Origin of the sequence: Rhodococcus sp. I2R, assembly GCF_020889545.1 — a bacterium.
Classification (GTDB): Bacteria; Actinomycetota; Actinomycetes; order Mycobacteriales; family Mycobacteriaceae; genus Rhodococcoides.
In genome coordinates, this window is sequence record NZ_JAHUTG010000019.1 from 1 (window position 1) to 56,412 (window position 56,412).

Annotated in this window: 57 protein-coding genes and 1 tRNA gene (1 of these 58 only partly in view); 42 read left to right on the forward strand and 16 right to left on the reverse strand. The window is 64.0% G+C overall.

Translation table 11 applies throughout. The features are described from left to right. Positions 1-198: 198 nt before the first annotated feature. From KVY23_RS18235 to acs, 3 genes are all read right to left on the reverse strand, one after another. Positions 199-1,146, reverse strand: a complete 948-nt coding sequence (locus KVY23_RS18235) for an alpha/beta fold hydrolase (protein ID WP_230557699.1) — start codon at positions 1,144-1,146, stop codon at positions 199-201. Between the two features lie 21 nt (positions 1,147-1,167). Continuing rightward, entirely contained in the window at positions 1,168-1,704 is a 537-nt protein-coding gene (locus tag KVY23_RS18240) for a phage holin family protein (protein WP_139318027.1), read from the reverse strand. Positions 1,705-1,838: 134 nt separating this feature from the next. Beyond that, the gene (gene acs, locus KVY23_RS18245) at positions 1,839-3,782 is read right to left on the reverse strand and encodes an acetate--CoA ligase (RefSeq protein ID WP_230557700.1); all 1,944 of its coding nucleotides are present in this window, start codon (positions 3,780-3,782) and stop codon (positions 1,839-1,841) included. 490 nt (positions 3,783-4,272) lie between these two features. Here acs and KVY23_RS18250 point away from each other — a divergent pair, with 490 nt between their 5' ends. From KVY23_RS18250 to KVY23_RS18270, 5 genes are all read left to right on the forward strand, one after another. After that, positions 4,273-5,892, forward strand: a complete 1,620-nt coding sequence (locus tag KVY23_RS18250) for an ABC transporter substrate-binding protein (protein WP_230557701.1) — start codon at positions 4,273-4,275, stop codon at positions 5,890-5,892. A gap of 144 nt (positions 5,893-6,036) precedes the next feature. Further along, positions 6,037-6,960, forward strand: coding sequence for an ABC transporter permease (locus KVY23_RS18255; RefSeq protein WP_206509041.1), 924 nt, complete (start codon positions 6,037-6,039; stop codon positions 6,958-6,960). Further along, the gene (locus tag KVY23_RS18260) at positions 6,953-7,891 is read left to right on the forward strand and encodes an ABC transporter permease (protein WP_230557702.1); all 939 of its coding nucleotides are present in this window, start codon (positions 6,953-6,955) and stop codon (positions 7,889-7,891) included. The genes KVY23_RS18255 and KVY23_RS18260 overlap by 8 nt, the downstream gene beginning before the upstream one ends. Before the next feature lies 1 nt (position 7,892). Further along, positions 7,893-9,566 (forward strand): ABC transporter ATP-binding protein, encoded by a 1,674-nt coding sequence (locus KVY23_RS18265; RefSeq protein WP_230557703.1) that lies wholly within the window; start codon positions 7,893-7,895, stop codon positions 9,564-9,566. Between the two features lie 33 nt (positions 9,567-9,599). Further along, complete coding sequence (locus KVY23_RS18270) at positions 9,600-10,361, forward strand: oxidoreductase (protein WP_230557704.1); 762 nt, start codon at positions 9,600-9,602, stop codon at positions 10,359-10,361. Positions 10,362-10,841: 480 nt separating this feature from the next. Here the strand turns inward: KVY23_RS18270 and KVY23_RS18275 are convergent, their stop codons facing one another. Next, complete coding sequence (locus KVY23_RS18275) at positions 10,842-11,675, reverse strand: HAD-IB family hydrolase (RefSeq protein ID WP_230557705.1); 834 nt, start codon at positions 11,673-11,675, stop codon at positions 10,842-10,844. 325 nt (positions 11,676-12,000) lie between these two features. On the opposite strand from KVY23_RS18275, the gene ssd reads away from it, so the two are divergent. The 7 genes from ssd (at position 12,001) to KVY23_RS18310 (ending at position 16,624) form a co-directional block, all read left to right on the forward strand. Continuing rightward, positions 12,001-13,149, forward strand: a complete 1,149-nt coding sequence (gene ssd / locus KVY23_RS18280; protein WP_230557706.1) for a septum site-determining protein Ssd — start codon at positions 12,001-12,003, stop codon at positions 13,147-13,149. Then, the gene (locus KVY23_RS18285; protein ID WP_230557707.1) at positions 13,146-14,324 is read left to right on the forward strand and encodes a TadA family conjugal transfer-associated ATPase; all 1,179 of its coding nucleotides are present in this window, start codon (positions 13,146-13,148) and stop codon (positions 14,322-14,324) included. The genes ssd and KVY23_RS18285 overlap by 4 nt, the downstream gene beginning before the upstream one ends. After that, positions 14,321-15,115 (forward strand): type II secretion system F family protein, encoded by a 795-nt coding sequence (locus KVY23_RS18290; protein ID WP_230557708.1) that lies wholly within the window; start codon positions 14,321-14,323, stop codon positions 15,113-15,115. The genes KVY23_RS18285 and KVY23_RS18290 overlap by 4 nt, the downstream gene beginning before the upstream one ends. Further along, entirely contained in the window at positions 15,112-15,684 is a 573-nt protein-coding gene (locus KVY23_RS18295; protein WP_230557709.1) for a type II secretion system F family protein, read from the forward strand. Before KVY23_RS18290 ends, KVY23_RS18295 begins: the two co-directional genes overlap by 4 nt. 72 nt (positions 15,685-15,756) lie before the next feature. Continuing rightward, positions 15,757-15,960 carry a DUF4244 domain-containing protein gene (locus KVY23_RS18300; protein ID WP_075838454.1) on the forward strand — a complete coding sequence of 68 codons (204 nt, stop codon included), beginning with the start codon at positions 15,757-15,759 and terminating at the stop codon, positions 15,958-15,960. 26 nt (positions 15,961-15,986) lie between these two features. After that, on the forward strand, positions 15,987-16,277 hold the full coding sequence (locus tag KVY23_RS18305; protein WP_230557710.1) for a TadE family type IV pilus minor pilin: 291 nt from the start codon (positions 15,987-15,989) through the stop codon (positions 16,275-16,277). After that, positions 16,274-16,624: an Rv3654c family TadE-like protein gene (locus KVY23_RS18310; protein ID WP_206509050.1), complete on the forward strand. Its 351-nt coding sequence runs from the start codon at positions 16,274-16,276 to the stop codon at positions 16,622-16,624. Before KVY23_RS18305 ends, KVY23_RS18310 begins: the two co-directional genes overlap by 4 nt. Here the strand turns inward: KVY23_RS18310 and KVY23_RS18315 are convergent. Next, complete coding sequence (locus tag KVY23_RS18315) at positions 16,621-18,993, reverse strand: DEAD/DEAH box helicase (RefSeq protein ID WP_230557711.1); 2,373 nt, start codon at positions 18,991-18,993, stop codon at positions 16,621-16,623. The two genes, KVY23_RS18310 and KVY23_RS18315, sit on opposite strands and share 4 nt — an antisense overlap. 445 nt (positions 18,994-19,438) lie before the next feature. On the opposite strand from KVY23_RS18315, the gene KVY23_RS18320 reads away from it, so the two are divergent. The 7 genes from KVY23_RS18320 (at position 19,439) to KVY23_RS18350 (ending at position 26,311) form a co-directional block, all read left to right on the forward strand. Then, entirely contained in the window at positions 19,439-19,642 is a 204-nt protein-coding gene (locus KVY23_RS18320) for a cold-shock protein (RefSeq protein WP_003946117.1), read from the forward strand. Between the two features lie 191 nt (positions 19,643-19,833). Continuing rightward, entirely contained in the window at positions 19,834-20,421 is a 588-nt protein-coding gene (locus tag KVY23_RS18325; protein ID WP_230557712.1) for a hypothetical protein, read from the forward strand. A gap of 182 nt (positions 20,422-20,603) precedes the next feature. Further along, positions 20,604-23,600 carry a type I DNA topoisomerase gene (gene topA, locus KVY23_RS18330; protein WP_230557713.1) on the forward strand — a complete coding sequence of 999 codons (2,997 nt, stop codon included), beginning with the start codon at positions 20,604-20,606 and terminating at the stop codon, positions 23,598-23,600. A 135-nt stretch (positions 23,601-23,735) separates the two neighbouring features. Continuing rightward, entirely contained in the window at positions 23,736-24,287 is a 552-nt protein-coding gene (locus KVY23_RS18335; RefSeq protein ID WP_230557714.1) for a DUF3558 family protein, read from the forward strand. A gap of 33 nt (positions 24,288-24,320) precedes the next feature. Continuing rightward, positions 24,321-24,821 (forward strand): DUF3558 domain-containing protein, encoded by a 501-nt coding sequence (locus tag KVY23_RS18340; protein WP_230557715.1) that lies wholly within the window; start codon positions 24,321-24,323, stop codon positions 24,819-24,821. Positions 24,822-24,857: 36 nt separating this feature from the next. Continuing rightward, the gene (locus KVY23_RS18345) at positions 24,858-26,045 is read left to right on the forward strand and encodes a DNA polymerase III subunit delta' (RefSeq protein ID WP_230557716.1); all 1,188 of its coding nucleotides are present in this window, start codon (positions 24,858-24,860) and stop codon (positions 26,043-26,045) included. Positions 26,046-26,238: 193 nt separating this feature from the next. After that, a tRNA-Thr gene (locus tag KVY23_RS18350) sits at positions 26,239-26,311 on the forward strand. A gap of 81 nt (positions 26,312-26,392) precedes the next feature. On the opposite strand, the gene KVY23_RS18355 is transcribed toward KVY23_RS18350, so the two are convergent. After that, the gene (locus KVY23_RS18355) at positions 26,393-27,589 is read right to left on the reverse strand and encodes a tyrosine-type recombinase/integrase (protein ID WP_230557717.1); all 1,197 of its coding nucleotides are present in this window, start codon (positions 27,587-27,589) and stop codon (positions 26,393-26,395) included. Then, positions 27,582-28,172, reverse strand: coding sequence for a helix-turn-helix domain-containing protein (locus tag KVY23_RS18360; protein WP_230557718.1), 591 nt, complete (start codon positions 28,170-28,172; stop codon positions 27,582-27,584). The genes KVY23_RS18355 and KVY23_RS18360 overlap by 8 nt, the downstream gene beginning before the upstream one ends. Before the next feature lie 110 nt (positions 28,173-28,282). Here KVY23_RS18360 and KVY23_RS18365 point away from each other — a divergent pair, with 110 nt between their 5' ends. The 13 genes from KVY23_RS18365 (at position 28,283) to KVY23_RS18425 (ending at position 34,816) form a co-directional block, all read left to right on the forward strand. Beyond that, positions 28,283-28,498 (forward strand): DNA-binding protein, encoded by a 216-nt coding sequence (locus KVY23_RS18365; protein WP_230557719.1) that lies wholly within the window; start codon positions 28,283-28,285, stop codon positions 28,496-28,498. 95 nt (positions 28,499-28,593) lie between these two features. After that, positions 28,594-29,178, forward strand: coding sequence for a hypothetical protein (locus tag KVY23_RS18370; protein WP_230557720.1), 585 nt, complete (start codon positions 28,594-28,596; stop codon positions 29,176-29,178). Position 29,179: 1 nt separating this feature from the next. Continuing rightward, positions 29,180-29,350 carry a hypothetical protein gene (locus KVY23_RS18375; RefSeq protein ID WP_230557721.1) on the forward strand — a complete coding sequence of 57 codons (171 nt, stop codon included), beginning with the start codon at positions 29,180-29,182 and terminating at the stop codon, positions 29,348-29,350. Between the two features lie 105 nt (positions 29,351-29,455). Next, positions 29,456-29,830: a hypothetical protein gene (locus tag KVY23_RS18380; protein WP_230557722.1), complete on the forward strand. Its 375-nt coding sequence runs from the start codon at positions 29,456-29,458 to the stop codon at positions 29,828-29,830. Next, positions 29,827-31,122, forward strand: a complete 1,296-nt coding sequence (locus tag KVY23_RS18385; protein WP_230557723.1) for a DUF3631 domain-containing protein — start codon at positions 29,827-29,829, stop codon at positions 31,120-31,122. Before KVY23_RS18380 ends, KVY23_RS18385 begins: the two co-directional genes overlap by 4 nt. A gap of 351 nt (positions 31,123-31,473) precedes the next feature. Beyond that, the gene (locus KVY23_RS18390; RefSeq protein ID WP_230557724.1) at positions 31,474-31,797 is read left to right on the forward strand and encodes a WhiB family transcriptional regulator; all 324 of its coding nucleotides are present in this window, start codon (positions 31,474-31,476) and stop codon (positions 31,795-31,797) included. After that, positions 31,794-32,018 carry a hypothetical protein gene (locus KVY23_RS18395; RefSeq protein ID WP_230557725.1) on the forward strand — a complete coding sequence of 75 codons (225 nt, stop codon included), beginning with the start codon at positions 31,794-31,796 and terminating at the stop codon, positions 32,016-32,018. Before KVY23_RS18390 ends, KVY23_RS18395 begins: the two co-directional genes overlap by 4 nt. After that, positions 32,015-32,296, forward strand: a complete 282-nt coding sequence (locus KVY23_RS18400) for a hypothetical protein (protein WP_230557726.1) — start codon at positions 32,015-32,017, stop codon at positions 32,294-32,296. The genes KVY23_RS18395 and KVY23_RS18400 overlap by 4 nt, the downstream gene beginning before the upstream one ends. Then, positions 32,293-32,685 (forward strand): helix-turn-helix domain-containing protein, encoded by a 393-nt coding sequence (locus KVY23_RS18405; RefSeq protein ID WP_230557727.1) that lies wholly within the window; start codon positions 32,293-32,295, stop codon positions 32,683-32,685. Before KVY23_RS18400 ends, KVY23_RS18405 begins: the two co-directional genes overlap by 4 nt. Continuing rightward, positions 32,682-33,056, forward strand: a complete 375-nt coding sequence (locus KVY23_RS18410) for a capsid cement protein (protein ID WP_230557728.1) — start codon at positions 32,682-32,684, stop codon at positions 33,054-33,056. Before KVY23_RS18405 ends, KVY23_RS18410 begins: the two co-directional genes overlap by 4 nt. Before the next feature lie 15 nt (positions 33,057-33,071). After that, on the forward strand, positions 33,072-33,971 hold the full coding sequence (locus KVY23_RS18415; protein ID WP_230557729.1) for a major capsid protein: 900 nt from the start codon (positions 33,072-33,074) through the stop codon (positions 33,969-33,971). 38 nt (positions 33,972-34,009) lie between these two features. Next, the gene (locus tag KVY23_RS18420; protein ID WP_230557730.1) at positions 34,010-34,201 is read left to right on the forward strand and encodes a hypothetical protein; all 192 of its coding nucleotides are present in this window, start codon (positions 34,010-34,012) and stop codon (positions 34,199-34,201) included. A 213-nt stretch (positions 34,202-34,414) separates the two neighbouring features. Next, positions 34,415-34,816 carry a hypothetical protein gene (locus tag KVY23_RS18425; protein WP_230557731.1) on the forward strand — a complete coding sequence of 134 codons (402 nt, stop codon included), beginning with the start codon at positions 34,415-34,417 and terminating at the stop codon, positions 34,814-34,816. A gap of 353 nt (positions 34,817-35,169) precedes the next feature. On the opposite strand, the gene KVY23_RS18430 is transcribed toward KVY23_RS18425, so the two are convergent. Further along, positions 35,170-35,448, reverse strand: coding sequence for a hypothetical protein (locus tag KVY23_RS18430; RefSeq protein WP_230557732.1), 279 nt, complete (start codon positions 35,446-35,448; stop codon positions 35,170-35,172). 239 nt (positions 35,449-35,687) lie between these two features. On the opposite strand from KVY23_RS18430, the gene KVY23_RS18435 reads away from it, so the two are divergent. Further along, a complete protein-coding gene (locus KVY23_RS18435; RefSeq protein WP_230557733.1) occupies positions 35,688-36,512 on the forward strand; it encodes a hypothetical protein in 825 nt (274 codons plus the stop codon). Between the two features lie 24 nt (positions 36,513-36,536). Continuing rightward, complete coding sequence (locus KVY23_RS18440; protein ID WP_230557734.1) at positions 36,537-36,821, forward strand: hypothetical protein; 285 nt, start codon at positions 36,537-36,539, stop codon at positions 36,819-36,821. 157 nt (positions 36,822-36,978) lie between these two features. Here the strand turns inward: KVY23_RS18440 and KVY23_RS18445 are convergent, their stop codons facing one another. Then, positions 36,979-37,194 carry a hypothetical protein gene (locus KVY23_RS18445; RefSeq protein ID WP_230557735.1) on the reverse strand — a complete coding sequence of 72 codons (216 nt, stop codon included), beginning with the start codon at positions 37,192-37,194 and terminating at the stop codon, positions 36,979-36,981. Between the two features lie 520 nt (positions 37,195-37,714). Here KVY23_RS18445 and KVY23_RS25155 point away from each other — a divergent pair. Next, the gene (locus KVY23_RS25155) at positions 37,715-40,906 is read left to right on the forward strand and encodes an HAD-IA family hydrolase (protein ID WP_230557736.1); all 3,192 of its coding nucleotides are present in this window, start codon (positions 37,715-37,717) and stop codon (positions 40,904-40,906) included. Positions 40,907-40,918: 12 nt separating this feature from the next. On the opposite strand, the gene KVY23_RS18455 is transcribed toward KVY23_RS25155, so the two are convergent. The 4 genes from KVY23_RS18455 to KVY23_RS18470 form a co-directional block, all read right to left on the reverse strand. Next, positions 40,919-41,905, reverse strand: coding sequence for a 1-phosphofructokinase family hexose kinase (locus KVY23_RS18455; protein ID WP_230557737.1), 987 nt, complete (start codon positions 41,903-41,905; stop codon positions 40,919-40,921). Between the two features lie 116 nt (positions 41,906-42,021). Then, positions 42,022-42,849, reverse strand: a complete 828-nt coding sequence (locus KVY23_RS18460) for a fumarylacetoacetate hydrolase family protein (protein WP_230557738.1) — start codon at positions 42,847-42,849, stop codon at positions 42,022-42,024. Position 42,850: 1 nt separating this feature from the next. Continuing rightward, complete coding sequence (locus KVY23_RS18465) at positions 42,851-43,783, reverse strand: VOC family protein (RefSeq protein WP_075839621.1); 933 nt, start codon at positions 43,781-43,783, stop codon at positions 42,851-42,853. 49 nt (positions 43,784-43,832) lie between these two features. After that, on the reverse strand, positions 43,833-45,452 hold the full coding sequence (locus KVY23_RS18470) for an MFS transporter (RefSeq protein ID WP_230557739.1): 1,620 nt from the start codon (positions 45,450-45,452) through the stop codon (positions 43,833-43,835). Between the two features lie 166 nt (positions 45,453-45,618). Between KVY23_RS18470 and KVY23_RS18475 the strand changes: the two genes are divergently transcribed. From KVY23_RS18475 to KVY23_RS18495, 6 genes are all read left to right on the forward strand, one after another. Continuing rightward, entirely contained in the window at positions 45,619-46,404 is a 786-nt protein-coding gene (locus tag KVY23_RS18475; RefSeq protein WP_075838019.1) for an IclR family transcriptional regulator, read from the forward strand. A gap of 71 nt (positions 46,405-46,475) precedes the next feature. Continuing rightward, on the forward strand, positions 46,476-47,021 hold the full coding sequence (locus KVY23_RS24995; protein WP_268995257.1) for an FAD-dependent monooxygenase: 546 nt from the start codon (positions 46,476-46,478) through the stop codon (positions 47,019-47,021). Continuing rightward, positions 46,948-48,039 (forward strand): FAD-dependent monooxygenase, encoded by a 1,092-nt coding sequence (locus tag KVY23_RS18480; protein WP_268995263.1) that lies wholly within the window; start codon positions 46,948-46,950, stop codon positions 48,037-48,039. The genes KVY23_RS24995 and KVY23_RS18480 overlap by 74 nt, the downstream gene beginning before the upstream one ends. A gap of 28 nt (positions 48,040-48,067) precedes the next feature. Next, positions 48,068-49,594 carry a carotenoid oxygenase family protein gene (locus KVY23_RS18485; protein WP_230557740.1) on the forward strand — a complete coding sequence of 509 codons (1,527 nt, stop codon included), beginning with the start codon at positions 48,068-48,070 and terminating at the stop codon, positions 49,592-49,594. A 39-nt stretch (positions 49,595-49,633) separates the two neighbouring features. Next, positions 49,634-51,085: an aldehyde dehydrogenase family protein gene (locus KVY23_RS18490; protein ID WP_230557741.1), complete on the forward strand. Its 1,452-nt coding sequence runs from the start codon at positions 49,634-49,636 to the stop codon at positions 51,083-51,085. Continuing rightward, a complete protein-coding gene (locus KVY23_RS18495; protein WP_230557742.1) occupies positions 51,043-52,356 on the forward strand; it encodes a CdaR family transcriptional regulator in 1,314 nt (437 codons plus the stop codon). The genes KVY23_RS18490 and KVY23_RS18495 overlap by 43 nt, the downstream gene beginning before the upstream one ends. A 38-nt stretch (positions 52,357-52,394) precedes the next feature. Here the strand turns inward: KVY23_RS18495 and KVY23_RS18500 are convergent, their stop codons facing one another. The 3 genes from KVY23_RS18500 to KVY23_RS18510 form a co-directional block, all read right to left on the reverse strand. Beyond that, positions 52,395-53,879: a carotenoid oxygenase family protein gene (locus tag KVY23_RS18500; RefSeq protein ID WP_230557743.1), complete on the reverse strand. Its 1,485-nt coding sequence runs from the start codon at positions 53,877-53,879 to the stop codon at positions 52,395-52,397. Between the two features lie 189 nt (positions 53,880-54,068). Further along, on the reverse strand, positions 54,069-55,364 hold the full coding sequence (locus KVY23_RS18505) for a cell wall metabolism sensor histidine kinase WalK (RefSeq protein ID WP_230557744.1): 1,296 nt from the start codon (positions 55,362-55,364) through the stop codon (positions 54,069-54,071). Then, positions 55,355-56,026 (reverse strand): response regulator transcription factor, encoded by a 672-nt coding sequence (locus tag KVY23_RS18510; protein ID WP_230557745.1) that lies wholly within the window; start codon positions 56,024-56,026, stop codon positions 55,355-55,357. Before KVY23_RS18510 ends, KVY23_RS18505 begins: the two co-directional genes overlap by 10 nt. Before the next feature lie 130 nt (positions 56,027-56,156). Here KVY23_RS18510 and KVY23_RS18515 point away from each other — a divergent pair, with 130 nt between their 5' ends. Further along, positions 56,157-56,412, forward strand: partial view of a hypothetical protein gene (locus tag KVY23_RS18515; protein WP_230557746.1) — the 5' portion only. It continues 74 nt past the right edge of the window; only the first 256 of its 330 coding nucleotides appear in the window; it begins with the start codon at positions 56,157-56,159; its stop codon lies off the right edge, out of view.

The window sequence follows — 56,412 nt, forward strand, 5'->3', positions numbered from 1 at the left end:
AGTGACGGGACTCTTTGGTCAGGCTCCTATCAAGTCACTCCGCCCTACCGGTCGCGTGTGAACGTTGTCCGTCGAAGCGAGAGCCGACACATCACATGAAGGACAGCCAACGGCGTCAGAGCGGAAACGAGCCAAACTCCCGCCTCAACGAACAACTCCAGTATCACTGAGTGAAAATGCATAGTGGGCTATGTACTTTCACTCACATGCGCGAAGCGCCTTCAGTATCTGGTCACTGACCTCGTCCGGGGCTTCCTGATGCGCGTAGTGGCCGGCTCCGAGGACGGTGTGCAGCCGCCGCCTCGGTGCCCAGTGCGCGTCCGCCTCGACTGTGCGAGGGAGTATGTACCGATCTTGTTCGCCGCGAATCTGCACCACCGGGATGCTCAGCTCGGTGTCCATCGCCTGCATGAAGCGTCGCCCGTCGGAACGAAACTGGCTGCGGAAGGCCCAGCGTTGATATTCGAGTGCGCTGTGCGCGGCGCCGGGGATACGAATGGCCGACCGCATCTGCGTCGCGACATCGTCGAACTCCGCGGTGCCGTGCCAGGACGCGCCGGTCCGCAACCGCAGCAGCCGCTCCACCTCGTCACCGTTGTTCTTGGTGAGACCGTGCTCGGGCACGAGGGGAACCTGATAGCTCAGCAAGTGCGGCAGCAGTGCGCGCCGCTGCGCTTTGTTCCGCCGGACGGCGCGCCGTAGCGCGATCGGGTGCGGAGAACTGACGAGCGCGATCGAATCCACCATGCGGGGGTGCAGCGCGGCCGTCGCCCAGCACACCAAGCCGCCGTCTGCATGCCCGACGAGGGTGGCCTGGCTGTAACCGAGCGCTCGAATCAGCCCGACGACGTCGCCGGCGAGCGTCCAACCGTCGTAGCCGCGTGGTGGCTTGTCGGAGTCCCCGTAGCCACGCAAATCCACCGCCACCGCGCGGCAGCCCGCCGCCGCCAAAGTCGTCAGTTGATGACGCCACGACCACCAGAAATCAGCGAAGCCATGCAGCAGCACGACGAGCGGCGCGTCGGCGGGGAGGTCGGCACCGTCGGCGGCTGCCTCGACGACGTGAAATCTGATTCCGTTCGCATGGATGTCGCGGTGCTGCCACGGCCCGGCGAAGCGGACCGTGGATGGATCCGGCGCAGTCATGAGGTCCCGAAGCGGAGGGGTCTACTGCTTGTAACCGGGAATTCCCGGAACGGATTGGTGCTGATTCGGCAGCACACTCGACGTCTGCTTGAGCGAATCGATCGTCTTCTCCGGCTTGCGCAGCTTCTTCACTCGCAGATAGCCGAGGAATCCGAGAAGGGCCGCCACCAGCACCATGAACACGAAGACGATCAGGAAAGCCGCCCAGCGCGGCAACCAGATGTCCAGCGTTTCGGCGAGGAAGAAGAAGAAGAAAAACGCACTGAAGGCGAGGACAGCGAGTGCGAGCGCGAAGAAGAGGCTGCCCTGCAGACCCTTCTTGATCTCCCCGGTGACCTCGGCCTTGGCGAGCTCGACCTCGGCGCGCACCAGCGTCGAAACCTGGGTTGTCGCGTCCTTGACGAGGCTTCCGATGCTGCCGGTGCCTGGAGCTCGGTAGTCCGCGTCCGACAACGGGATGGAGGAGATCGTGTGAGGAACTCCGTCCGGGTAGTCAGCTTTACCGTTGCCACGTTTGGTCTGGCTCAACTTCTCGACCCTCCAGTTGCTGATGCTCATCGATTCTCGTCCGGGCTTCGCAATAAGACTAGTGCCGACCCGAGTCGCAGTGCTTCAGGGAGGCGGATTCGACGCCTGTGCGCGGAAATACGACAGTGACCTCGGGTCACTGTCGTATTTCCACGCACGTGCCGCTAGCGGCCCTTCTTGATCGACTCGAACACCTTGGGATCGACAAGGGTGGAGACGTCGCCGAGCTCGCGGCCCTCGGCAACATCACGCAGCAACCGTCGCATGATCTTGCCCGAGCGGGTCTTCGGCAGCTCGGGCACGATCGAGATCTCGCGCGGCTTCGCGATCGGTGAGATCTCGGTCGACACCTGAGCCTTGAGTTCGGCAATCAACGCGTCACCGGTGTTCTCGACACCGGCGCGCAGGATCACGAATGCCACGATGCCCTGCCCGGTGGTGTCGTCCGCGGCGCCGACGACAGCCGCTTCGGCGACACCGTGGTGGGTGACCAGAGCGGACTCGACCTCGGAGGTGGAGATGCGGTGGCCGGAAACGTTCATGACGTCGTCGACGCGGCCGAGCACCCACAGTGCGCCGTCCTCGTCGTACTTGGCGCCGTCGCCGGCGAAGTACCAGCCCTCTTCGGCGTAGCGGGACCAGTAGGTGTCGCGGTAGCGGTCCATGTCGCCCCAGATGCCGCGCAGCATCGACGGCCACGGCTCGTCCAGGACGAGGTACCCGTTGCCGCCATTGCCCAGCGGCCTCGCCTCGTCGTCGACGATCTTGGCCGAGATACCCGGCAGCGGGGTCATGGCCGATCCCGGCTTGGTGGCGGTGACGCCGGGGAGCGGGGAGATCATGATCGAACCGGTCTCGGTCTGCCACCATGTGTCGACGATGGGGGCGGTTCCGCCGCCGACGACATCGCGGAACCAACGCCAGGCCTCGGGGTTGATCGGCTCGCCGACGCTGCCTAGCAGACGGACCGAGGACAGGTCGTGTGCGTCGGGAATCTCCCTGCCCCACTTCATGAACGTGCGCACCAGGGTGGGGGAGGTGTAGTAGATCGAGACCTTGTACTTCTCGACGATGTTCCAATGACGGTGCTCGTCAGGGGAATTGGGGGTCCCCTCGTAGACGACCTGGGTGGCGCGGTTGGAGAGCGGGCCGTACACGATGTACGAATGCCCGGTGACCCAACCGATGTCGGCGGTGCACCAGTAGACATCCTTGCCGGGCTTGTGGTCGAAGACGTTGTGGTGGGTGTAGGAGGTCTGTGTCAAGTATCCGCCGGAGGTGTGAATGATGCCCTTGGGCTTACCGGTGGTGCCTGAGGTGTAAAGGATGAACAGGGGGTGCTCGGCGTCGAACGCCTGCGCCTCGTGCTCCTTCGATGCCTGTGCGACGGTGTCGTGCCACCACAGGTCGCGGCCGTCGGTCCAGGAGACCTCGGAGTCGGTGCGCTTGACCACCAGCACGTGTTCGATCGAACCGGCCCCGTCCACGGCCTGGTCGACGGTGTCCTTGATGGGCGCGGCCTTGCCGCGGCGCCACTGGCCGTCGGTGGTGATGACGAGTTTGGCTTCGGCGTCGTCGACGCGTGAGCGCAGCGCCGTGGCCGAGAAACCGGCGAAGACCACCGAATGCGTCAGCCCGAGGCGTGCGCACGCGAGGATGGAGACGATGGCCTCGGGGATCATCGGCATGTAGATCGCGACGCGGTCACCGGGCACGAGTCCGAGGTCGGTGAGGGTGTTGGCGGCCTGGCTCACCTCGGCGAGCAGGTCGGAGTAGGTGACGTCGCGGCTGTCGCCGGGCTCGCCCTCCCATGCGATGGCGACCTGGTCGCCGTAGCCGTCCAGGACGTGGCGGTCCACGCAGTTGTAGGCGACGTTGAGCTTGCCGTCCGCGAACCACTTGGCGACGGGTGCGTCGGACCAGTCGAGTACCTCGGTGAACGGAGTGTGCCAGTGGAGTCGGCGCGCCTGCTTGGCCCAGAATGCCAGTCGATCCTGCTCCGCCTCAGCGTAGAGATCTGAGGTTGCGTTGGCCTGGGCGGCGAACTCCGCCGTGGGCGGGTAGGAATCTGCCGCAGTCTCCGGTGCTCCGGATGTACTGGTCGTCATCTCGAATAGCTCTCTCTCGTCCGTCGATCTCGCTCGTTGGCCCCGTCACGTCACCCGCAGAACACACCGGCGAATCCGGGCTGAACCGGTCGGCCAAGGTCCCCTGCGGGAGCTCTTGTGAGGGTAGTCACATGTGAGCGTCATCGCACCGTTGCAGCGCCCTGCAACCCTGTGATCTGCGGCGATCGGTAGGTTCTGCGCGGTGGACGGTAGGAGGGCTCTAGTCCCCGACCCGCTGTCGTGCCGTGAACTCCGAAGCCACGAAAAACAAGTTGCCGAAAAGTTTCGGCCGTGTTTCGGCTCGTTCGTCGTGCGTGCGAATGTCGGGGGAGTTCGCATGTTCGGTCCGCGATGTGTCTAAAGTCCCTTCCATTGGATCGTTCCGTGGCTTCACCGAGCCACGGTTTGCGATCGCCCACCGATCCTGAGGGCGTCGCGCCCGAGGGACTGAGCACGGTGACCCTGTGCTCACATCTAGATGGAGGATTTTGTGCGAATCAAACGTGCCGCGGTTATCGCCACGGCTGTCCTGACGAGTGCTGGCCTGCTCGCTGCCTGTGGCGGCGACGGTGGCTCGGCGTCGGGAGGAGACGGCATCTACAGCATCTACATCGGCGATCCCGAGAACCCGCTCGTTCCCGGCAACACCACCGAGAGCGAAGGCAGTCAGGTTCTCAAGGCGCTGTTCACGCCGTTGGTCACGTTCAACGACGATGACAACAGCGTCGAATTCGACGGCGTGGCCGAGTCCGTCGAGTCCGAGGACAATGTCACCTGGACGGTCAAGCTCAAGGACGGTTGGACCTTCCACGACGGCACTCCGGTGACGTCCGAGTCGTACACCAAGGCGTGGAGCTATAACGCGCTCAGCACCAACGCATTCGGAGGCTCGTACTTCTTCGACAACATCGAGGGCTACGACGATCTTCAGGGAGTCGACGGGGCCGAGCCGGCCGCGACCGAACTGACCGGCTTGAACGTCGTCGACGACACGACCTTTACCGTCACCCTCGATGGCCCGTTTGCCATCTTCCCGCTCACGCTGGGCTACCAGGCGTTCGATCCGCTGCCCGAGGCGTTCTACGAGGACCCCGACGCGTTCGGCGCTCGCCCGATCGGCAACGGCCCGTTCAAGGCTGACGAGGAATTCGTTCCCGGCCGCGGTTTCACCGTCACCAAGTACGAGGACTACGCCGGCGATAACGCTGCACAGTCCGAGGGCGTGGAGTTCAAGGTTTACACCGAATACTCCACCGGCTACAACGATGTGCAGGCCGGCGGGCTCGACGTGATGCTCCAGCTGCCCGAGGACGCCTGGGCAACGGCCCGCGACACGTTCGGCGAGAACTACGGTGAACGTCCCCGCCCGGACGTCACCTCGCTCGGCTTCCCGACCTACGATCCGCGGTTCCAGGACCCGAACGTCCGCAAGGCCTTCTCCATGGCCATCGATCGTCAGGCCATCGCGACGGCGATCTTCACCGATACCCGCACTCCTGCAGGTTCGTTCGCCTCCCCCGTGGTCGAGGGATACCGCGAGGACGCATGTGGCGCGAACTGTGAGCTCAACCCCGAGGAGGCAAACCAGCTGCTCGACGAAGCAGGCTTCGACCGCAGTCAGCCGGTGGACCTGTGGTTCAACGCCGGTGCGGGACACGATTCGTGGATGACGGCGGTGGGCAACCAGATTCGAGAGAACCTCGGAGTGGACTACGCCCTGCGCGGCGACCTCCAGTTCGCGCAGTACCTGCCGCTGCAGGATGCACAGGGTATGACCGGGCCGTTCCGCGCGGGCTGGATCATGGACTACCCGTCGATCTACAACTTCCTGTCCCCGCTGTACTCCACCGCGGCACTCCCGCCGGCCGGTAGCAACACCACCTTCTTCAGCGACCCGGCCTTCGACGCCGCGTTGGCGGAGGGCAACAACGCCGAGGACATCGACGCTGCAACCGTGGACTACCAGCGCGCCGAGGACATCCTGATCGAGCAGATGCCCGCGACCCCGCTGTTCTACGGGCTGAACCAGGCGGTGTGGTCCGATCGCGTCTCCGACGTGAAGATCGACAACACCGGCAACATCATCGTCGAGGACGTCGTCGTCAACTGATAGCAGACCCCCGGTGGGTGGAAACCGGATCGACCCGGCTTCCACCCACCGGATCTCGTTTTCGAGGGCAGAGATCGATCTCTGCCCCCACCTGCGCCTTTCCCAGGCCCGATCGCAGGTGAAAAGCCCCTAGGAGAGACCACAGTGGGTCGCTACATCACTCGCCGATTACTGCTGACGATTCCCGTCCTGATCGGCACCTCGTTCCTCATCTTTGCCATGGTCTATGCGCTACCCGGTGATCCGATCCGCGCGCTCGCCGGTGACCGCCCGCTCGCACCCGCAGTTGCCGCCCAGTTGCGCGCCGACTACAACCTCGACGACCCGCTGATCGTGCAGTACTTCAAGTACATCGGCGGCTTCTTCCAAGGAGATTTCGGTACCGACTTCTCCGGTCGTCCCGTGCTCGACACCATCGAGCGCGCCCTTCCTGTCACCATCAAGCTGACCATCGTCGCCGTGGTCATCGAAACCGTCATCGGAATCGCAGCGGGTGTCCTCTCGGCACTGAAGAGAGGGTCGTTCTTCGACAACCTCGTGCTGCTGTCCACCACACTGCTCGTGTCGATTCCGGTGTTCGTTCTCGGCTTCCTCGCTCAGTTCACGCTCGGTCTGCAGTTGGGCCTCTTTCCCGTCGCCGGCATCAACGACGGTTGGGCGAGCTACCTGCTTCCCGGCCTCGTCCTCGCGTCGCTGTCGATGGCCTACGTGGCGCGTCTGACGCGGACGTCGGTAGCCGAATCGATGGCCGCGGACTACATACGCACGGCAAAGGCGAAGGGAATCAGTAACCGGCGCATCATCTTTCGCCACGCACTGCGCAACTCGCTGATCCCGGTCGTCACCTTCATCGGCGCCGACGTCGGCGGACTGCTCGGCGGCGCCATCGTGACCGAAACGGTGTTCAACCTGCCCGGCCTCGGCCGCGCGATCTACGACGGTCTCGCACGTCAGGAGGGCGCAGTGGTCGTCGGCATCGTGACGCTGTTCGTCTTCTTCTACATCTTCTTCAACCTCGTAGTGGACGTCCTCTACGCGGTACTCGATCCAAGGATTCGCTATGAATAAGGACGACACAGACGCTTCTCGACATCTGCACGACGAGGGGCAGCCGGGCAACGTCGTCACGGGTGAAGCCGGCGAGCTGGCCGGGCAGGCAAGCCTGTGGGGCAATGCGTGGAAGTTCCTGCGCAAGAGCCCGTTCTTCATCGTCGGGTCGTTTCTGCTGCTGGTTTTACTGCTGATGGCCGTTGTGCCGCAACTGTTCGCGCGCGGTATCGACCCCAGGGCGTGCTCGCTCTCCGACAGCAGGCAGCCACCGAGTGCCGCGCACTGGTTCGGAACCGACATCCAGGGCTGCGACTACTACGCCAATGTCATCTACGGTGCCCGCATCTCGCTGTCGATCGGGGTCTTGTCGGTGGTCGGAATCCTCGTCGTCGGCGTTCTGATCGGCGCTCTCGCAGGGTATTTCGGCGGCGTCACCGACAGCATCCTCGCGCGATTCACCGACGTGTTCTTCGGCATCCCGCTGCTGCTCGGCGCGTTGATCCTGCTCACGGTGACTGCTCAGCGCACCATTTTCACCGTCTCGCTCGCCCTCGTGGCATTCGGGTGGATGACGGCGATGCGGTTGGTGCGGTCGAGCGTGATCGCCATCAAGCACAGCGAATATGTCCAAGCCGCACAGGCTCTGGGCGCCTCGACCTACCGTATTCTGGTGCGTCACATCCTGCCGAATGCTCTCGCCCCCGTCATCATCTACGCGACCATCTCGATCGGTGTGTTCATCGCCGCCGAGGCAACGCTGACATTCCTCGGCATCGGACTGCAAGCCCCAGAGATATCGTGGGGACTGCAGATCAACCTGGGGCAGAACGTGTTCCTGACGTCGCCGTACCTGGTGCTGTTCCCGGCCGGCTTCCTCTCCGTCACGGTGCTGGCGTTCATCATGCTCGGTGACGCACTCCGTGACGCACTCGATCCGAAACGGAACTGACATGAGTATCCAGAAAGACACAGTTCTCACCGTCACCGATCTGACGATCGAGTTCGAAGTCGACAAGGTCTGGCGCAAGGCTGTCGACGCAGTCTCGTTCACGGTGGCAGCCGGTGAGGTGTTGGCCATCGTCGGAGAATCGGGCTCGGGCAAGTCCACCACCGCGATGGCGATACCCGGTCTGCTGGCCGACAACGCGCGGGTGGCGGGCAGCATCGATCTCGGAGGCCGCGAGTTGGTGGGCCTGACGGAGAAGCAGCTCGCTCCGATCCGCGGCAAGGACGTCGCCGTCATCTTCCAGGAACCGATGACAGCGTTGAACCCGGTGTACTCCATCGGCTGGCAGATCACCGAGGCGATCCGCGCACACACGTCGCTGTCGAAGAAGGAGGCGAAGGCGCGGGCGGTGGAGCTGCTCGAGCTCGTCGAGATGCCCGAGCCCGAGACACGGGTGAACTACTACCCGCACCAGCTCTCCGGTGGCCAGCGTCAGCGCGCGATGATCGCGCAGGCGCTCTCGTCGGACCCGTCCCTGCTGATCGCCGACGAGCCGACCACGGCCCTCGATGTGACCGTGCAGGCGGAAATCCTCGACCTGATGCGTGACCTGCGGAACCGCATCGACGCCTCCATCGTGCTGATCACGCACGATATGGGCGTGGTGGCCGATATGGCGGACCGTATCGCGGTGATGAAGGACGGCGCCATCGTCGAGGCCGACCGAGCCGAGAAGATCTTCAAGAGCGCATCGCACCCGTACACGCGGCAGTTGCTGGCCTCGGTGCCACACCTCGGGAGCAGTATCGAGGCTGTGGCAGCGGGCAAGATCGCAGCCCCAGGTAAAGCGGCCGATACGCGGGCGCTGAGCATCGTCGACGGTGTCATCGAGTACCCCGGACGGCCGGTGTTCCGGGCCGTGGACGGGGTGAGCTTGGACATCGAAATGGGCGAGGTGGTCGGACTCGTCGGTGAGTCGGGCTCGGGCAAATCCACCATCGGCAAAGCCGTCGTCGGCTTGAACAAGCTCACCAGCGGCACGCTGTCCATCGGGGGCATCGACATCACCGGGGCAAGCAACCGCGAGCTGAGGTCGGTGCGCAGCAAGGTCGGTATCGTGTTTCAGGATCCGGGTTCATCGCTGAACCCGCGGTGGCCCATCGGTCAATCGATCGCCGAGCCGATGCTGCTGCACACCGACCTCGACGCCTCCCAGCGCAACCGCAAAGTCGAGGAACTGCTGGATCAGGTGCAACTTTCGCGCACGATGCGCAACAGGTACCCCCACCAGCTGTCCGGTGGTCAACGCCAACGCGTCGGGATCGCGCGGGCCCTGGCCCTGGAACCGACCCTGTTGGTCGCCGACGAACCCACTTCCGCTCTGGACGTCTCGGTGCAGGCCAAGGTGCTGGACCTGTTCAAGGAACTGCAGCGTGAGTACGGTTTCGCCTGCCTGTTCATCAGCCACGACCTGGCAGTGGTCGAGGTACTCGCGAAGCGCATCGCGGTGCTGAACAAGGGCAAGATGGCGGAGTTCGGAACTACCGATCAGATTCTGCGAAGACCCACCAACGAGTACACGAGACGGCTGCTCGCAGCTGTTCCGGTGCCCGATCCGGCCGAGCAGGCGAAGCGGCGCCACGCCCGCGCCGAACTGCTTGCAGCCGGGGCCGACTAGCGCGTCGGCGCGCGGGGGGTACCGTCGTCTGTCGTGACGGACCCCCTCGCGCCCCTGCTCGAACTTCCCGGCATCGTCGACGCAGCCGAACGCGCACGCGACGCCCTCGGTGCCGTGCACCGACACAAGGCCAATCGTCGAGGCTGGCCGGCCACCGCCGCCGAGGCTGCCGTCCGCGCGGCCCGATCCTCCTCCGCACTCGAGGGCGGCTCGATGGACTTCCCACGCGAGGGCGAGGACGGCGATCCCGTGCTCGCCGGATCGCTGCGGGTGGCGTCGGCGCTCGACGGTGACGCTTTGGCGAACATGCTGCAGGTATGGAAGCGGGCGCCTCTCCAAGCTCTGGCTCGCCTGCATCTGCTCGCTGCCGCGGACCTCGTCGACGACGACGCGCTGCTCGGACGGCCGCGATCGGACGACCATGTCGGAGAGCGCCTCGACCTGCTGGCTCAACTGGTCACCGGTGGGACCTCGGCGCCCGCCCCTGTCATCGCTGCCATCGTGCACGGGGAACTGCTCACGATGAAGCCCTTCGGGTCGGCCGACGGTATCGTCGCCCGCGCCGCCTCGCGATTGGTTGCCACCTCCTCGGGACTCGATCCGCACAACCTCGGTGTGCCGGAGGTCAGTTGGATGCGTCGTTCACAGGCATATCGGGATGGCGCCGCGAGTTTCGCCTCGGGTACAGCCAACGGTGTCGGCAGTTGGGTGATGCTGTGTTGCGGCGCGCTGGAAGCCGGGGCGATGGAGGCGACGTCCATCGCCGAGGCTGCCGCAGAATCTGGGAGCAAGTAGACATTCGCGGCAATCGCCACTCGATGCAACCACACTCGATGCAACCACACTCGATGCAACCACACTCGATGCAACCACACTCGATGCAACCAAAGGGCGGATGCACACCAAAAGGGCGGCGCCGCCGAGGTGAGTCGACTTCGCCGCCCGTTAGCACGGACGATCGGGATACCAAGCGTGCAAATTGGGCTGTGGCGATACATTGATCGCGAGGCCTCGGCGTGGGTTCGGTGGAGTAGGAGGTCATCCCTGCAACCGGTGCAGGGTTCTTGCTGCTACTTCCCGAATCTCGCAGGCCCACAGCGCTTCTGCCCTGTCAGCGGCGCGCTCCGCGTGGGATGCCTGATGTCCGTGCTGGGAATTGCGGTCGGGAGTGCGAACCTTCTCTTCCGGTTCGAACTTGGCCTTCCGTTCTTCCGTAACTCATTTCTACCCCGCAATGCCGCTCACATCAAGTGTTTCGCGAGATTGGCGTCGGCGTCAGCGTTTTCTTCGGAGCAGGCCGTAGGTGACGGCTCCGGCGACCAGTGCGCTGAAACCGACTGCGGCGCTTGCCGCTACCGTCGTGCCCGAGGGGCTGTGGATCCGCGACCGCAGTGACACCGGGTTGGAGAAGGTCAGGATCGGCCAGCCCGAGGATGCAGCTTCCTTGCGTAGCGCTCGGTCGGGATTGACCGCGGTGGGATGCCCGACGGCACGCAACATAGGGAGGTCGGTGATCGAGTCGGAGTACGCAAAGCAGTGCTGGAGATCGTATCGACGCTCCTGCGCCAACTCTCTCATGGCCTCGACCTTTCCCTCGCCGTAGCAGTAGAACTCGATGGTGCCGTTGTAGCGGCCATCCTCGACCTCCATCCGCGTCGCCATGGACATGTCGGCGCCGAGGGCCTCGGCGATCGGATGCACGATCTCGTCGCCGGAGGCCGACACCACGACGATGTCGTGCCCCCGGAGTTTGTGGTCGGCGATGAGTTCGGTGGCCTCCGCGAAGACCAGTGGATCGACGATGTCGTGCAGTGTTTCGGCGACGATCGAGCGCACCTGCTCGACGTCCCATCCTGCGCACATGTTCGCGATGTGGGCCCGCATACGTTCCATCTGATCGTGATCGGCCCCGGAGAGCAGGAAGAGGAACTGTGCGTAGCTGCTCTTGAGCACCGCGCGCCTGTTGATCAGCCCCTGATCGAAGAACGGTCGGCTGAACGCGAGCGTGCTCGACTTTGCGATGATCGTCTTGTCCAGGTCGAAGAATGCGGCAATTCTTCTGGTGGGAAGTACGGATTCGGCTGTGTCTGTACTGGCGCTCGTGGTCACGGTCCTCACAATAGTTGTCTTCGGTGACACGCCGGTGTCCGTGCCGCTATCGATGCTCGAAAATCGACAAGGTTGAACTTGCAAACAGCGCGCGTCGCAGGTGTAGTATCGATCCAGTCCGACTAGCTCGGACATGTTCAGCCCGACCCCCCGGGGCTGAACTAGACGACCCTCGCCTCCTCCCCCCCTGGCGAGGGTCGTCCTCTTTTTCGGGCAAACCTGTTTGTGGTACCGCCGTCCAGTAATTCATCCACAGGGCGGCAAACTATCCACATCTCGTCGAACGTTGTTTCCTGTGAGCGGATTCGGCGACATTCTTCCAGTCATGGATTTCGACACACCCGATGTCATCGCAAGCCGCCCGTGCCTGCTGCTCGTTGCAGATCCGGTGCTGCGTCAGGATGCGCTCCGGGTGGCCGCCGCGACCGATTGCGTTGTGCAGGAACGGAACTTACCAGTCGGTAATGATTCGGCTGTTCAGGCCGCAGGGGGTGCCATCGCCATGACCCGTCTCGACTGGGACAACGCCGCCGTCGTGCTCCTCGACTCCCAGACCGCACAGCACATTCCGGCGCTGCGCCTACCCCGCCGCGAAAACGTGGCCGTGCTCGCTCGCGGTGAGGCAGGCGTCGAACACTGGCGCACGGCCACCGCCGTCGGTGCTGCACATGTGCTCGAGCTCCCACGCGACGAAGGTGAACTGGTTCGTCTCCTCGGGACGAGCTACCACGACGCGCACCGCCACGGCGGTTGCATCGCGGTCGTCGGCGCCAGGGGAGGCGCGGGGGCATCGATTCTGTCGGCGGCCCTCGCGCTTGTGTCCGCCGCGTCCGATGCCCGCACCCTGCTCGTCGACGGCGACGAATTCGGCGGGGGGATGGATCTCGTACTCGGTTGGGAGGACGATCCCGGACTGCGCTGGCCGGGCCTCGTCATCGAAGCCGGTCGCATTTCCGCCGACTCGTTGCACAACGCTCTGCCGTCGAGGGGCTCGCTCGCCGTCCTCTCCGCCGGCCGGGTCCGGCCCGGCGCGTCGGGAGGGGCCGATCCTGTGGCAAGCGCTGCGGTCATCGAGGCAGGACGACGCGCAGGCGACTTGGTCGTGTGCGACGTTCCCCGGCTCGTCGGTCCTCGGACCGAGGTCTTTCACGACGCTGCCGACCTCGTCGTACTCGTCGTACGAGCCGAGCTCGGAGCAGTCGCGGCCGCGGAGAACCTCGCCGGCTACATCACCACCCGCAACTCCAACGTCGGGCTGGTGGTCAGGGGGCCCGCTCCCGGTGGCCTCACCGGTGCCGAGATCGCCGACGCCCTGCAGTTGCCGCTGCTGGCAAGCATGCGTCCTGAGCCCGGGCTCGCCGTCCGAATCGAGCGCGGTGGTCTTGCGCTGCCCAGGCGTTCACCGCTCGCGGCAGCCGCCCGAGCCGTCCTCGACACGTTCGCCCGCAAACCGCAGACCGGGCGTGCCGCATGAGCGTCGTCACCGCGGATCTGCTGGACCGTGTTCGCGACCGGCTGGCTCAATCCGCGGACGACCCGACACCGACGATGGTTGCCGCGGCGATCCGCATCGAAGCCGGTGGCGTCCTGAGCGATACCGACCTGCTCGCTGCCTTGCGAGTGCTTCAGACCGAGTTGACCGGCGCTGGACCGCTGGAACCGCTGTTGAGCGATCCCTCTGTCGCCGATGTTCTCGTCACCGCGCCCGACGAGGTGTGGGTGGACCGGGGCAGTGGCCTCGAGCGGGCCTCGATCCGATTCGCCGACGAGGCAGCTGTGCGTCGGCTGTGTCAACGTCTGGCACTCTCGGCGGGCAGACGGCTCGACGACGCGCAGCCATGGGTCGACGGCCAGCTTCCCGGTGTCGGCGACGGCACGTTCGGTGTGCGGCTACACGCTGTGCTCGCCCCTGTCGCCCGGGGTGGCACCTGCCTGTCTTTGCGGGTCCTGCGACCCACCACCCAGGGGCTCGGCGCACTGGCCGAGCGCGGCGCCATCGAACCAGAGGCGTTGCTACTGCTCCGCGCAATCGTGGCTGCACGCCTTGCCTTCCTGGTCGTCGGCGGCACGGGCGCGGGAAAGACAACACTGTTGGCGGCATTGCTAGGGGAGGTGAGCCGCACCGAACGCATCGTCTGCGTCGAGGATGCGGCCGAGTTGGCGCCGTCGCACCCGCACGTGGTGCGTATGGTCGCCCGCGCGCCCAACATCGAAGGCGTCGGAGAGGTGACGGTTCGGCAGCTGGTCCGGCAGGCCCTGCGGATGCGGCCGGATCGACTGGTGGTCGGGGAAGTACGCGGCGCCGAGGTGGTCGACTTGCTCACCGCACTCAACACCGGGCACGACGGCGGGGCCGGGACCATTCACGCGAACTCGCCCGCCGAGGTGCCTGCGCGGTTGGAAGCGCTTGCAGCTCTGGGGGGAATGGATCGCGCGGCCTTGCACAGTCAGCTGAGTGCGGCCTTGCAGGTGGTGCTCCACGTGCACCGCGGGGCCGACGGACGCAGGAGACTGCGGGAGATCGCGGTGGTGACGGCCGACGAAGCGGGCCGGGTCTCGATCATGCAGGCGTGGAGCATCATCGGGACGGCGTGGCCCGGCCGGGCTCGACTGGATCGACTTCTGGCCGAGCGAGGTGAGCTGTCGTGACTGCGGTGGGCGTGTTGCTGTGCGCGATGGCGTTGCTCGTCAGCCCGCGGCCCAGGGCACGGGTGGCCGTGTTGCGGCCCGAGGTGTCGAGATCGGTCGACCGTCGGTCTCGGGTGGTGATGATCGCGGCTGGCGTGGTCGTCGCACTGGTGCTCGCCCTGCAGACCGGAGGTGTGCATTTCGTCGCCGCAGCCTCGATCGTGGCCGCGACCGTATGGAAACGGCGTCGAGGTAGAGGTTTTCGGCGCGAGCGACGCAGGGAGTCCGAGTCACTGATCGCCGGACTCGAAACCGTCATCGGTGAACTACGCGTGGGCGCTCACCCCGCGATCGCCTGCGGAACAGCGGCCGCCGAATGCACCGGGTCCGTTGCGTTGTCGTTTCGGCGCGCTTCGGGTCGTGCTCGGCTCGGGGGTACAGCTCACGAAGGTCTGCCGGCAGCAGACTCGGCCGTGTCGCGGGAACTGACGATCCTCTCCGGCGCCTGGCGCGTCGCCGACGAAAATGGTCTCGCGCTGGTGGGTCTGCTCGGCGCTGCACGCGGTGATCTGCTGGCTCGCAATCGCTTCCGCGACCGCACCGAGGCGTCGCTGGCGGGTGCACGCGCAACCGGGACCGTGCTGGCTGGGCTGCCCGTCCTCGGTGTGCTTCTGGGGCAAGCCATGGGGGCGTCACCGATCGATGTTCTGCTGGGCGGCGGTGTCGGCGGGATTCTTCTCGTGCTGGGTTCGGGCCTGGGCTGCGCAGGATTGTTGTGGACCGATGCCATCACCGAGCGGGTGTGCCGATGATCTCCTCTGCTGCAGCGCTACTCGCGGTGGCCCTGATACTTCTGCCTGCTCGACCGGGGGCACTGCACCGGCTGGACCGGGAGCGACCGACCACGATGCCGCCGACAATCGTGCCGGTGCACGACCCGCATGCCGTGGCGACACTGTTCGACACCATGGCTGCTGCACTGCGCGGTGGACTACCGACCGGAACGGCAGCGCACGCAGTGTCGACAATAGCGCCGGATGCCGCGGCAACGGCGCTGCGCACCACCGCCGACCTGCTGAGTCTCGGCGCCGACCCGGAAGTGTCCTGGGCGCCGGTGGCCGCCCTACCCGAGATCGAGCCGCTGGCACGTATGGCGCGACGATCGGCCAGATCCGGAGCCTCACTGGCCGATGCGGTAGCCGAACTCGCCGAGGCCGAGCGTGCGAGCGCCGAGGATGCTGCTGCGGCGGCCGCCGAACGGGCTGGCGTGCTCATCAGTGGGCCACTGGGCCTGTGCTTTCTGCCGGCCTTCGTCTGCCTCGGGATCGTGCCCGTGGTGATCGGACTGGCGGGCAACGTACTCGGCGGGGGACTGCTGTGATCACAGCCGATGCCCCGCCCCAGGAATTCCGGGACGGGGCCGCCGTCCCGGACATCGAAAAGGGGGACAGCCATGAGCAACAACATCATCGAGCAGACCAAAGCCCGATTGATTCTGGCCGCGACGGAGGACGACGGAATGTCGACCGCCGAGTATGCGATCGGGACGATCGCTGCTGCGGCGTTCGGGGCGGTGTTGTACACGGTGGTGACGGGGGGTTCGATTGTGGATGCGTTGACGGGGATCATCGACCGTGCGCTCAATACAGCCGTCTAGCCCACGCCGACGACGGGGTGGCGACGGTGGAGGCGGCGATCGCGATCGCGTCCATCGTCGCGGTGGTCGTGATGTGTATCGGCGCGATCATTGCGGTCTCGACTCATGTTCGCTGTGTCGATGCGGCTCGGGAAGCGGCGAGATCGACTGCGCGCGGTGACGAGGTGTCGGCGTTGCTCGTCCCTGATGGTGCGGTGTTGACCGTGACGGAGCAGGGCGGGTTCGTTGTCGCTCGCGTCGAGGCACGGACGCTGTTGCCGGGGTTGCGGGTGGGTGGTGAGGCGGTGGCAGCGCTCGAACCTGGTGCCCTCGAATGAGGGCGCGTGGTGATGACGGTGGGGTGACGGTGTTGGCGGCGTGTGCGCTGGCCGCGTTGTTGGTTGTGGTGATCGCGGTGGTGCACGTCGGATCGGCGGTGAGCGCTCGGCATCGGGCGCAGTCTGCGGCGGATTTGTCGGCGTTGGCTGCGGCCGGTGCGTTGGATCGAGGTGTTGCCGATGCGTGTGCGGCAGGTGGGGTCATCGTCGAGCGGATGCGCGGGGTGATGACCTCGTGTGTCGTCGAGGACTGGGATGTGGTGGTGGAGGTGACGATCACGTTGCCGCTGGGCCGGTTCGGGTTGCGCGACGCCGTGGCCGCTGCCCGGGCCGGTCCTGTTGGCTAGCCGCGACGCCGCTTCCCGTATGCGTCCAGCACGATCTGCAGGACGGCGACGGCTCCGGCTTTGTCGAGCGGGTCGTTGCCGTTGCCGCACTTGGGTGATTGCACGCAGGACGGGCAACCGGTGGGGCATTCGCACGAGGAGATCGCGTCCTTGGTCGCTTCCAGCCATTCTGCGATCGCGCGGTGGCCTCGATCGGCGAAACCTGCACCGCCGTCGTATCCGTCGTAGACGAACACCGTCGGGAGCCCGGTGTCGGGGTGCAGCGCCGTAGACACCCCACCGATGTCCCAGCGGTCGCACGTCGCGACGAGCGGGAGGAGCCCGATCGCGGCGTGTTCGGCGGCGTGCAGCGAGCCGGGGAAACGTTCGGGTTCGATTCCGTTGTCGATGAGCAGTTCCGGTGTGATGGTGTACATCACGGCCCGCGTGTCGAGTGTTTGTTCGGGCATATCGAGTTCGACCGAGTCGAGGATTTCCCCGGAATGCAGCCGGCGGAGGTAGCCGATGACTTGATGCGTCACGTTCACCTGAACGAGCGCGATGCGCACCTCTCCGAGCGTGCGCTCGGAATGCACTGCCGTGATGGCGATGTCGGTGGTTTCGCGGGCGGAGGTGTTCCAGTCGGGGTGTTCGGGGTGTACGAGCGCAAGCCCGTCCTCCAGGTCGAGTTCGTCGACCACGAACGATTCACCCTGATGGATGTGGACGGCACCGGGATGAACTGTGGCGGGGGCTTTCCCGGAGTCGACGGTCCCGAGCATTCGCCCGGATTCACCGTCGACGATAGCCACCTGGGTGCCGGTTCCGCCGCGGATGTTCACCGACGCGTGCGGGGCGTACTTCTGGCCTTCCGGTGTGATGAACCATCCGTGTGGCCTGCGGCGCAGCAGACCGTCTGCAGCGAGAGTCGACAGCACTGCCTCGGCCTCCAGCTCGTCTGCCTCGGCGAAGGTGATCGGCAATTCTGCTGCAGCACAGAGCAGCTGCGGAGCCAACAGGTACGGATTGGTCGGGTCGGTGACGGTTGCTTCGATGGGCTTGTCGAGGAGGGCGGCCGGATGATGGACGAGGTAGGTGTCGAGTGGGTCGTCCCGGGCGACGAGGGTGACGAGCGATCCCTCGCCGCGCCTGCCCGACCGCCCGGCTTGCTGCCAGAACGAGGAGACCGTGCCGGGGAAGCCCGCGACCACCACGGCGTCGAGACCAGCGATATCGACGCCCAGCTCGAGGGCATTGGTCGTCGCGACGCCGAGGAGGGTGCCGTCGGACAGATTCGCCTCCAGCGCCCGACGATCCTCGGCGAGATACCCGGCGCGGTAGGCGGCGACACGTCCCGGCAAGCCGCGATCGACCTCGGCGAGCAGCCGCTGCGTGCCGAGGGCGGTCACCTCGGCGCCGCGTCGCGAGCGCACGAAAGTCAATGTGCGCGCCCCCTCGACCATGAGATCGGCCATGATCCTCGAGGCCTCCGCTCCGGCCGATCGACGCACGGGCGCGCCGTTCTCGCCGGTGATCTCCTTCAGCAGCGGCGGTTCCCACAGTGCGACGGTGCGCGGTCCGTGTGGCGAGCCGTCCTCGGTCACCTCGGTGCACGGTGCGCCGACGAGTCTCGAGGCGGCAGCTCCCGGGGCCGATGTCGTCGCGCTCGCGAGCACGAAGGTCGGGGACGCTCCGTAGCGTGCGCAGATGCGTCGCAGTCGCCGGAGTATCAGTGCGACGTTCGAGCCGAACACGCCGCGGTAGTAATGGCATTCGTCGACGACCACGAAGCGAAGGTTTCGGAGAAAACGTGCCCAACGCTCGTGTGCGCCCAGGATGCCGATGTGGATCATGTCGGGATTGGTGAAGATCCAGCGGGCGTTCGCACGCGCCCACTGACGGACCTCGATCGGGGTATCTCCGTCGTAGGCGCTCGGAAACACCTCGGCGAGTTGCGGTGCCTCCTCACGCAACTCGTCGGTGATGGAAATGATGCTGCGGAGTTGATCCGCACCGAGCGCCTTGGTCGGGGCCAGGTAGAGGGCGCTCGCCCGAGGATCGCTCAGTAGGGTCGACAGAATCGGCATCTGGTATCCCAGTGACTTTCCCGAGGCCGTGCCGGTTGACAGGACAACGTGATGACCGTCGTTGGCAAGTGTCGCTGCGCGGGCTTGGTGGCTCCAGGGTCTGGCGATGCCCCGCGCGGTCAGAACCGTGGTCAGTTCCGGTATCACCCAGCTCGGCCAGTCGTCGAATTGTGCCTCGCGTGCCGGTAGTTCGGCGACGTGTGTCAGCGGTTGCTCTCCGGAAGGGGTGCCGGCGAGGACGCGGTCGAGCAGTGCACGTCCGTAGCTCCGTTGACCCGTGTTCGGTGGATCAGGTTGGGTCACTACTGCACTCCACGTTCTGCTTGATGTTGCACGCACCGGGCCCAGGCCCGCGACCTGCGGTTTTCATGCTATCGGGCGGCTATGCGCGCCGCGGCACCGGCCGGGTATAGGCCCTGGTGGAACCCGGTATCGGGGCAGTTGGTCGGTGGCGCGAGGGCCAAGATCAACTAAATGTGCGAAAACTACCCATTTCGACTGTTGGAAACGCCCGAGTCATGGTTGACTTGAGCTGGTCGCAGCTTCTGTGTTCGTGTATACGCTCGCAGGATCTTATGTTGCGAGCGGTGTGCTTTTGGAGCGTTTCCTGAAGGGGTCTCGGCTCGGCGTCGTTGCCGTGTCAGGGGTTCCGCCTGAGGGGGAATTCAGGAAGTACAACGGTCGGAACCGGCCCGGTGGACTGTAAGTGCTGTCCACCGCATCCGGTGTTAGAAAGAGAAGGAAAAGCATGGCACAGGGAACTGTGAAGTGGTTCAACGCCGAAAAGGGCTTTGGATTCATCGCACCAGAAGACGGCTCCGCTGACGTTTTCGTTCACTACTCCGAGATTCAGGGCAACGGTTTCCGCACCCTCGAGGAGAACCAGCGCGTCGAGTTCGAGGTCGGCCAGGGCACCAAGGGTCCCCAGGCAACCGGAGTTCGCGCGGTCTGATCGGCATCCCCCACCACCCGGTGGGGCCAATCGATACACCTCATCCCCCTCTCACGGTCGAGTTCCGCTCGGGCGTGGAGGGGGATGAGTCGTATCCGGGGCACCGGCAGTGGGGGCGGCCGCAATGCAGGTGCTTCGACACGGACGTCGTACTCGTCCAGATTCGGTGTCGATGTCCTACTGTCCACAATGTGAACCAGCTGTCCTTTTTCTCGGCCGAGTCGTTGCCGCCCTCGGTGACCGACTTGAGTGGACTGCTGGCGTCCACCGGGCAGGTGGCTTCCTCGGCTGCCGGCGCTCGGATCTCGGTTGTCGTCGATCGCGAGTGGCGCGCCGAAGCCATCGCGGATCTGATCGTTCAATGCGGGCTCGACGCGGAGATCGGCCGGTCCGAGGAGGACCACCCGCTCGTGCGGACGGCCTCGGTGCCCGAGCTGTCCGCGCTGGCGTCCCAGTGGACCAAGGGTGCGGTCAAGGCCATGCCGCCGGGGTGGGTGCCAGGTGCGCGTGAACTGCGCGCGTGGGTTCTCGCAGCAGGCCGCTCCGAGGCAGAGGGCGAACGGTACGTTCTCGGGCTGGACCCGCAAGCACCCGACACTCACGCACCACTCGCGCAGGCGCTGATGCGGGCCGGGATCGCGCCCACGCTCATCGGCACGAGGGGGGCGATGCCGGGACTGCGCATCACCGGCCGGCGCAGGATGTTGCGGCTGGTGGAGAACGTCGGGCAGCCCCCCGAAAACGAGGACGCGCGTACCAATTGGCCGAGCGCCAGGTAGGACAGCGAACAACTGATCTGTAACTATTTTGACGACGTATGCCACTCTGTTACCAGGCGGACCGGTAAAAATGTCGGTTCCGGCCGGTAAGAAGCAGCCACGGCCCGTGGCGTCGAAGCACACGTGGCGTCGAGAAAACAGTGGCAACCGGGAAACGTAACGACGGAAGGTTCGGCAGCAAGGTGGCAACACGGAAGAACGGCACGGGGGACACCACCGGCGGAGCCGAACCACGCCGTCTTGTCATCGTCGAGTCTCCGACGAAGGCGAAGAAGATCGCGCCTTACCTGGGCAGCAACTACGTGGTGGAGGCCTCGGTCGGTCACATTCGTGACCTGCCGCGCGGCGCGGCCGACGTGCCGGCCAAGTACAAGGGTGAGCCATGGGCGCGGCTCGGTGTCGACGTCGACCACGATTTCGAGGCGCTCTACGTCGTCTCCCCGGAAAAGAAGGGCAAGGTCGCCGAGCTCAAGAGTCTGCTCAAGGACGCCGACGAGCTCTATCTCGCCACTGACCCTGACCGTGAGGGCGAGGCAATTGCCTGGCACCTCCTCGAAACCCTGAACCCAAAGATCCCCGTTCGCCGGATGGTCTTTCACGAGATCACCAAGCCTGCGATCCTCGCGGCCGCGGCCGACACCCGTGAACTGGACCAGGACCTCGTCGACGCACAGGAAACCCGTCGTATCCTCGACCGCCTGTACGGGTACGAGGTCAGCCCGGTGCTGTGGAAGAAGGTCATGCCGAAGCTGTCGGCGGGCCGCGTCCAGTCCGTCGCCACCAGGATCGTGGTCCAGCGTGAGCGCGACCGCATGGCATTCCGGAGCGCGGAGTACTGGGATATCTCGGCCACTCTCGATGCCGGTGCGGAGGCGACGCCGCGGAGCTTCGGTGCGCGTCTGGTCAACGTCGAGGGCGCCCGGGTGGCCAGTGGTCGTGATTTCGGTGCCGACGGCAAACTGAAATCCGACGGTGTGACCGTCATCGACGAGCCGCGTGCGCGTCGGCTCGCGGAGGCGCTGGAGGGCGTCGATCTGACGGTCGCCTCGGCGGAGGACAAGCCGTACACCCGCAAGCCGTACCCGCCGTTCATGACCTCGACGCTGCAGCAGGAAGCCGGCCGCAAGCTGCGGTTCAGCTCGGAGCGCACGATGCGCGTGGCGCAGCGCCTGTACGAAAACGGCTACATCACCTACATGCGTACCGACTCCACGACGCTGTCGGAGTCGGCCATCGCCGCAGCGCGGTCGCAGGCAACCGAGCTCTACGGTGCCGAGTACGTGCACGCCACCCCGAGGCAGTACACGCGCAAGGTCAAGAACGCGCAGGAAGCACACGAGGCGATCAGGCCCGCGGGTGACGTCTTCCAAACTCCTGGTCAGCTGCATTCCGCTCTGCAGACCGACGAGTACCGCCTCTACGAGCTCATCTGGCAGCGAACCGTCGCCTCCCAGATGGCGGACGTGCGTGGTACGACGCTGACGCTGCGCATCACCGGCACAGCCGGAACGGGCGAGGACTGCACGTTCTCTGCATCCGGCCGAACGATCACCTTCGCCGGCTTCCTCAAGGCTTACGTCGAGAGTGTCGACGACGAAGCCGGTGGCCAGTCCGACGACGCCGAGTCGCGCCTGCCTGCGCTGAAGGCCGGTGCTGCCGTCACCGCGACGAAGCTCGATCCAGACGGCCACAACACCAATCCGCCGGCGCGTTACACCGAAGCCTCGCTGATCAAGACCCTCGAAGAGTTGGGTATCGGCCGACCGTCGACGTATTCGTCGATCATCAAGACCATCCTCGACCGCGGTTACGTCTACAAGCGCGGCAGCGCCCTCGTGCCATCCTGGGTCGCGTTCTCGGTCATCGCGCTTCTCGAAGGGCACTTCGGTCGGCTCGTGGACTTCGACTTCACCGCTGGCATGGAGGACGATCTCGACGCCATCGCCGGTGGCCGCGAGCGACGCGGCAACTGGCTGCAGAACTTCTACTTCGGCGGCGACACCGGAGCCGAGGGCTCGGTGGCACGCTCGGGTGGTCTGAAGAAGATGGTGGGCACCAACCTCGAGGACATCGACGCGCGGACCATCAACTCGATCCGCTTGTTCGACGACTCCGAGGGACGCGAGATCCATGTTCGGGTCGGCCGTTACGGCCCGTACCTCGAACGCATGATCCGCAACGACGACGATCCCGACGGTGATCTGGTTTCCCAGCGGGCAAATCTGCCCGACGATCTGCCGCCCGACGAGCTGACCATCGACTTCGCCGAGAAGCTTTTCGCGACCCCGCAGGAGGGACGCAAGCTCGGCGCCGATCCACTCACCGGTCACGAGATCGTTGCCAAGGAAGGCCGCTTCGGTCCGTACGTCACCGAGATCCTGCCGGAGCCCGAGCCGGAACCGACACCTCCGGAGCCGGACATCGTCCCGGTTGCCCAGGACGGTGGCGGTGACGAGGGCGGCAGCACCAAGACGGCCGTGAAGAAGGTCGCTGCGAAGAAAGCCCCGGCCAAGAAGGCGGCGAAGAAGGCCACCGGCCCCAAACCTCGCACCGGTTCGTTGCTCAAGTCGATGGACCTGGCCACCATCACCCTCGAGGATGCGCTGAAGCTGCTCTCGCTGCCGCGCGTCGTCGGCGTCGACCCCGAGTCGAAAGAGGAGATCACCGCTCAGAACGGCCGCTACGGCCCGTATCTGAAGAAGGGCACCGACTCTCGCTCGTTGACGGACGAGGAGCAGCTGTTCACGGTCACGCTCGAAGAGGCGCTGAAGATCTATTCGGAACCGAAACGTCGTGGGCGTCAGGGTGAGGCGAAGCCGCCGCTGCGCGAGCTGGGCAACGACCCGGTCAGCGAGAAGCCGATGGTGATCAAGGACGGCCGTTTCGGTCCGTACGTCACCGACGGTGAAACCAATGCCAGCCTGCGCAAGGACGACGAGGTCGAGACCATCACCGATGATCGGGCGTCGGAACTGTTGGCGGACCGGCGTGCTCGCGGCCCGGTGAAGAAGAAGGCGACGAAGAAGGCGGCTACGAAGAAGGCCACCGTCACCAAGACCGCCACCAAGAAGGCGCCGGTCAAGAAGGCGGCCGCGAAGAAGACCGCAGCAAAGAAGACACCCGCAAAGAAGGCTCCGGCGAAGAAGGCTGCAGCGAAGAAGACCCCGCCGGCTGAGTAGCGTTCCCCCCTCCTTCCTTCGGCATGAATGGACCATTGCAACTGTCTAACCGTTGCAATGGTCCATTCATGTTGTCTGGCAACCAATAGCCGAAGGCGGTGGAACCGACGAGGGTCCGCGTGCGTCCAAGTTCGTGTGGGAAAGAAACTGGCAATCGCCCTGTGTGTGCTGGCGCTGACGGGATGCGCCCAAACGGTAGCGGGCACGGCCGTCGGCGAGGACAAGTGGCAGGGCCAAGGGGTGACCAGGAGTCAGACGCCCTCGACCGCACCCTCGTTTTCGACGTCTCGACCTCTTCCGTCGACGCCGGCGACACGGCCATCCGGGTTCGATCCCTGTGCTATCGAAGACTTCAAGCTGGAGATCTTCTTCGGCGTGGATCCGGAGACCCGAACGAGTGTCGCGGACGGCGAAGGATGTCTCTGGTCCGGTGAGGACCAGTGGTTCTCCGCCTTCGGCATCGATGTGAATCGAGAAGCGCTCGCGACTGTCCCTGGTGTTACCGGTCTGGGCGAGTTCGAGTCGCATGGACAGACGGTCTATCGGTATGTGATCGACGGAGCCTCGTGCGTCACGGTGGCCGAGATCGACGGTCAATCTGTGCAATTCGTAATGGTCGAGAGTGAATTCGACTCGCGTTGTTTCGAGTTGGAGGTCGGCACCAGGTCGATGCTGGGGGTTGCGTAGATGTGCGCCTCGAAGGCAGTTTTCGGTGTCGCAATGGCAGCTCTGGTTGCAGCGACCGGTTGCTCCGCGGACATGCGCGGGACCGCCACCGCGGTATCCGAGGAATCCGACGTGTCTACGCCGGCCTCGTCGGAATCGATGCCCACGGACTTCGACCCATGTGACTTGACTGCAGACTTGTTGGAAGAGCTCGACCTGACCGGTGTACAGCCCAACGAAGTGCCCGATTCGTCTGGCTGTGTATGGGCGAGTGGCATCTTTGCGCTCGGAATTCTTCTCGTCGAGGACGTCACGTTCATCGAGGATCCGGCCTCGAGAACTGAAGTCTCCGACATCGAAATGTTGCCGTTCGAGGACTACACGACGTATCTTTTCGTCCTCGACGGCGACATGTACATGACTCAGACCATGACGGAGAGGGGTGCATTCATGGTCTACATCACCCGAGCCGGTGATGCATCGCTGGCCGACGAGCGCGAATCCTTGTTGACTGTTTTCGAGGCGATAGCACCCTACTTTCCGCCACCTCGCTAAGGCTTCGAGTCGGACCCGCCGACTAGGCTGCCACCCATGGCTGGAGTATTCGACCGACTGATCGACCAAGAGGACGTCGAGTCAGAGCTGACCGGTGCTGCCGTCGGCGCCCGCACCGGTGATCCGGGGTCGGCGATGACACATGCCTGGCTGTTCACCGGCCCGCCCGGATCGGGACGATCGATCGCTGCGCTGTGTTTCGCAGCTGCTTTGCAGTGCACGTCGGCGGGATCTCCGGGCTGCGGTGAGTGTCATGCGTGCACCACGACGATGGCAGGCACGCACGGCGATGTTCGACGCATCATCCCGCAGGGACTGAGTATCAGTGTCAAGGAGATGCGCGAGATCGTGCAGATCGCGGCGCGCCGACCGAGTACGGGACGTTGGCAGATCGTGGTCATCGAGGATGCGGACCGGCTCAGCGAGGCCGCGGCGAACGCGCTGTTGAAAGTTGTCGAGGAGCCGCCGGAGCGGACCGTGATGTTGCTGTGCGCGCCATCCACCGATCCCGAGGACATGTCGGTGACGCTTCGCTCGCGCTGTCGCCACGTCCATCTCATCACGCCCACGGCGTCCGCTATCGCACAGGTACTGCAGACGCGGGATCAGCTGGACGCCGAGACTGCGCAGTGGGCCGCGTCGATCAGTGGTGGCCACGTGGGACGTGCGCGCAGGTTGGCGACCGATGCAGACGCTCGGGCTCGGCGCACCCGCGCGCTCGGGTTGGCGTCGGCGGCGGCACGCCCCAACCGGGCGTATCTGGCAGCCGAGGAGATGGTCAAGGCAGCGGAGACCGAAGCCGCCGAGATCAGCGCCGCACTCGACGGTGTCGAAATGGAAGAACTGCGCACCGCGCTCGGAGCGGGCGGGACCGGCAAAGGGGCGGCCGGTGCGCTGCGCGGATCGGCTGGAGTGATCAAGGAGCTCGAGGCCCGGCAGAAGTCGCGGCGGACGAGAAACGTTCGAGATTCGTTCGACCGAGCGTTGATCGACCTGGCCGGACTGTATCGCGACGCCCTGACGCGGTCTTACGGCTCCACCGCAGTGCTGAACCACCCGGATATGTCGGAGCAGATCGAGCGGATGGCCAAGGGCGCCTCACCCGAGGCGTTGCTCAAGAGCATCGAGGCCATCCTCGAATGCCGCGAGGCGCTGGCACTGAACTCGAAACCGAAGTTCGCGGTCTACGCGATGGTGGCCCAGCTGGGCGCGGCGTTGCGCTGACTGGGGTCGGCCTCCTGGCATGAATGTGCCCTTGTAGCTGTCTAGCCGTTGCGATGGCCCATTGATGCCGATGGGGTTGGCCGATGGGGTTGGCCACTGGGGTTGGCCACTGGCCACTGCCCCGTGAGCCCGAGGGTGGGCGATTTTCGTTTCGGTGGGGTGCTCCGTTAGACTCACCAACGCCGTAAGGCACGCCGCCTTAGCTCAGTCGGTAGAGCATTTCACTCGTAATGAAAAGGTCAAGAGTTCGATTCTCTTAGGCGGCTCAAGTAATGGCAGGTCAGAGGCACATTCCAGTGTCGCTGAGCCTGCCGTTTCTGGTTCCAGGGCACGTTTACGGCACGGATTCACCGGGGAGCGAGCTTGTCGAGCACGCTACTGACGTCTGGAGCCATGTTCGCACGCTGAATGTAGTGCTTCTCTGTCACCGCGCTACCCGAGTGACCCAACTGTGCGGACGCAGCCGACAGGCCCAGCTCGCGCTCGACCATCGTGCCGACCGTCTTGCGAAACGAGTGCGGTTTGACCCACGAATAGTCCTCGCCTCGCACCTGACGCCACGACGTCCGCACGTTTCCCGGCCACCGAGGGGTACCGAGCCGCGACGGGAACACCAGACCCTCGGACGACGGGATACCGCGGTCACGCTGCCTTCTCAGGGCATCGGCTGAAAAGCCGGGAATGGTCACAGTCCGGCGACCGCTTGCCGTCTTCGGATGATCCTGGCGGAACACTCCGGTGCCGGCTAGTTCGACAAGTGTGCCCGTGACAGTGACGACGACCGGGCCGCTGCCGTTCAGGCCGTCGATGTCCTGCCATCTCAGCGCGAGGCATTCGCCGATCCGCGTCCCGGTGCCGATCATCACGTCGATGATCTCGGCCAGATCGTGGGCACGCTCCGGGCCGAATCGCTTCGTGCCGTCCCCCAAGTCACGGTCCTGCCATGCGAGCACTCTGCGGCGCAGCTCGTGCACGTCCGCAATAGTCAGCGCTCGCGCAGGGTTGCTCGAAGTCGGCGCACGGCTGGTATCAGCTACCGGGTTGTAGTCGACTGCATCAAGTCGTGCGGCGAGTGCGAATGCCTGACTGAGAATTCCGCGCGCATCTCGCTTCCCCGAGTCCGTTCGTACGGCTCGCAGGAACGTTTCGATCCGGCCGGTGGTGGCTTCATGCAGGCGCACTTTGCTCAGACCCGGCGCGATGATTTTGTCGATACAGCGCTGGTACCCCGAGAGAGTCTGCGGCGACCGCACACCCCGCGGGGGTGGCGTGGTGATCCACAGCGCCAGCAATTCGCCCACGGTCGATTTGCCAGTGAGGCCGTTGCCGCCCTGGGATCGTTGTCGGTCTCGAAGTGAAACCTTCAATGCTGCTTCGGCTTTCGCGCCACTGCGGCCGTTCGCTTTCACCTGTCGGGTAACACCGTCGTAGTCCCGGTACCGTGTGCGCGCGACCCAGACGCCCGTCGACTTGCCGCCGCCGTCCTTCAGCTCGGTTCGGGTGATCTTGCCCCAAGTACCGAGTTCGAGAGGTGGCCTAGGCATCAGGGCCACTCTTCCCTGCTGTGGGTTCGGGAATGAGCCGTGAGATGGCGACCCACACTTCGGTGCGTTCCTCGTCGGCACGCCGAATCCGGTTGGCCAATGATTGCCCAGGAAGCAAGTTCTCCATCTCGTCGTCAGACAGCAGGTCTGGGCTTGCTTTGACGCGCTCGGACTGAGCTTTCAGGCCGACGACTTCCCGGTGCAGCTCGTGCCAGCGACGCGCGAGCTGCATCACAAGTCCAGCTCGGCCAGTCTTGTCCACCGTCGACAGTTCTCCCGAGAATGTAAGCGCTGCAACAATACTCAGTTCTTCCATGCCTGGCAGGTACGCCACTTCAGTGCTCGGCGGCATCGGGTAGAGGAGTTGCAGAGGGGGAACCTCCAGGGCCGCTCCGATGACGATCAGGTCGGTCACTGGGATGGCCTTGCGCTTCCCCGTCTCGTACTCGGATATCGCGGTGCGTGAGATCGGATGTCCAAGCTCGGCCGTGCGTTCCGCAAGCCACATCGCCGACCGCCCTCGACGGTGGCTCCGTATCTGGTCGCCGATGCGTGCCGTGGTCTCGCTAGCCCATGTCGTCATTTCAGTCACATTATCCGGTGTCTTGCCTTAAATCCAGTTGGTGTGTAGCGTTGCATCTATTCCAGCCAGGAGTGCAGTGAATATGACATCAATTCAGTCAGGAGAGTCCAATGTCACCCGACGAACTGCTCGCGCTCGGTGCGAGCACAGACATTCCAACCTCGTGCAGGGCGCTCGGAATCAGCCCTAGCAGCGGCTACGCGCAGGCAAAGAAGGGAGAGTTTCCAGTCCGCGTAATCCGCGTCGGGTCGCGTTACGTCGTGCCGACAGCAGGGCTCCTCGACCTTCTAGGAATCGAGCGTCCAGTCACTTCGGGCGCTGCCTGATGACGAAGCCCCGCACAGCAAAAATCCCGGCCGGTGTTGGAGCACCGACCGGGACCGAAACCAACACCCGAACCCTCACGAACGGAGCAGTTGATATGTCCATCGTACCCAACACGCCCAGCAGCGCCGAAGCGCTCGCCCAGCTCGAACCGAATGACGGGAAGGACACCGTGCTCGCCGAGGTCGCCAGAGGCGCATTCGTCGCTCAGGTGCTCCGCTACGACGGCCACGACGGTGAAGATACGTTCACCGAGGAACCGAACATCATCATCGACTGTGCGGACCAAGAGGGCGGACAGTCCTTCCATGATCTGACGCTCTTGCCCAGGAACATCGACGACGCGGTCCAGACCGTCATCGAGATCTATTCGGACTACACAGTGTTGACCGATGGGTTCGGAGAGATCGAACGCCAGGACGACGCATTCATCGGCGAGTGGCATCGATCAGCAGGCACCGTCGGCACACCGAGTATGCATGTCGGTCCCGACAAGAAAGAGGTCTACGCCTCAACGTTCTGGCAGGAGAACAACTCCGGCCAAATCACGCAGCCCTATCTTGCGATCAACTGCGGTGCCGACGTCGCGTTCCTGCCCCGCGAGGCTCTAGCGTTCGCCGCTCAGCTCCTGCAGGAGGCCAGTCGCGCGGTGGCCATCGAGAGCAAGTCGGAGGTGGCCTGACATGCCGATGTTCACGGTCCACGCCGACTACCCCACACCCGTCATCAGCCACCTGGGTGAGTACACGACCATCCGGTGGGACACCGGCCTGTCGATCCAGCTCGACGCGAACGAATGGGCGGCTCTCACCGAGGCCGTCTCCGCCGCAACTCGCAGCACGGAACCGTGGTGATCGAGATGACCATCCCGACCGATCTCAGTCTCGGCGTCGTGGTGGCCGCCGTATGCGCAACCTACATCGCCGTCGACTGCATCGTCTTGATCCTCGGAGGACGCCGTGTCCGAACTGAACGACCCGCCCGACCTGTCCTCGATCTTGGAGTTCGTCGCTCCGATGATCATCGAGACCCGCGACCGTGGCGACGGACACCTGACCGCACTGCCGATCGCAGGCACCGAGGACTGGCACAACGCCCCCGATCGAACCAAGTGGGCCGCCATCGCAGTGCTGGCACTCGAAGCGGCTTGGGCCGCCGAACGCGGTCCGAACGAGCGCATCGCCTACAGCGAAGCAGTGGAGCGAGTGGCAGCCGAAATGAACTGGGGTGCATACGGATACGAGACAGGCTACGAAAAGGGTAGGCGTGATCAACAGGAAATCGAACGTCGTACGCGGCGCAACGCAGAGAAAAGGAGGCGGGCAGCAGTATGACCACGACACCGACGCCGCTTGATCTGGCCGCACGACGAGCAGAGAAGGACAAGGCCCGCACCAGGCAACGCACGCGGGGCGGTCGGCCCATCAAGAAGGAGTGGGCCACCACCGAGCCCATGCGCAACGAGGAGACCGGCGAGTCCTTTACAGGCAGTGGTGCTCTCGACGACATCACCGCGTTCTACGCGCATTACATGGCGCTGCCGTCGACACACTGTGCTCCGACGATGGCGCTGTGGGCTGCGCACACCTACATGACCGAGCACGTCGACGTCACACCGCGCCTGGTGTTCCAGTCACCCGAGCCGGGATCGGGCAAGACTCGCGGTCTCGAGCTTCTGGAGATCACTGCGTTCGAGCCTCGCATGACCATGAATACCTCCACCGCTGCGCTGTACCGGCGGATCGAGGGTTCTGGCGATCACCCGATCACGATCCTGCAGGACGAGTTCGACGCTGTCTGGTCTCGCAACGCCAGTCCAGGGTCCGAGGATCTCCGGGCCCTCTACAACTCCGGATATCGGCGTGGTGCGACGGTGGACCGGTGCGAGGGCGACGGCGCGAAGATGATGGTTCGTGAGTTCCGTGTCTATGCCCCGGTTGCGATGGCGGGCCTCTCGGGGCGACTTCCCGGCACCTTGCAGACCCGCTCGATCCTGATCGACATGCAACGCCGGGCACCCGGTGAAGTTGTCGGCGACTTCCGCTCACGCGCGGCCCGCGCCGAGATCGCACCGGTGGTGTCCAATCTCGGCGCCTGGGTCTCGCGCATCGGCCCGATGTTCGACGATCACCGGGTCGCACTCCCGGCCGGTGTGACCGACCGTGCGGCCGAGCTGTGGGAGGCGCTGATCTACATCGCTGACCGAGCGGGAGGGCATTGGCCGGACACCGCGCGTGCAGCGTGCCGTCACTTCGTACTCGACCGTCGAGGCGACGACCCGTCGATCGCGATGCGTCTGCTGGATGACATTCGTGGGGTGTTCGAGACTCAAGGTGTCGACCACATGTCGACCCCCACGCTCTTGAAAGATCTGATTCAGTTGCCCGAATCGGAGTGGGCGGAATTCTTCGGCAAACCACTGACCGTCCGTCAGCTCGCGGTGAAGCTCAAGCCATACGGAGTGCGCCCGCATCAGATCTGGACACCCGGGGTCGGCAAGGTTCGCGGGTACAGCCTTGCCGGTGAGAAATCGGCCGCGGGAGACGCTTCGTCCGGGGGTCTGAAACCTGCATTCGAGCGATACCTGACGGCCCCGAAATCACCCCGAAACCAGGAGTCGGCGTGACCCACCCTCTACATCAAGCGGTAGGTCCGGTATGTCCGGTAGGCCGCAGGTCAGGGCACTTTTCAAGCGGTAGGCGAAACGGTAGGTCCTACCGGATCTCAAAATCGCCTACCGCACGTCCTACCGGATCGATACCCCCTCTGACCTGCGGCCTACCGCTTCTACCGGACCTACCGGATGAATTAGGCGGGGAGGGCAGATGAAGGACCGGACCGGGGACGAAGTCGAGGCCGAATCGACCCCTCCACATCACGACCCGAGGTGCCGTCGAGGGTGGCTCGGCGAAGACCTCGACGGCCGCCCCATCCCGTGCATCCAGTGTCGTCCGCATCTCTTCCGATCGGAGTCTCGATGAGCAAACGCAAGCCCGCCCCGCCCCCGGTGTTCTCGCCTCTGGAGGAGGTACTGACGATCGTCCTGGCGCGCACTCCACGGCTCGACGACGCCGCGTGCATCGGTTCGTCCGACCTCTTCGACCCGCCCAGTGACGGGGAAGCGCGAGAGACGACCGAGCAGCGCCACCGCGACGCCGTACGCCTCTGCTGGGAGTGCCCGGCAATCGGAGCGTGCCGAGATTGGGCGCTCGACGAGCCGAGATCGGGCGCGGTGCTCGCCGGCCGAATGCCGGATGCCCGACGCCCACCCGGACGGCCGAGATCGGACTCGGCCGCATGACCGCACGCAACCTCCGATCCTGTGCCCACCCCGACTGCACCGAGATCACGCGCGCGACCTCTCGCCTCTGCCGTCTGCACCGTCCACCCGTCGCAGTGACCGCCGACCACACCTTCGTCCACATCACACCCTCGACACGAACACTGACTCACACCGCGGCGCTCAAGCTCGCCGACGACATCATCGACGCCATCGAATCATCAAGGGAGACAGAGCAATGACCGACAATATCGAATCCACCATGGGTGACAGTCACCGTGCTGCGGCATTGCTCAAGGCAGCGTTCCTCGGCGACGAGGACACCTACCGACGCATCTCCGACGAAGCCCAACACCTCGGGCGGATCGAGTACCTGCCCGCACCACTGGTCGCGATCGCCACCCGGTTCGTGACCACGATGATCGACAAGGGCGCCACCGACGTCGCCTCGGTGACGGAATGGTTCGAGCGGATCGAGTCGATGACCATCGCCGCCGAACTCGACGAGGACGGACGATGAGCCTGCCGCCCACCCCGTTTGCGGGAGTGCTGCTCGACCTCGACGACGCAGCATTCCTCGGCGCGGCTCTACGTCAGCTCATCGCCTCACTCGATCGCCAGCGTCAGCGTCCGGTGCCGAGGGTGTTCGAGCTGGAACAGCAATTGTCATGTTCCGCAGTCGCTTCCGGTCGCACTCGCGCGGAATCCGCCGATGATCCCGAGATGGAACTGTCGACGACGAACCTGCTCGACAGCGAGACAGCGGCGAGGTTGCTGCACTGCTCACCCGAGAACGTACGCGGACTGTGCAGACGTGGCAGCCTTCCCGGCCAACGTGTCGCCGGACGGTGGTTGATCCCTGCCGAGGCGGTTCACGACAGAGCCGAAAAACGAAGGGAAACAACATGAGTGCGACATCGATCGATGTCTACAGCCCCGGCCGCGACATCACCGGCCGGGCAGCAACCCCCGTCGCAGCGTCCCGATTCGTCGCCATCTCGGGTGACGCCGTCAGCGGAGTGATCACAGTAGGACACGCCGTCGCCGGTGGCCGAGTCGCCGGGGTCGCGAAGCACACCGCCGACCCCGGCGAACTGGTGGGCCTGGCCCGCGGGAACAGCCGCGTCGTCCGCGTCGAAGCAGGCGCAGCCCTCGCAGCATTCGCAGACGTCCAGGTCGGAGCGGACGGCAAAGCCATCCCCGCCACCACCGGCAAGGTCGTCGGTTACGCCATCACCAGCGCCGCCACAGGCGCACTCGCCGCGATCTCGATCGCCTGACGGACGGAAATCACCATGGGAATTCTTCTCCCCAAGATCGACCAGCAGAGCCGACAGATCACCGTCAGCTTCCTGATGCAGAACCCGAAGTGGCTCAGGCAAGCTCTCGACGAACTGATCGACGGCAACGAAATCCTGTCCACCTTCTTCACCCCTTCCCCCGAGCCCGTCGTCGGAGGCGGCATCCTCTACAACGTCACCCGACCCGAGGATCGCTACTCCGCCGACGATGTGGTCGAACGCGCCCCCGGTGACGAGTACGCCTACGTCCGCGGTGTCGACCCCGAAGCCCGGCTCGCTCTCGTTCGCGACTGGGGTGGGAAATTCGACGTCGAAGACGAGGTCTACAGGCGCAACAACGTCGGATATGTCAACTCCGAGCTCCGCCAGCTTGCGAACACCCTGACCCGCAAGCTCAACCTCGGGGCACTCACCGCGATCAACGCAGCACTCGACGAGACACCGGGCGGATCGAACCTGGTCGGCACCTCGGACTGGTCGAACTTTCTGACCGTCGGGCCCGCGGACCAGATCACTCCGAACACCCTGCGGCCATCGGCGGATTGGGTGCATGCACAGCTCGCCGCCGACCAGGAACGCCTCGGCATCGTCTACGACACCCTCGCAGTCTCGCCGCAGCAGGCGGCCGATCTGCGTATCGGCTACGGCGACCAACTCGACGCAGTGCTCTCCTCCGCCGGGCTGAAGATGACGACCATCACCCATCTCGACGGCGGCACCGCCTACCTGCTCAAGAAGGGCGCAGCCGGACGAGTCGGATTCGAGTTCCCGCTCACCACCGACGTGATCGACAAGCGTGAGAACCGCAAGCGCATCGTGCAGGCCTACGCGGTGCCAGCGTTCGCTATCGACCGTCCGAGGGCAGTCAAGCGCATCACGGCGCTCGCGCAATGATGCGCACGATGCTAGGCGTCGCGCACGGAAGGTCCGTAATGCAGGCCCGAGCCGAACTGGCCGAACGGATGGGCCACGATCCCGAGGCCGAGATGGCCGCGATCGACCGACAGTTCGCCATCTACCGCGACTCGGTGACTGAACAAGATGCGGGCCGGGGTCCACGGGCTCAGGGGCCACCGACTGGCACCCACAACGTCACCATGGCCGAGTGGATCGCCGGTCTCTGATACTTCGGCGTCAAGCTCACCGCGCCGGCCCCGGGTGGGCCGGGCAGCGGACGTATGGATGGCTAGAGGGTTCCTGAGTAGCCGCCTTCGGGCTGGCCCTCCTTTCTGCCCCCAGTGATCCATCCAGCGCCGAGCACAACGAAGCCTCTGACCACCACGATCACCGGTCAGAGGCTTCGTTGCGTCATCCACACTCAACCGAAAGGCCATCACATGGCTGCACAACAGCGATCGAGACACGAACGAGGACTCGGATACGACCACGTCAGACAACGCAAGAACCTGCTTCATCAACATGTCGACGGCTCACCCTGTTACTGGTGTGGTGAGCCGCTTTTCAAAGATCCCGCCGCGAACTGGGATGAACAATCGTTGGCAGCCGATCACTCCCACGCGCGCGCACTCGGCGGCACCGTCGCAGACAGGCTTCTGCACAACCAGTGCAACAGTCAGCGGCAAGACGGTGCGCACGACCACGAACGACCCGCCGTCACCGGTGTGCCCCCGTGGGAGTGGCGTGCATCAGCGTCCAGCACCGCGCCGAACAAGCGGAGACTGGGCGAGCCGAACGTAGATCTGGGAACGCGCTTCATGCCCTGGCCCGACATGGTGTGACCCCCCCTCGGATATTGCAAAGGGCCCCCCTCCATCGATGGGGACCGCCCAGTCCCTACCCTTTTTTACAGCGGGCCCCTGAGAGCCCAGCGAGATAGGCCTGACCAGCCACGTTGCCGACGCCGCGAACCTTTCGGTTACTGCGCGAAGTGTGCGGTTCTCTCATTCGAGGTGGATTTGTTCGGTGTCGTTCAAGGTATGACTGTCGCAAAGCCATGCTGAGTAGCGAAATTCAGCCTTTGGCAGTGCGATTCCGCCAATCTCCAGATCTCGACCGACCACCTCGGCCTGGTGTGTTGCCTCGGCCTCACAGCCGCGCACCGCGCACCCGTACTGGCCGTTGTCGCTTACCATTAGCGAACTCCGCCGTCGAGCATTGTGCCTCCGGGAACGTAATCGGCCTGTCTGAGATGTGCAGCGACTTCGCGGATGGCAGTTTGGTAGGCGTCACCGGTGCCGGGTGGTGACGTGTGGTCCTTATCGAGGGCCGCTGCCCATGCATCTAGATGTTCTGCCAGCTCAAGGTGGTTGAGATAGATTGCGGGGTGCTCGCGTAAGGCTTTGTTCACGGTGGATTGATCGTAAGACGCCAACTGCGCCTCATCGAAGCTGAAGTACGAGGGAAGTGCCATTCTGTTGCCTCCTGGGTGTGCTACTCGATGCGCCGCTGGCAACGAGGTGTCGACTGCAGCGCTATCAGATGAGTCTGACACCGGCTCGTCGATCGCATGCCACATCAGGTCGTTCAACCGCCGCGTGGCCGCGTGTCTGGCAACACCACTGAGCGGCGGGGCTGCCACGTATGTGCCCAGTAACGAACAGGTCCATGGCTACCGATAGATTTAGGTCAACCGCCAAACGAGGAGAATACGTGCTGACCGTAGTCGGACGCCTGAACACCACGACGATCGCAACCATGCTGAAGTGGGACCCGACTGCGCCGACATGCGTCATCGACCTGGCTGGCGCAGTGTTCGTCGAGCCTGCGGGGTTGGTCACAATTGCAGCTCTTGCTGACCGGGCACGCCGCGAAGGCATGATCGTGGAGTTCACCTCGCCGAATAATGAGAGCGTCAAGAATTACCTGTCACGAATGAAGTTGGGGGACATTCTGGACGAGCTGGGCATCGATCACGGCCTACCTACCGTCAGACCGAAGCCACTTGCTGAGGACCTTCTTGAGCTCCGAAAGTTCAGCTCGGAGTTTGACGGTGGCGAGCTTGCGGCGCTCGTCTACGACAAAGTGGATGGACTTGACGTTGATCCGCAGGTTCCGGTGACCCTTCAGGAAGGGCTCGCGGAGCTGGCCGGTAACGTCACCCTGCACGCCGAGGTCGCGCACGGATACGCCGCCGCACAGACCTTCCCGAATGGCGGCTCGCCCCAGATCATGTTTGCAGTCGCTGACGGCGGCCGCGGTGTGTCCACTTCCCTCAAAGCCGGTGGTCTAGCCATTGAAACGGACGAGAGTGCTCTTAGGCTCGCGGTTGAACCAGGTGTATCGGGTACCGGGGAGAAGGGCCGTGGCAACGGACTTCCTGATGTTGTTTCGTCAACTGTTGGGCTTGCCGGCCTGTTCTTCATGACGAGCGGTCACGCATGGCTAACCAGGAAAAAGGGAATAACGTCGACAGAAAAGCTATTGTCGGTGTATCCAGGCACACTGATCCAATCAACTGTCAGTTGCAAGCCGTAGAAACTACCTGAGGGAGGTACCCCGATGACGACAGTAACGATGCCACGACTGGCTGGCAGCCGGGGCTTGGTCGCTTCGCTGCTGGATCAGCTGCCTCAGGACTTGAGCGGGTGCAGTGTGACGGTCGACGCCGAACCGCTGGCGTCGGCTGCTCCGTCGTTCGCGGACCAGCTCTGCAAGGAAGTACTTGCAACGAGGAACGCGAATCGTCTCGACGTGCTATCCGCGTCACCTCGCTTCGAGGCGTATCTCGTCCGCTCCGCTGACATCCGCGGCCTGACCGACCGGCTTTTTGTCACGCCCCGCTAGGAAACACAAGGGGTCCATCTGTCCGATACGCCCCAGCAAAGTAGGCCCGACCAGCCACGTTGTCGCACCACCCACCTGCTCAACCATGGCGAAACGTGCCACGGTTGCCTCGATCATCTTGTTAGTGTCGGCAAGATGATCGAGGCAGGGGTACGGACTAGCTCGGACCCGCCCCATTCCGCCATGCGATGGCATCGGATGGGCGAATCAGCCAGCGGCTCTTGCGGCCAGCGGTCTGGCGAGCCTTGAGATCGCCGCGCTGGCACGCCTTGAGCACCGTGTTGTACGACGGTCTGGTGTTCGTGCCCGAGCCTTCCCAGCCGAGGAGCCGGGCGACCGCATCAGGTGATAGCGGAATCTCATGAAGGTTCATCGAGCGACGATAGCTAGGCGCCAAGGGCACTTTAAGGGAACGGTAACCACTGCAGTCAGGGGCGAACGGCTGGAACGGAAGGTGCCCTCGGAGCCTCTGACCTGCACGTAACGGAACCGTCGATATCAAATCGACTGTCTAACAGTCTGGTCCGTAGTGAAAAGGTCAAGAGTTCGATTCTCTTAGGCGGCTCAGAGAGAAGAAGCCCCTCACCAGGACAGTCTGGTGAGGGGCATTTTCGTGCGCGGACTCGACGTGAGGAGAGATCTGCGGAGACGAAGGAAGCTACCGATTCATCCGGTGGGCGGACTTGAAGGAGCCTGCGAGCGACCGAAGTGCATGTGGTGAGGTTTCGGACTTGGGTCGGGACCTTGGACTCTGTCCTCCAACCGTCGACGCTGCCAAGCTGTATTCAACAGCTGCCCAGTCGTGGAGGTCGCGATGCCCAAATGGAATGTTCTCGTCGCAGCAGTGAGACCCGACAACCTCGGTCGATCATGACGGTCGAGACTGCGTCGAGGTGAAGGTCAATGGACACTGGATCGAAGCTGTTCTCTTCGATCTCGATGGTGTCGTCACCGACACGGCCCAGGTTCATGAGCGAGCTTGGAAAGCCGCATTCGATACGTTGCTCAGTGCCGCCGGACAAGGGGATCGACCATTCACGCATGAGGACTACCGAACCTATGTCGATGGCCGAGACAGATTCGACGCGGTCCGCGTGTTCGCTCGAGCGCGCGCACTGGATCTTGTCGAAAGCCCAACTGAAGCTTCGTCGCTGGGCAGTGTCCAGGAATGGGCCGACCGCAAGAACACCGAGTATCTGTCGGCGCTGACCTCCCAAGGAGTTCGCACCATCGACGATACGATCGATGTGTTGCGGCGACTGCGGATGGCGGGTATCCCGACAGCGGTGGTCTCGTCCAGCCGAAACGCTCGCGCCGTGATGGCACTGGCCGGCGTCGGAGGCTTGTTCGACGTGCGCGTGGACGGCACCGATGTAGAACGTCGACGCCTTGCAGGCAAGCCCGCACCGGATCTGTATCTCGAAGCGGCCCGGCGGCTCGGATTTCCGCCGAAAACGTCGGCTGTTGTAGAGGATTCGGTTGCCGGAATTCAAGGAGCGCGGGCCGGTGGATTCGAATTGGTGATCGGACTGCAGCGGGCATCCGCACCCGCGCTACCCAATGCGGACATCACCGTCGGCAGTCTCGCCGATCTGGATATCGACATCGGTACGGACACCCCGGCCGGTGTCAACGAGGGATGCGAATTGTGCAGCGGTGACACCCGATCGCCGTGGGAGTTGCACTACCTCGGCTTCGACGTGTGGGAGGAGGGTATGCGTGAGAGTCTTTGCACTCTGGGAAACGGATACTTCGCAACTCGGGGCGCCCTGCCGGAAGCGACTGCGGATGGAGTGCACTACCCGGGTACGTATCTCGCCGGGTGCTACAACAGACTCCGATCGACCATCGACGGTATCGACCACGAGGACGAATCGATCGTCGCATGGCCGAATTGGCTGGGTACCACGTTCAGTATCGACGGTGGTCCTTGGTTCACCCCTGCCAATCAACGACCACTGCATCACCACATCGCCCTCGATCTGAAAAGGGGCGTTCTCAGACGAGAGAGCCTCCTTGCCGATAGCGAGGGGCATCGCACATGGCTTCGGCAGACACGGATCGTTTCGATGGCGTCACCGCACTTGGCCGCGCTCGAAACCCGGATCGAACCGGAGAATTACCGGGCAATGATCGCTGTGCGCTGTGCGCTGGACGCCGATGTTCGCAACGGAAACGTCGCCGACTTCCGGACACTCGACAACGTGCACCTCACCGATATCGAAACAGGGCTGGGAGCAGACGATCTCGCCTGGATCCGGCTCAGAAGCCGCCAATCCCGAATTTCGGTCGCGCTCGCCTCCCGAGTGGACTCGTCAGCTCCGGTTCGACGGGCCAGCGATCAGCCGACGAGTGCATTTCAAGAATCGTGGGCGGAGGCCTCACCGACCTCCGGAATCAACATCACGAAGACGATCGCACTTTACTCCTCCCGGGATCGCGCTATCACGGATCCGCTGAGCACTGCGTTGTCCTCGCTTGCCGAACGTGACACGTTCCCCATGCTGGTCGAGAGCCACGTACGGCAATGGCAAAGGCTCTGGGATCGATTCGATCTGAAGGCCAGTTGCTCCGACCCCGACACCGTCCGAGCGGTTCGCCTGCAGCTCTTCCACGTAATCCAATCACTTTCACCCCACACCGTGGATCTCGACGTCGGTGTCCCTGCCCGTGGCCTGCACGGGGAGGCCTACCGCGGTCACATCTTCTGGGACGAGTTGTTCGTGCTTCCTCTGTTGAACCTTCGCACACCGGAGTTGTCGAAGTCGCTGTTGCTCTATCGCCATCGGCGACTCCCGCAAGCGAGACGGCGAGCCAGGGAAATGGGTTACCTCGGCGCATTGTTCCCTTGGCAGAGCGGAAGCGACGGTCGAGAGGAGACGCCGCGCTTGCTGTTCAACCCGAGATCCGGGCGCTGGATGCCCGATCATTCGAGCCGACAGTTCCATGTCGGGTTATCCGTGGCGTACAACGTGTGGCACTACTGGGAAGTGACGGCGGACCGCGAATTCCTCGCATCGTACGGGGTCGAACTCTTGGTGGAGAACGCTCGATTCTGGGTGAGCCTGGCATCGCTGGATGCCGCCGACGGGCGGTTCGACATTCGCGGAGTCATGGGTCCCGATGAGTTCCACGACGGGTATCCGGGCCGCCCCGGCGAGGGAATCGATAACTGCACCTATGTCAATGTCATGGTGTCGTGGAGTCTCAGACGCGCGTTGGATGCGTGTCGGATCGTCTGCCGACCCGAGGACAACGGTTTGTGGAGTCGGCTCGATGTCGATCCCTCCGAACTCGAGACCTGGCAGACACTCGCGAGCCGACTACGTATCGAGTTCCTGGACAACGGGTTGCTTGCACAATTTCACGGGTACGGCGAACTCGGCGAAATCGACCTCGACGACTACCGACTGAGGTACGGCAACATCGGACGTCTCGACCTCATCTTGGAAGCCGAACATGATTCGTGTGCGAATTACAAGGTCTCGAAACAGGCTGACATTCTGATGCTTCTGTATCTCTTCACCGCAGAAGAACTCACCGGCCTACTCGCCGGAATGGGATACGAATTCGACCCGAACACCATTCCGGCGACTGTCGATTACTACCTTGCCCGTACAACTCATGGCTCGACCTTGAGCCGCGTTGCGCATGCCTGGGTTCTCGCGCGGGGTCACCGTCGGGACTCCTGGGAGATGCTCCGTGAATCGTGTACTGCTGATCTCGTCGATTCACAACACGGAACTACCCGCGAGGGAATACACCTCGGGGCGATGGCCGGCAGCGTGGATATCCTGCAGCGCTGCTACACCGGAATCGACGTTTGGGGCGACACCCTGCGGCTTCATCCACAGCTTCCCAACGAACTTCGATCACTCGAACTCAATCTCCGCTACCGCGACCACTGGATCCACCTTCGGTGTGACCAGACTTCGACCACCGTCACGACCCGACCGAGCACCGCACCCCCGATAAGAATCAGCATCGACGGGCGGATATTCACCCTCGAGGGCGGTGAAACCGTCGTAGCCGCTGTCGAACTCACGCGTGGCGCGGATCTGAGACCGGTGCCTCGTCCGGGCTGATCTCGAGCAATATCATCCGATATCCGCGAGCAAGCGTTGGTACAAGCGATCCACGTCCTCCCTGGTGCAGGGTTGAGATCCGGGAGTCAGAGTTGCCGCTGCTCCGGCTGCGGTTCCGAGTCGAACGGCCTCCGTCAACTCCCACCCTTGGTCGAGCGCAAAGGTTATCGCTGCGACCATGCTGTCGCCCGCTCCCACGCCGTTGCCGGCCGACAGGTGCACGCCCGGCAACACGACGCTCTCGTCGGAAGTAACCAGTACGGCACCGTCAGGACCCAGTGAGATTACGACCACATCGCTCACCTTGGCCATGATCAGCTCACGCGCGGCGGCAATCTGTGAGGCCAAGTCCAGGAGAGGGGCACCGACACAGTCTCGGAGTTCGCGGATGCTGGGTTTGATCAGGTAAGCACCGGTGACGGTGGCCAGTGCCGGGCCCGATGTATCTACCACCAGCCGACAATCGTGGTGCGCCGCGAGTTCAGCGATGCGGCCGAAAAATCCGTCGGAACATCCAGGGGGGAGGCTGCCACTGACCACCAGGTAGCCGTTGTCGAGCATGTGCTGCTCCAGGGCCAGCAGACAGCGGGCCTCGTCGGAGGAGTCCAGGCGCGGCCCGGGCAGCACGAAACGATATTGCAGCCGGTTCTGTTCGTCGGTAGCGGTAAAGCTCTCGCGAGTCGAGTCGCGGACAGGCACAGCGCGTACCGGGATTCCGTCATGTTCGATCAAGGCAAGCAAGTGTGCACCGCCATGGTCGCCTGCTGTCACGATTGCAGTTGCTTCGCCGCCCAAGGCGATGATTGCCCGGGCGACATTCACGCCTCCTCCACCGGCGTCGTACCTCGGGTTGCCGCAACGCATTTTTTCCGTATGCATCACGTGTGGCACCGACACGTTGATGTCGAGCGCCGGGTTCATTGTGAGAGTGGTTATTGCAGTCAGTGCTGATTCCGTCGCCGACTCGATGGTCGCCGACTCCGGAAATTGGTGGTTCATTCAGGACTCCGATCGCTCGGATTCCGACTGTTGCAGCCCGCGAGCCATTGGGCCAGAGCATTGATCCTTGCGCCCGTGGGACTTATGACCTCTCTACAACTGGTAGACGATCGGTGCTAACCGTCGCCGGCCACCAGTCGGTTGCTCACCGCGCCGAGGTGGTCGATCTCGACGCTGACGTGATCTCCCGGCTTCAGCAGTAGCTGGGGTTTGCGGCGGTACCCCACCCCGCCAGGGGTGCCGGTGAGAATGACATCCCCGGGTTCGAGTGTGGTGAACGTCGAGATGGTTGCGATCAGGTTGGGCACCGTGAACAGCAATTGGGACAGATTCGACTCCTGCACCTTCTCACCGTTGACGATGGTGCGGATGCCGCAGCTGTCGAGGTCGACCTCGGCCGGGCAGACGATGCGCGGTCCGAGTGGTGTGCTGGCGTCCCAGGCCTTTCCCTGCATCCACTGGTGGGTCTTGTACTGGAAGTCGCGCATCGTGATGTCGTTGGCGACGGTGTAGCCGAGGACGTGATCGAGAGCGTCTTCCTCGGTGATGCGTCGACCGCGCCGCCCGATGACCACCGCCATCTCGCCCTCGTAGTCCACCTCGGAACTCTCGGGTGGAACGACGATGTCGTCGTATGCGCCGATGAGGCTGGAGGCGAACTTGGGGAACATGACCGGGTACGTCGGGAAATCACGCTTGGTCTCGACGATGTGATCGCGGTAGTTGAGTCCGACGCAGATCACCCGCGCAGGGTCGGTGACCACCGGTAGCACGCGGACCTCCTCGAGGACTAGAGGATGGTTCGTCATCCGCTCCGCCGATGCCAGGGTCTCGATCGTGGTGCTGCGGCCGATCTCGGAGATGTCCTGCAGCGGAATCAGTGATTCGCCGTCCACCTCGCCGACACCGCGAACTCCGTTGTATTCGTAAGAGAGGTAAGACATGTCAGATCTCGCTTTCGCTCGTCTTGCGCCAGCTCGCGAGCTGGCCACCCCACAGGTTCACCGATGCGGGCACCGGTCGCCATCGGCGCGGAACGTACTCGACGCGGTCGTCGTGGAACTTCTCCATCTCCGCCGACAGCTCGATGTGGTTCCCGGCCGGATCGTCGAAGAACACGAACAAGTTGTTTCCCGGGCCGTGACGGCCCGGCCCCCACACCACATCGACACCGAGATCGGTCAGCCGGTCGCACCAGGACTTGAAGTCCTCCCATTCGGCCAGATCGTAGGAGTAGTGATCGAGGTCGCCGGGGTGTCCGTTCTCGACCACGGCGAGGGTGTGATGGTCACGATCGCTGCGCAGCCAGGCGAACTTGCCGTCGTCCAGTTGATCGGAGATGCGAAATCCCACGGTGTCGACGAAGAACGAGACCATCGCGGCGACGTTGTCGGTGCCGAGTGTGGTGTGCTGGAACTTGATGGGGCGGCGTCCTGGATCGGCGGCATTCTCACCCTGCCGATGCACCGGGCAGTGGAAGTGCACCGGAGTGCCGTCGGGGTCGACCACCGAGATCCCCGACGGCGCCCCGACGGCATTGTCTACGACCGTGGGGTCGAGGTCGGTCACCTCGTGGCCGGCAGCGACGAGACGTTTGGCGATGCCCTCGATTCCGTAGTCATCGCGGACCTCGAAACCGTAGTAGGCCAGTCCTTTCGGTCCCTCGAACAGGTCGAGTACGTGGTGTCCGAAGCCCCAGCCCAACCGGAGACCTCCGCCTGCCAGAGTGTCCTGGATCGTCAGGCCGACGGTGCGTCCGTAGAAGTCCGCGGCATCGTCGATGTTCGGAACGGTGAAGCCTATGTGCGAGACGGCCGTTCGAGAGAGGGCGCCTGCGGCGCCGCGCTCCTGCAGAGTGACGCGAGTGGGTGTGTGCATGTCAGAAATCCGCCTTTCGGGGCGATGTGCGGGTGGTGTGGCGGTCATGTCAGTCTCTCGTCGGTTGCAGACGATCGGTCGTCGACGGGAGCGAGGTTGCTTTCGGTGTGGGTGGGGCCACCGGGCCCCGAGGCATTCCGCCTGGAATGACGAGGGCGATCAGAGCAGCGAGGACACTGGCCCCCACGCAGAGGTAGATGCTGGTGTCGAGGCCTGATTCGAGTGCGGTTCGGGCGAGTGGGGCGACTACGTCGGACACCGGTCCGAGGTCGGCATTGGCCACTGCCAGTGGCCCGCCCTGTTCGTTGACGCCGGTGGCCACGCCGACGACCTCGGGCGGTAGGGATCCGTCGGACAGGCTGGAGGTGAGGGTGGCGCCCGCGACGCCGAATGCAACGGCACTGACGATGGCCGGACCCAAACTTTGACCTGTCTCACGAACGAGACTGGTTACGGCACTGGCCATCCCTGCGTAGTCGATGGCGACAGCGCCGACTGCCACTGCGGTGAGCGCGGTGAACATGGTGATGAATCCTGTACCCAGCAACAGGATGGGGCCGGTCATCGCCAGCAGCGACGTGGAATCGCCGGGCAGCTGGGCCATCCAGAATTGACCGATAGCGAGAGCCAGCAGTCCGGTCACGAGCAGGGTTCGGGGTGCGATGCGCATCAGCAATCGCGGCAGGAACGGCGTCAGCAGGAGGGGGACGGCTTGGATCAGCGCGAACGGCAGGGCAGCCTGCAACGGCCCGACGTGCAGTATCGCCTCGAGCTTCACGCTGAGCGCGTATGCGGTTCCGATGAAGCCGAACATAGCGAGAAGGCCGATTGCCGCCGCTGCGGCGAAAGATGGTGTGCGAAACAGGTTCAGGTCGAGCATCGGCGTTCGCGCACGGCGTTCGCTGACCACGAAGAGGATTCCAGCTGTGATGGAAATGACGAATGCAGCGATGATGATCGGGGTGTCGAATCCTTCTACCGATCCTTGAATGACGGCGTACAGAAGGGCGAGCAGGGACACGGCGATGGTGATCTGTCCGGGCCAGTCGAGTCCGCGCCCTGCGGGATGACGCGAGTCGACGATGACGAGCGCACTGACTGCGGCAGTGACGAGCCCCAGAACGGCGGGAACGGCGAAGGACCAACCCCAGCCGAAGTGTTCGGCGGCGAAACCGCTGATCAACGGCGCGATCATGGCGCCGAATGCCAAACTCACCGCCCAGTACGACAGCGCGCGTGCGCGGTCTTCTCGCTCGGGCGTGGCCGAGACCAACATGGCCAAAGACGTGGGAAAGATTGCTGCAGCACCGAGTCCGGCGATCGCCTGCCCGACTATGAGCTGCGTGAGTGTTCCGGATGTTCCGGCGACGACGTCGCCGGCGGCGATGAGAACGCCGCCCCAGACGAGCAGTCGTTTGCGGCCGAACATGTCACCGAGTACACCGAAATTGAGTTCGAGGATTGCGGTGGGGAGGATGAACGCGGCCGGAATCCAGGCCAGCGCCGCGACGCTGGCACCGAGGTCACGCTGAATGATTCCCAGCAGGGGCGCCGCCAAGGAAACCCCCATCTGCGCGACACCGATTGCGAGGCAGCATGCGAGCAGCGTGCCCCGATCCAGCTTCTGTGCGTGCTTGACGGGGCCGCCACCCGATCGTGTGGATGTCATGGGGTTCCTTGCCGGAGATGGAATGGGGATGTCCTATAAATCAGGACGCATGTTCCTTAATATAGGACAATATTCATGGCCTGGATCACAGATGTCAATAGTTTCGACCATCAAAAATCTCGCATAGCGATTGTGCATTCCTGTAATTCAGGAATAGTGTGGTCGTATGGCAACGGATTCGAGCGGATACCGCGAGCGCAACAGCACTGCAGATCGGGCCTTGGTCATCTTGGGTCTGTTCACTGAGGACCGGCTGCAGATCAGTGCGAACGACGTCGCCGAGGCGCTCGGCAGCGCCAGGTCCACCGCGTACCGATACCTGCAGACGTTGGTTGCGGCCTCGTTCCTCGAGGAAGCTCCGGGCGGCGGCTTCCGCCTCGGCATCGGCGTTCTCGAGTTGGCGAGGTTGGCCCGGCGCGGGTACGGATTGACCGCGATCGCGCAACCGGTGATGCGCGCGCTGGCGGACGAGGTCGGCGAGACCGTCCTTCTTACACGGCTGGTGGACGACACCGTGGTCTGTATCGAGCGATGCGAGGGTGCCAAGCAGCTCGTTCGTCTGAGCTACGAGCGGGGCAGTCGGCTGCCGATCAACGCCGGCGCATCAGCGCTGACGCTGCTGGCGTGGTTGCCGGAGAAGGAAATTCGTGAGCTCCTGGGTCGCCATGGCCTTCAGCGCTTCACCGAACGAACGCTCACCGATGTCGATGTGCTCGTACAGCGCCTCGCGGAGATCCGGAGCGCCGGCTACGGCATGACCGTTGCCGAGGTCGATCCGGACGCAACCGGAATCGCGGCCCCGATTTTCGACGACAGCGGCGCGGTTGCCGCCGCGCTGAGCATCGTCGCCATTCGCAGGCGGGTGCCGGAGGATCGGTCCGAACTGCTGGTCACCGCTGTTCGGACCGCTGCCGAAACTCTGTCTCGGAAGTTAGCGGTCGTGAGATCATGATTCCCCGTAGTCCTATTTAGCAGGACTCTATTCCTATTTAACGTGACACGCGCTACGTTGGGGTGGTGAACATGTCAGCCGACACCTCCTACGATGTGGCGATCTGCGGTGCCGGACCGGTCGGAATGACGGCGGGGCTACTGCTCGCGGCGCAGGGACTGACCGTGATAGTCCTCGAGCGCCGGTCGACCACCAGCAACGAACCCAAAGCGATCAGCATCGACGACGAGGCTCTTCGCGTGTACCAACAGGCCGGCGTCGTGGACCGTGTCCTGCCGATCGTCGTGCCCGGCACTGGAACTCGCTACTTCGACAGCAACGACGAACCAGCGTTCCACGGCGGGGCAGCCATCCCATACCGGCTCGGCTACCCCTTCAAGAACCCGTTCGCCCAACCGGACCTCGAGCGGGTGCTGTTGTCAGCCCTCCAGGATTCACCCAGTGCCACCGTGCGCTTCGATACCGAAGTCACCTCCATCTCCCAGCATGCCGACGCGGTCGAACTCGTGGCAGGGGGCCCGCTACCTCTCCGCCCGGTATCTCCTGGGGTGCGACGGCGGCCGGTCGACGGTCCGCTCCCTCCTCGGCATCGAGATGACCGGACGGAGCCACCCTGAATTGTGGCTCGTCGTGGACACACTCGGCGATTTCCACACCGAGCGATACGGAATGCACCACGCCGACCCGAAGCGTCCGCACGTGGTGGTACCGGGATTGAACGGGCGCTGCCGATACGAGTTTCGGTTGTTCGACGGCGAGGGCACGGTGACCGACGCCCCGCCCTTCGAACTCATCGAAGATCTCGTCTCTCGCTACCGCACCATCACGCCCGACCAGGTCGAGCGAGCCGTCAACTATCGCTTTCACGGACTCGTTGCAGACCAGTGGCAGCGCGGTCGATGCTTCCTACTCGGCGACGCGGCCCACATGATGCCGCCCTTCGCCGGTCAGGGACTCAACTCGGGGATTCGGGATGCGGCGAACCTCGCATGGAAGATTGCAGGTGTCGTTCGCGGGACTCTGAACGAGACCGTCGCGCAAACATACGAATCCGAACGAGCACCACATGCGCGAGCTGTCGTCCGTGCGTCCGAGAGGCTCGGCCGGGTGGTGATGACGACCAACGAACGGCTCGCTCATCGCCGCGATGAGCTCATCGGCGCCGCACTGAAAACCGCGGACGGTCGGCGATTCTTCGAGACAATGGCGTACAGACCTCCGTACGAATTCACCGCCGGAATGATCGTCGCAGGCAGCGGTGTCGGTGTCGTGGTCGGTCAGCCCCGGGCTTTCGACTCCGCGACCCGAACGATCGAGCCGCTCGACGACGTGCTCGGACCGGGATGGGCGCTGGTGGGAGTGGACGTGACCGACCCCGCCGACTGGAAGCAGGCATCGCGCATCGCCGATCTGTTCGACGCCTCGACCGCGATGGTTCCCACCGACCACACAGTTCCCCGACTCGAGTCCGTGAACGTACTGCTCGATGTCGACGGCCGACTCGATGCCGAATTCGCGGCGTATCGAGGGCATTTCGTTCTACTGCGACCCGACCACGTCGTTGCTGCGGCGTGGTACCCGACCGAGACCGACCGGATTCTTCCCGCAGTGACGGCATGGACTCCCGAGCTGTGACCGAGAACCCAGACGAAAGGCGCTGACAATGCGTGATCTACCGGCTCCCCTCCCGACGACCGTCGTCCGGCGGAACGCACCGGCCCCGCCGAGTCGCCCCGCGGACGTCGACTGGAACACCTCGAACAAGTTCCTGAACGGACCGTTCGCGCCGTGGCACGAGGAAACCGAGTCGTTCGATCTGCCCGTGATCGGAAAGTTGCCGGACGACCTCGCCGGCGCACTCTTCCGGGTAGCGAACAACCCTCGATTCGAACCGCTCGACACCGACCGCTACCACTGGTGGGAAGGCGACGGGGGTGTCGCGGGGACGTACATCCGCGACGGCAAAGCCTCGTTCCGCATGAAGTGGGTCAACACCGACTCGATGAAGGTCGAGGTCGAGGCCGGCGAAGCTCTCTACAGCGGATTCGTGAACGGTTCGGGCAAGGCGCGCCGGGATCTCCCGCAGGGCGCGCCTCCGGCCAAGAGTGTTGCCAACACCAACGTCGGGCTGTTCGCCGATCACCTTCTCGTGTATTTCGAAGGGGGACTGCCCCATTCGATGCATCCGGAGAGCCTCGACACGCAGGGAACATACGATTTCGGCGGTGCCGTCGACATCCTGTGCACCGCGCACTACAAAATCGACACGGCCACTGGGAACATGCTCTTCTACGCGGCAGTAGGCCCGAGCCTGACCTGGTACGAAGCCGATCCGACGGGTACCGTCGTGGACACCTTCTCCTTCGACATGGGCTGCCCGGCAATGGTCCACGATTACATCGTCAGCGAACACCTGGCCATCTTCCTGATCTCGCCGAACCAGTTCCGGCTCGACCGGATAATGGAGGGTCGCCCGGGTGTGCTCTGGGACGAAACGGCGGTTCCGGGCGGTAGCAGGTTTGCGGTACTCGACCGGCGCACACACGAGGTGACCTGGTACGACACCGGGCTCATGCTCGCGCCGACGCACTTCTTCAACGCGCACGAGACACCGACCGGCATCGTGGTCGATCTGCACGTCATCGCTCGCTTGGGCAACCCCGCCGACGACTCCGACGAACCGCTCGACTCACACTCCTGGTTCCCACCGGCCATGGCCTGGCGATTCGTGCTCGACTCCGCGACGAAGACGACCACCCAGCAGATGCACAGCGGCATCGCCGGCGAGTTCCCCAAGATCAACGACGCCTGGCTCGGCAAGAAAAACCGGTTCGGCTACTTCACCACCACCCGGAATCTGTCGCCGTTGACCATGACCGACGGTCTCGCTCGTCACGACTTCTCGACCGGCCAGACGATCGTCCTGGAAGGGCCCGACGGCCTGACCAGCCCCAGCGAACCGGTGTTCGTCCAACGCCGCGGTGCTACCGAGGAAAACGACGGCTACCTGCTGACGATCTGGTGGAATCCCGCGACCGGCCTTTCCGAACTGCTGGTTCACGAGGCGAGCGCATTCGTCCGCGAACCGTTGGCGCGGATCAAGCTCCCCGTCCGTGTGCCCTTTGCCTTCCACGGATCCTGGGCCGAGGCCGAGGTGCTCGACGCAGCGGTCGCCGCACAGTCCGCATGAACAGACATGGCACGAACCGATTCGACGAGAGGTAAGAACATGGCAAGCACAATGGCGTGGGCGCACAAGATATTCGACGGCCAGTGGAGAACAGGCGGAGGTGGAACACTCGACGTCGTGGCGCCGGCCACGGCCGAGGTGATCGCCACCGTCGGTGCCGCAGACGTCGGTGATTTCGACCGTGCCGTCGCCAAAGCGGTTTCCGCACAGCGAGAGTGGGCGGCGAAGCCGTACACCGAACGTGCTTCGGTGATGACTGCGGCCGCAGCGTTGTTGGCGGCTGATCCGGAGCGACTTTCGCGATGGCTGGTTCCCGAGTCCGGGTCGAGTCAGGGCAAGGCCGGCGGCGAGGTTCAGCTGGTGGCGGCCGAGCTCGCGGAGGCCGCCAATCTTGCCTCGCAGCCCTACGGTCAGGTGCTGCGCAGCGCGAAGTCGCGCTTCTCGGTGGGCCGATACGTACCGGTGGGTGTCGTTGGGGTGATCAGCCCGTTCAACTTCCCTGCGCTGCTCTCGATGCGGTCGGTGGCCCCGGCTCTCGCGGTCGGCAACGCCGTCGTCCTCAAGCCCGACCCGCGTACTCCAATTTCCGGAGGGCTTGCTCTCGCCGAGCTGTTCGCCGAAGCCGGATTGCCCGAGGGCTTGCTGCACGTACTCCCATCCGGAGCCGATGTCGGGGCCGCGCTCGTCGCGCATCCAGATGTACCCTGCATCTCCTTCACCGGATCCACCTCCGCGGGCCGGCGCATCGGTGAAGCGGCCGCACCACTGCTGAAGAAAGTCCATCTCGAACTCGGTGGAAACAACGCCTTTCTCGTACTTCCCGACGCCGACATCAGCGCGGCCGCGTCGGCGGGAGCCTGGGGATCGTTTCTGCATCAGGGCCAGATCTGCATGGCGTCGGGTCGGCATCTGATCCCGGAGCATCTCGCCGAGGAGTACATCGGCAAGCTCGCCGAGATCGCGACTCGCATAACGGTCGGCGATCCGAGTGACCCGTCCAACGCGCTGGGGCCGATCATCGACGAGAACCAGTTGAAGCGCGTCGACGGGATCGTGCAGGCAACACTGACAGCCGGTGCGGACCTCGCGGCCGGCGGCACCTACGAGGATCTGTACTACCGGCCTACCGTGCTCGGCAACGTCCCCAAGGACTCGCCCGCGTTCACCGAGGAGATCTTCGGCCCGGTCGCGCCGGTCACCACGTACCGAACTGTCGACGAGGCCATCGATATCGTCAACTCTTCGGAGTTCGGGCTTTCCGTTTCCATCCTGACCGCGAACCCGTTCAAGGCCTTCGAGCTTGCCGACCGCATCCGTTCCGGAGCGGTGCACATCAACGATCAGACGGTCGACGACGAGGCGGTGGCTCCGTTCGGCGGAGTGAAATCATCGGGATCAGGTGGGCATTTCGGGTCGACGGTCAATCTCGACACGTTCTGCGACCTGCAATGGGTCACGATGCAGTCCGACATCGAAAAGTACCCCTTCTGAGGGAGGAGATCGCCGTCGTCATCGCCGCGCTCGTTCCGCGTGGAACCGAGCCCGTTACCGGGTTGGCGAGCGCGGCGTGTCGACACGGCGAGACGATCCTCGGTGCCAACGCGGTGGCGTGGGCTGTGCAGGTGGCCGGCGACCTCGCAGCTCGTGCTCAGGCCGAGCGCCCAGGTGGGGCCGTGCCGGTCCACGACATCGCCGTTCAGGGGGAAGTTCTCGTCCTGCAGATTCTCTCGACGCTGGCGGCCACCGACGATGTCGGCGGGTCGGTGGACATGGCAGCAATCGCGGAGGAGCAGATCAGAGCGCTCATCGCCGTGGGCGCTCCCTTCGAGCGGGTCGCAGAGACGATACGTATCGCGCACGAAGTGGTGGTGCGGGAGTTGTTGGGTGTGGCCATCGCACGTGAGGTCTCCGCCGCGACGCTCACCGCGATCACCGTGTCGGTGGCACGCGCGACGGACGAGGTGCTCGCGTCCCTGGCGAAGCGTTATGTCCAGGAGGCAGAGCGGTTCTCCTCGTCGGTACAGCACGCCCGGCACGAGCTGATCGACGCGCTGCTCGACGGGAGGCCGGTCGACGAGCATGCCGTGGCCAGAATTCTCAGAGTGTCCATCGACAACTATCACCGCAGTTTCGTCATCTCCGGGTCGCCTTCGTATCCGCACGTCGATGTGCGGTCGCTACGTCGTGCTGCCGATGCGATCAAGAATCGGCTCGGTGCACGGACGATCGTCGTGCGAGAGAACCCGAATTCTCTGTGGGCGTGGGTGTCCGCGGATCGCCGCCTGCCCGCCGACGAGTCGGTCGTCGCCGCTTCGATCGGCGACGAGGTGCGGGTGGGCTTCGGCTCGATGCAATCGAAGGCGGCCGGTTTTCGTCGTACACATATGGAAGCCGAGGCCGCAGCACGGTACGGGCACTCGACGGCGGCCCCCGTGGTCGACTATGCCCGCCACACACTCCCGGTACTGCTGAGCGCCGATACCGAGAGAGCTCGATGGTTCGTCGAATCGGAACTGGGGGAGCTGGCTGCGCAGAATCCACGTAGTCGGGAACTCGTGGCCACGCTGAGATGCTATTTCGACTCGAAGTTGCGAATCGCTGTCGCTGCGGAACGCCTTCATGTGCACCGTAATACCGCGATCCACCGGTTGGCCGCTCTCGAGACGATTCTCGGGCATCCGGTGACCGAGCGACTCGCCGAGGTGCAGGCTGCATTGTCGCTTCTCGACATCATCGGCAACCCGCCGGACGAGACCCCGTGATCTTCGAACTCTTTGTCGATCACGGGGTCTCGTTCAGGTCAGACGGTCTGGGATGACACGGCGGCCTCGATGGCTGCGCCGTCGATCCAGTTGCCGTGGAATCCCATGGGGACACGTTGATTGAGTTTGATCCGCGCGACCGGTTCTGCATCGAAGTGCAACGCGTCGTGGATCAGCATTTCCGCCAATCGAGTGAAGGGATTCCACCACAACGACATCATCCAACCGTCGTCCTCGCTGGTGGCGTTATCGCGTGGGACGAAAACAGGTTCCGACGGTGAGACGAGCTCGGCGTTGGGGATCGTCGCGGTGAGATCGCCCTGATAGTCGTGCTTGGCCAATCCGTCGGTGAGCCATCGGTCGGTGCCCTGCGTTGTGGCGTAGTAGCCGAAGCGATGCTTGCGCAGCGCGTACTCGTCGTTGATTCGCGGGAACTCACCGACGACATCGTTGATCTGGTAGTCGCGGGTGAGGCGCTGCGAACTCAGGTCGAGCACCCACCGCCATGGTTTCGCCACCATGGAGTCGAACCACTCGTTGCAGTCCTGACCCGGTGCGATCGCCGCCGACTCCTCGCTGAGCCACCCCCACCGATCGGTGCGGTGACCGTCGATGACGATCGAACTTCCCTCCTGGTAGGCGTTGTAGAAGTGCGTGCCGGAGTACGCGCCGCCACCATCGATGAACGTGACGGCACCGCTGTGGCGATCGAGTACTGCGAATCGCGTCCCGTTCGAGGTCTCGGGGTCCCACACCACCGACGGTTTACCTGCCATCAGGTCCTCCGGCCCGGTGAAGAGGGTGGGCGTGATCATGAAGACGGCGTAGTCCTCGGTGGCGACGAAGTCGTGCAAGAAGCACGCGACACCCATGTCGAACTGATGGCTGTCGAGAAGCTTGCCGTGGGAGTTGGCGTGATACCAGGTCAATGTCGAACCGGAGACACCGTAGAAGAGCATGTCGCCGTTGCGCGGATCGGTCTTCCAATGCGCGGTGACGGGTCCGGAAACATCACCGTGGTAGTCGTATTGGCCTCGTGTCTCCAGCGTCGTCGGATGCAGTTCGTGCGGGAGGTCGACCTCGGTGAAGACCAGCAGCCGGTCGTCGAACAAGGTGACGTGGGTATTGGCGGGGTTCTTCATCGGCGGATCGAGCGAAAAATCGACTGGGACGCCACCATTGAGGATGCTGCCGTACACAGCCTTGCCGTTTTCCTCCTCGACCTTGAACGCTGCCGTCCTCACCCAACGGCTCGAGGCGTGTGCTCTGCCGTCGCGGAGAAACACACCGTAGATCATCCCGTCACCATCGAACCAGTGATAGCGATTCGGGTGTGGTGGCTGTACGTGCGGATTGGAACTGGTGCGATACAGCGATCCATTGAGTTCGAGCGGAATCTTGCCCACTACTTCGAGATCGAAGGTATCGGCTTCTTGATGCCACGGCTCGAACGGTCCGTTCAGTGACCTGTTGTTCTCGTCCCACATGTGCTCGTCCTCTGCTGTCAGGGCACGTCCAGGCATTCGCCTGTCGTCTCCTTCGAGCATGGACTCGCTTGCGGCTGCGGGCATCGGTCGAAGCGCACACCGTTGGGCGCGCCCGCTGGGCACTGTGCTCAGCGGCTGCAGCTCAGTGCGGTCGTACCGCATTCGTGGCGACGGATAGGTGCCGCCGCGCTTTCTGGCCAACACAGCTCAGCTGACCACAACCGATCAGTTCTCTGACGCCGCCGTAACCGGCAGAACGATCGTCACCGCAGCTCCGCCGAGCAAACTCTGGCGATCGATGTAGACCGACCCGCCCGCATCGGTCACCAGAGTGCGCACGATAGCCAAACCGAGACCGGAACCACCGGTGGCACGATCACGCGACCGGTCCAATCGAACGAACCGCTCGAAGACCCTCTCGTGCATGTCCAATGGGATCCCCGGGCCGTCATCCTCGACGGTGACAGAAACACTTTCCGGTCCTGTTGTCGACAGCAACGAGATCACCACGCGTACATTGGCTTTCGCGTACCGGACCGCGTTGGCGAGCAAGTTGTCCAGAACGCGCCGGAGCGGATCCATACCGAGCGGCACCATCGGTGCCTGCATATACCCGTCCAACTGCACGTCCACAGCGATTCGACGATCGATTTGGGGTGCCGTGACGGCATCGTTCACCGCCGTGAGCAGATCGGTCGTGTCGCCGCTGTCGATCGACCCGGAGCCGAGAGCCAGCAGATCGGCTGTCAGCCGGTTCAGTCGGGCAGCCTCCGCCAGCGCAGCTGTGGCCGACTCGCTCCAGGGGCGAGCATCGGGGTACAGCAGCGCCACTTCGAGGCTCGAGGTGATACCGGCGAGCGGCGTTCTGATTTCGTGGGAGGCGTCCTCGACGAACCGTCGCTGCCCGGCCACCGAGTCCTCGAGTCGGCCCAGCGCGGAATTCAGGACCGTTGCCAGATCACGTATTTCGTCACGTGCGCCGTGCGCGTCCACGCGTAGATCGAGCTTGTCCACACTGATCTCGCGGAACCGGGTGGTGATCTGTCGAACGGGGGCGAACGCCCAACGGACGACGAAACGCCCCAGTAGCAGGGCGAAGATCATGATCACCGGTGTCAAGTAAGCCATGGTTCGCAGAGTCGACGTCGTCGCCGCGGCCGTCAGTGCCCGAACGTCCGGTACGTCGAGCGTGAAGGAAGAATCCGTTATCTCCCCGCACACGACATCGTAGGACGTCGAGCTCGGATTGTCGGGTAGTAGCGGCGGGTCGATGCTGACGATCACATCGTTCGGGCAGCCGACGATCGGCCCAATGTCGCCAGCAGACATACCCGTGGACTGCGCTGCAACCTGCGCACGCAAACTCTCCGTGTACTCGCGCTGAGTAAAGGCCGCGGTGGCTTGCGTGACCACCACAGCGAGTAGCGCGGCGGCCGCAAGCACCGCGAAGGCGATACCCAGCGACACCCGAGTCCTGGTCGACCACTGTCGGGGATGCGCCAGACCGGCGATCAGATGCATACCCGATACCCGTGTCCGCGAACAGTTTCGATCATATCCCCGGCGCCCGCGCCCGCGAGTTTGCGGCGCAACGAGGAGACATGCACCTCTACGAGATTGGCTGTGGCGTCGACCGCGTCCTCCCAGCAATGCGCGATGAGCAATTGTTTGGAGACCACGCGGCGTCGGTTGTCTGCGAGGATAGCGAGAATATCGAATTCTTTGTTCGTCAACATGATTCGATCATCTCCAACGGAGCAGACACGGCGAAAGAGGTCGAGCTCCACATCTCCGACTTGCAGCGGATCACGATTCGGGACCGTCGCCGACCGACGTACCAGCGCCTTGATGCGGGCGACGAGAACCGGAAACGAGAAAGGCTTGGTCAAATAATCATCGGCCCCGCATTCGAGTCCCTCGACCTCGTCGTACTCGCCCCGTTTTGCGGTGAGCATCAGGACCGGAGTGTCCTGCTGAGCGCCTCGCAACGCACGACACACCTGGTAGCCGTTCATGCCCGGCAGCATGACATCGAGGACGATGACCGCGTACTCGGCGGTCCGCGCCGCATCGAGGCCGGACAGTCCGTCGGTACGTACGTCGACGGTGAACCCCTCAGCGCCAAGGCCTGTTCGCAGTGCCTCGTAGAGCGTCGGCTCGTCTTCCACAACCAGAACTCGCATGGCTTCGATTGTCCGCTACTGACCTTAACTGCGCTTCAGGTCCGTTCAGGAAATGCGAAGAATCCCCCTGCACTGTGGGTTTCACCGGATCGGCACCGATTCGGTAAACCGAAGAACGAAGGGACAGCAGATGTCGAAGAAAGTTGCAGTCAAGACCATGGTCGTCGGTGCCGCAGCCGCCGCAGTGATCGGCGTGATCGGCGTTGCATCGGCCCAGGCGGTTCCGCACGCGCCGGTCGGCGACCCGCAGGACTCGAGCCAGGTCGTCGAGATCATCAGCGAAGCCGACCCGCTCATGGCCGGCGGCGGAGGAATCGATCAGTGGCTGGCGTCCCTGAACACCGGCAGCGTCGGGGGTGCGGGTGCCGTGCCCCCGGCACCGACCG

What these genes read in the sequence shown, in the direction of transcription:
- KVY23_RS18235 (WP_230557699.1), bottom strand. Translation starts at nt 1,146, where the DNA reads ATGACTGCGCCGGATCCATCCACGGTCCGCTTCGCCGGGCCGTGGCAG.
- KVY23_RS18240 (WP_139318027.1), bottom strand. Translation starts at nt 1,704, where the DNA reads ATGAGCATCAGCAACTGGAGGGTCGAGAAGTTGAGCCAGACCAAACGT.
- acs (WP_230557700.1), bottom strand. Translation starts at nt 3,782, where the DNA reads ATGACGACCAGTACATCCGGAGCACCGGAGACTGCGGCAGATTCCTAC.
- KVY23_RS18260 (WP_230557702.1), top strand. Translation starts at nt 6,953, where the DNA reads ATGAATAAGGACGACACAGACGCTTCTCGACATCTGCACGACGAGGGG.
- KVY23_RS18265 (WP_230557703.1), top strand. Translation starts at nt 7,893, where the DNA reads ATGAGTATCCAGAAAGACACAGTTCTCACCGTCACCGATCTGACGATC.
- ssd (WP_230557706.1), top strand. Translation starts at nt 12,001, where the DNA reads ATGGATTTCGACACACCCGATGTCATCGCAAGCCGCCCGTGCCTGCTG.
- KVY23_RS18285 (WP_230557707.1), top strand. Translation starts at nt 13,146, where the DNA reads ATGAGCGTCGTCACCGCGGATCTGCTGGACCGTGTTCGCGACCGGCTG.
- KVY23_RS18295 (WP_230557709.1), top strand. Translation starts at nt 15,112, where the DNA reads ATGATCTCCTCTGCTGCAGCGCTACTCGCGGTGGCCCTGATACTTCTG.
- KVY23_RS18300 (WP_075838454.1), top strand. Translation starts at nt 15,757, where the DNA reads ATGAGCAACAACATCATCGAGCAGACCAAAGCCCGATTGATTCTGGCC.
- KVY23_RS18310 (WP_206509050.1), top strand. Translation starts at nt 16,274, where the DNA reads ATGAGGGCGCGTGGTGATGACGGTGGGGTGACGGTGTTGGCGGCGTGT.
- KVY23_RS18320 (WP_003946117.1), top strand. Translation starts at nt 19,439, where the DNA reads ATGGCACAGGGAACTGTGAAGTGGTTCAACGCCGAAAAGGGCTTTGGA.
- KVY23_RS18340 (WP_230557715.1), top strand. Translation starts at nt 24,321, where the DNA reads ATGGCAGCTCTGGTTGCAGCGACCGGTTGCTCCGCGGACATGCGCGGG.
- KVY23_RS18345 (WP_230557716.1), top strand. Translation starts at nt 24,858, where the DNA reads ATGGCTGGAGTATTCGACCGACTGATCGACCAAGAGGACGTCGAGTCA.
- KVY23_RS18355 (WP_230557717.1), bottom strand. Translation starts at nt 27,589, where the DNA reads ATGCCTAGGCCACCTCTCGAACTCGGTACTTGGGGCAAGATCACCCGA.
- KVY23_RS18360 (WP_230557718.1), bottom strand. Translation starts at nt 28,172, where the DNA reads ATGACGACATGGGCTAGCGAGACCACGGCACGCATCGGCGACCAGATA.
- KVY23_RS18365 (WP_230557719.1), top strand. Translation starts at nt 28,283, where the DNA reads ATGTCACCCGACGAACTGCTCGCGCTCGGTGCGAGCACAGACATTCCA.
- KVY23_RS18370 (WP_230557720.1), top strand. Translation starts at nt 28,594, where the DNA reads ATGTCCATCGTACCCAACACGCCCAGCAGCGCCGAAGCGCTCGCCCAG.
- KVY23_RS18375 (WP_230557721.1), top strand. Translation starts at nt 29,180, where the DNA reads ATGCCGATGTTCACGGTCCACGCCGACTACCCCACACCCGTCATCAGC.
- KVY23_RS18385 (WP_230557723.1), top strand. Translation starts at nt 29,827, where the DNA reads ATGACCACGACACCGACGCCGCTTGATCTGGCCGCACGACGAGCAGAG.
- KVY23_RS18390 (WP_230557724.1), top strand. Translation starts at nt 31,474, where the DNA reads ATGAGCAAACGCAAGCCCGCCCCGCCCCCGGTGTTCTCGCCTCTGGAG.
- KVY23_RS18395 (WP_230557725.1), top strand. Translation starts at nt 31,794, where the DNA reads ATGACCGCACGCAACCTCCGATCCTGTGCCCACCCCGACTGCACCGAG.
- KVY23_RS18400 (WP_230557726.1), top strand. Translation starts at nt 32,015, where the DNA reads ATGACCGACAATATCGAATCCACCATGGGTGACAGTCACCGTGCTGCG.
- KVY23_RS18405 (WP_230557727.1), top strand. Translation starts at nt 32,293, where the DNA reads ATGAGCCTGCCGCCCACCCCGTTTGCGGGAGTGCTGCTCGACCTCGAC.
- KVY23_RS18410 (WP_230557728.1), top strand. Translation starts at nt 32,682, where the DNA reads ATGAGTGCGACATCGATCGATGTCTACAGCCCCGGCCGCGACATCACC.
- KVY23_RS18415 (WP_230557729.1), top strand. Translation starts at nt 33,072, where the DNA reads ATGGGAATTCTTCTCCCCAAGATCGACCAGCAGAGCCGACAGATCACC.
- KVY23_RS18420 (WP_230557730.1), top strand. Translation starts at nt 34,010, where the DNA reads ATGCAGGCCCGAGCCGAACTGGCCGAACGGATGGGCCACGATCCCGAG.
- KVY23_RS18425 (WP_230557731.1), top strand. Translation starts at nt 34,415, where the DNA reads ATGGCTGCACAACAGCGATCGAGACACGAACGAGGACTCGGATACGAC.
- KVY23_RS18430 (WP_230557732.1), bottom strand. Translation starts at nt 35,448, where the DNA reads ATGGCACTTCCCTCGTACTTCAGCTTCGATGAGGCGCAGTTGGCGTCT.
- KVY23_RS18440 (WP_230557734.1), top strand. Translation starts at nt 36,537, where the DNA reads ATGACGACAGTAACGATGCCACGACTGGCTGGCAGCCGGGGCTTGGTC.
- KVY23_RS18445 (WP_230557735.1), bottom strand. Translation starts at nt 37,194, where the DNA reads ATGAACCTTCATGAGATTCCGCTATCACCTGATGCGGTCGCCCGGCTC.
- KVY23_RS18455 (WP_230557737.1), bottom strand. Translation starts at nt 41,905, where the DNA reads ATGAACCACCAATTTCCGGAGTCGGCGACCATCGAGTCGGCGACGGAA.
- KVY23_RS18460 (WP_230557738.1), bottom strand. Translation starts at nt 42,849, where the DNA reads ATGTCTTACCTCTCTTACGAATACAACGGAGTTCGCGGTGTCGGCGAG.
- KVY23_RS18465 (WP_075839621.1), bottom strand. Translation starts at nt 43,783, where the DNA reads ATGCACACACCCACTCGCGTCACTCTGCAGGAGCGCGGCGCCGCAGGC.
- KVY23_RS18470 (WP_230557739.1), bottom strand. Translation starts at nt 45,452, where the DNA reads ATGACATCCACACGATCGGGTGGCGGCCCCGTCAAGCACGCACAGAAG.
- KVY23_RS18475 (WP_075838019.1), top strand. Translation starts at nt 45,619, where the DNA reads ATGGCAACGGATTCGAGCGGATACCGCGAGCGCAACAGCACTGCAGAT.
- KVY23_RS24995 (WP_268995257.1), top strand. Translation starts at nt 46,476, where the DNA reads ATGTCAGCCGACACCTCCTACGATGTGGCGATCTGCGGTGCCGGACCG.
- KVY23_RS18485 (WP_230557740.1), top strand. Translation starts at nt 48,068, where the DNA reads ATGCGTGATCTACCGGCTCCCCTCCCGACGACCGTCGTCCGGCGGAAC.
- KVY23_RS18490 (WP_230557741.1), top strand. Translation starts at nt 49,634, where the DNA reads ATGGCAAGCACAATGGCGTGGGCGCACAAGATATTCGACGGCCAGTGG.
- KVY23_RS18495 (WP_230557742.1), top strand. Translation starts at nt 51,043, where the DNA reads ATGGGTCACGATGCAGTCCGACATCGAAAAGTACCCCTTCTGAGGGAG.
- KVY23_RS18500 (WP_230557743.1), bottom strand. Translation starts at nt 53,879, where the DNA reads ATGCCTGGACGTGCCCTGACAGCAGAGGACGAGCACATGTGGGACGAG.
- KVY23_RS18505 (WP_230557744.1), bottom strand. Translation starts at nt 55,364, where the DNA reads ATGCATCTGATCGCCGGTCTGGCGCATCCCCGACAGTGGTCGACCAGG.
- KVY23_RS18510 (WP_230557745.1), bottom strand. Translation starts at nt 56,026, where the DNA reads ATGCGAGTTCTGGTTGTGGAAGACGAGCCGACGCTCTACGAGGCACTG.